General features: G+C 46.0%; 49 protein-coding genes (2 of these 49 cut by a window edge). 31 read left to right on the top strand and 18 right to left on the bottom strand.

Annotated elements, in window-relative coordinates; all coding sequences use genetic code 11:
- Positions 1-782, bottom strand: partial view of a heat-inducible transcriptional repressor HrcA gene (gene hrcA, locus ICE93_RS03630; protein WP_216185692.1) — the 5' portion only. The gene continues 229 nt to the left of window position 1, outside the view; only the first 782 of its 1,011 coding nucleotides appear in the window; its start codon is at positions 780-782; the stop codon falls past the left edge of the window.
- Between the two features lie 37 nt (positions 783-819).
- Here hrcA and ICE93_RS03625 point away from each other — a divergent pair, with 37 nt between their 5' ends.
- A complete protein-coding gene (locus tag ICE93_RS03625) occupies positions 820-1,725 on the top strand; it encodes an NAD kinase (RefSeq protein ID WP_216185690.1) in 906 nt (301 codons plus the stop codon).
- Positions 1,726-1,751: 26 nt separating this feature from the next.
- Positions 1,752-3,422: a DNA repair protein RecN gene (recN, locus tag ICE93_RS03620; protein ID WP_216185688.1), complete on the top strand. Its 1,671-nt coding sequence runs from the start codon at positions 1,752-1,754 to the stop codon at positions 3,420-3,422.
- A gap of 27 nt (positions 3,423-3,449) precedes the next feature.
- Here the strand turns inward: recN and glnE are convergent, their stop codons facing one another.
- Positions 3,450-6,263, bottom strand: coding sequence for a bifunctional [glutamate--ammonia ligase]-adenylyl-L-tyrosine phosphorylase/[glutamate--ammonia-ligase] adenylyltransferase (glnE, locus tag ICE93_RS03615; protein ID WP_216185686.1), 2,814 nt, complete (start codon positions 6,261-6,263; stop codon positions 3,450-3,452).
- A 78-nt stretch (positions 6,264-6,341) separates the two neighbouring features.
- Between glnE and ICE93_RS03610 the strand changes: the two genes are divergently transcribed.
- From ICE93_RS03610 to ICE93_RS03595, 4 genes are read left to right on the top strand one after another with little or no spacing between them, the layout of a single operon-like run.
- Positions 6,342-10,499: a YhdP family protein gene (locus ICE93_RS03610; RefSeq protein ID WP_216861300.1), complete on the top strand. Its 4,158-nt coding sequence runs from the start codon at positions 6,342-6,344 to the stop codon at positions 10,497-10,499.
- 6 nt (positions 10,500-10,505) lie between these two features.
- Positions 10,506-11,339, top strand: a complete 834-nt coding sequence (locus ICE93_RS03605) for a carbon-nitrogen hydrolase family protein (protein WP_216185684.1) — start codon at positions 10,506-10,508, stop codon at positions 11,337-11,339.
- Positions 11,340-11,359: 20 nt separating this feature from the next.
- Entirely contained in the window at positions 11,360-12,850 is a 1,491-nt protein-coding gene (tldD, locus tag ICE93_RS03600) for a metalloprotease TldD (RefSeq protein WP_255554473.1), read from the top strand.
- Positions 12,851-12,880: 30 nt separating this feature from the next.
- Complete coding sequence (locus tag ICE93_RS03595) at positions 12,881-14,005, top strand: 3-deoxy-7-phosphoheptulonate synthase (protein ID WP_216861299.1); 1,125 nt, start codon at positions 12,881-12,883, stop codon at positions 14,003-14,005.
- A gap of 42 nt (positions 14,006-14,047) precedes the next feature.
- Here ICE93_RS03595 and ICE93_RS03590 read toward each other — a convergent pair whose 3' ends face one another.
- On the bottom strand, positions 14,048-14,617 hold the full coding sequence (locus tag ICE93_RS03590; RefSeq protein WP_216185683.1) for a cob(I)yrinic acid a,c-diamide adenosyltransferase: 570 nt from the start codon (positions 14,615-14,617) through the stop codon (positions 14,048-14,050).
- Between the two features lie 42 nt (positions 14,618-14,659).
- Here ICE93_RS03590 and ICE93_RS03585 point away from each other — a divergent pair, with 42 nt between their 5' ends.
- Genes ICE93_RS03585 through proC form a run of 5 tightly spaced genes read left to right on the top strand, consistent with a single transcriptional unit; the run spans position 14,660 to position 20,181 of the window.
- Positions 14,660-16,150: an FAD-linked oxidase C-terminal domain-containing protein gene (locus ICE93_RS03585; RefSeq protein ID WP_216188246.1), complete on the top strand. Its 1,491-nt coding sequence runs from the start codon at positions 14,660-14,662 to the stop codon at positions 16,148-16,150.
- Positions 16,150-17,295 carry a glycolate oxidase subunit GlcE gene (gene glcE, locus ICE93_RS03580; protein ID WP_216185680.1) on the top strand — a complete coding sequence of 382 codons (1,146 nt, stop codon included), beginning with the start codon at positions 16,150-16,152 and terminating at the stop codon, positions 17,293-17,295. The genes ICE93_RS03585 and glcE overlap by 1 nt, the downstream gene beginning before the upstream one ends.
- Positions 17,296-17,303: 8 nt before the next feature.
- Positions 17,304-18,581: a glycolate oxidase subunit GlcF gene (gene glcF, locus ICE93_RS03575; protein ID WP_216185678.1), complete on the top strand. Its 1,278-nt coding sequence runs from the start codon at positions 17,304-17,306 to the stop codon at positions 18,579-18,581.
- Positions 18,578-19,303, top strand: a complete 726-nt coding sequence (locus tag ICE93_RS03570; RefSeq protein ID WP_216185676.1) for a YggS family pyridoxal phosphate-dependent enzyme — start codon at positions 18,578-18,580, stop codon at positions 19,301-19,303. The genes glcF and ICE93_RS03570 overlap by 4 nt, the downstream gene beginning before the upstream one ends.
- On the top strand, positions 19,300-20,181 hold the full coding sequence (proC, locus tag ICE93_RS03565) for a pyrroline-5-carboxylate reductase (RefSeq protein WP_216185674.1): 882 nt from the start codon (positions 19,300-19,302) through the stop codon (positions 20,179-20,181). Before ICE93_RS03570 ends, proC begins: the two co-directional genes overlap by 4 nt.
- A 6-nt stretch (positions 20,182-20,187) precedes the next feature.
- Here the strand turns inward: proC and ubiA are convergent, their stop codons facing one another.
- Complete coding sequence (gene ubiA / locus ICE93_RS03560) at positions 20,188-21,051, bottom strand: 4-hydroxybenzoate octaprenyltransferase (protein ID WP_216185672.1); 864 nt, start codon at positions 21,049-21,051, stop codon at positions 20,188-20,190.
- A gap of 10 nt (positions 21,052-21,061) precedes the next feature.
- Positions 21,062-23,149, bottom strand: coding sequence for an ATP-dependent DNA helicase RecG (gene recG / locus ICE93_RS03555; protein ID WP_216185670.1), 2,088 nt, complete (start codon positions 23,147-23,149; stop codon positions 21,062-21,064).
- A 30-nt stretch (positions 23,150-23,179) separates the two neighbouring features.
- Between recG and queA the strand changes: the two genes are divergently transcribed.
- The 5 genes from queA to secF all read left to right on the top strand — a co-directional run bounded on the left by queA (position 23,180) and on the right by secF (position 28,717).
- Positions 23,180-24,226 (top strand): tRNA preQ1(34) S-adenosylmethionine ribosyltransferase-isomerase QueA, encoded by a 1,047-nt coding sequence (queA, locus tag ICE93_RS03550; RefSeq protein WP_216185668.1) that lies wholly within the window; start codon positions 23,180-23,182, stop codon positions 24,224-24,226.
- Positions 24,223-25,380 (top strand): tRNA guanosine(34) transglycosylase Tgt, encoded by a 1,158-nt coding sequence (tgt, locus tag ICE93_RS03545; protein ID WP_216185666.1) that lies wholly within the window; start codon positions 24,223-24,225, stop codon positions 25,378-25,380. Before queA ends, tgt begins: the two co-directional genes overlap by 4 nt.
- 134 nt (positions 25,381-25,514) lie before the next feature.
- Positions 25,515-25,841, top strand: a complete 327-nt coding sequence (gene yajC, locus ICE93_RS03540) for a preprotein translocase subunit YajC (RefSeq protein WP_068320905.1) — start codon at positions 25,515-25,517, stop codon at positions 25,839-25,841.
- Positions 25,842-25,879: 38 nt separating this feature from the next.
- Positions 25,880-27,739: a protein translocase subunit SecD gene (gene secD, locus ICE93_RS03535; protein ID WP_216185664.1), complete on the top strand. Its 1,860-nt coding sequence runs from the start codon at positions 25,880-25,882 to the stop codon at positions 27,737-27,739.
- A 3-nt stretch (positions 27,740-27,742) separates the two neighbouring features.
- On the top strand, positions 27,743-28,717 hold the full coding sequence (gene secF, locus ICE93_RS03530) for a protein translocase subunit SecF (RefSeq protein ID WP_216185661.1): 975 nt from the start codon (positions 27,743-27,745) through the stop codon (positions 28,715-28,717).
- A 9-nt stretch (positions 28,718-28,726) separates the two neighbouring features.
- Here secF and ICE93_RS03525 read toward each other — a convergent pair whose 3' ends face one another.
- Together ICE93_RS03525 and purB are read right to left on the bottom strand one after the other, a co-directional pair.
- A complete protein-coding gene (locus ICE93_RS03525; protein WP_370624587.1) occupies positions 28,727-30,076 on the bottom strand; it encodes a 3-deoxy-D-manno-octulosonic acid transferase in 1,350 nt (449 codons plus the stop codon).
- Positions 30,073-31,452: an adenylosuccinate lyase gene (gene purB, locus ICE93_RS03520; RefSeq protein ID WP_216185658.1), complete on the bottom strand. Its 1,380-nt coding sequence runs from the start codon at positions 31,450-31,452 to the stop codon at positions 30,073-30,075. The genes ICE93_RS03525 and purB overlap by 4 nt, the downstream gene beginning before the upstream one ends.
- 95 nt (positions 31,453-31,547) lie before the next feature.
- Between purB and ICE93_RS03515 the strand changes: the two genes are divergently transcribed.
- Positions 31,548-32,162: a glutathione S-transferase N-terminal domain-containing protein gene (locus ICE93_RS03515; protein WP_216185657.1), complete on the top strand. Its 615-nt coding sequence runs from the start codon at positions 31,548-31,550 to the stop codon at positions 32,160-32,162.
- A 71-nt stretch (positions 32,163-32,233) separates the two neighbouring features.
- Here the strand turns inward: ICE93_RS03515 and mnmA are convergent, their stop codons facing one another.
- Positions 32,234-33,346 carry a tRNA 2-thiouridine(34) synthase MnmA gene (gene mnmA, locus ICE93_RS03510; RefSeq protein WP_216185655.1) on the bottom strand — a complete coding sequence of 371 codons (1,113 nt, stop codon included), beginning with the start codon at positions 33,344-33,346 and terminating at the stop codon, positions 32,234-32,236.
- A 180-nt stretch (positions 33,347-33,526) separates the two neighbouring features.
- On the opposite strand from mnmA, the gene ICE93_RS03505 reads away from it, so the two are divergent.
- Genes ICE93_RS03505 through ICE93_RS03495 form a run of 3 tightly spaced genes read left to right on the top strand, consistent with a single transcriptional unit; the run spans position 33,527 to position 36,422 of the window.
- Positions 33,527-34,657, top strand: coding sequence for a Re/Si-specific NAD(P)(+) transhydrogenase subunit alpha (locus ICE93_RS03505; RefSeq protein ID WP_216185653.1), 1,131 nt, complete (start codon positions 33,527-33,529; stop codon positions 34,655-34,657).
- Between the two features lie 25 nt (positions 34,658-34,682).
- Entirely contained in the window at positions 34,683-35,021 is a 339-nt protein-coding gene (locus ICE93_RS03500) for a proton-translocating transhydrogenase family protein (RefSeq protein ID WP_216185651.1), read from the top strand.
- A 33-nt stretch (positions 35,022-35,054) separates the two neighbouring features.
- The gene (locus ICE93_RS03495; RefSeq protein ID WP_216185649.1) at positions 35,055-36,422 is read left to right on the top strand and encodes an NAD(P)(+) transhydrogenase (Re/Si-specific) subunit beta; all 1,368 of its coding nucleotides are present in this window, start codon (positions 35,055-35,057) and stop codon (positions 36,420-36,422) included.
- Between the two features lie 146 nt (positions 36,423-36,568).
- Here the strand turns inward: ICE93_RS03495 and groL are convergent, their stop codons facing one another.
- Both groL and ICE93_RS03485 read right to left on the bottom strand, forming a co-directional pair.
- Complete coding sequence (gene groL / locus ICE93_RS03490) at positions 36,569-38,221, bottom strand: chaperonin GroEL (RefSeq protein WP_216185647.1); 1,653 nt, start codon at positions 38,219-38,221, stop codon at positions 36,569-36,571.
- A 28-nt stretch (positions 38,222-38,249) separates the two neighbouring features.
- Complete coding sequence (locus tag ICE93_RS03485; protein WP_068320934.1) at positions 38,250-38,540, bottom strand: co-chaperone GroES; 291 nt, start codon at positions 38,538-38,540, stop codon at positions 38,250-38,252.
- 316 nt (positions 38,541-38,856) lie between these two features.
- Here ICE93_RS03485 and ICE93_RS03480 point away from each other — a divergent pair, with 316 nt between their 5' ends.
- Genes ICE93_RS03480 through dacB form a run of 4 tightly spaced genes read left to right on the top strand, consistent with a single transcriptional unit; the run spans position 38,857 to position 44,342 of the window.
- A complete protein-coding gene (locus ICE93_RS03480; protein WP_216185645.1) occupies positions 38,857-39,699 on the top strand; it encodes a diguanylate phosphodiesterase in 843 nt (280 codons plus the stop codon).
- A complete protein-coding gene (locus ICE93_RS03475) occupies positions 39,699-40,322 on the top strand; it encodes a response regulator transcription factor (RefSeq protein WP_215347694.1) in 624 nt (207 codons plus the stop codon). The genes ICE93_RS03480 and ICE93_RS03475 overlap by 1 nt, the downstream gene beginning before the upstream one ends.
- Before the next feature lie 6 nt (positions 40,323-40,328).
- A complete protein-coding gene (locus ICE93_RS03470) occupies positions 40,329-42,761 on the top strand; it encodes an ATP-binding protein (protein WP_216185643.1) in 2,433 nt (810 codons plus the stop codon).
- Positions 42,762-42,809: 48 nt separating this feature from the next.
- Entirely contained in the window at positions 42,810-44,342 is a 1,533-nt protein-coding gene (gene dacB, locus ICE93_RS03465) for a D-alanyl-D-alanine carboxypeptidase/D-alanyl-D-alanine-endopeptidase (RefSeq protein ID WP_216185641.1), read from the top strand.
- Here the strand turns inward: dacB and ICE93_RS03460 are convergent.
- The 7 genes from ICE93_RS03460 to ICE93_RS03430 all read right to left on the bottom strand — a co-directional run bounded on the left by ICE93_RS03460 (position 44,288) and on the right by ICE93_RS03430 (position 51,800).
- On the bottom strand, positions 44,288-45,379 hold the full coding sequence (locus tag ICE93_RS03460; RefSeq protein ID WP_216185639.1) for an L-threonylcarbamoyladenylate synthase: 1,092 nt from the start codon (positions 45,377-45,379) through the stop codon (positions 44,288-44,290). The genes dacB and ICE93_RS03460 overlap by 55 nt on opposite strands.
- Before the next feature lie 2 nt (positions 45,380-45,381).
- Positions 45,382-46,566 (bottom strand): 5-(carboxyamino)imidazole ribonucleotide synthase, encoded by a 1,185-nt coding sequence (locus ICE93_RS03455; RefSeq protein ID WP_216185637.1) that lies wholly within the window; start codon positions 46,564-46,566, stop codon positions 45,382-45,384.
- 4 nt (positions 46,567-46,570) lie between these two features.
- Entirely contained in the window at positions 46,571-47,065 is a 495-nt protein-coding gene (gene purE, locus ICE93_RS03450; RefSeq protein ID WP_216185635.1) for a 5-(carboxyamino)imidazole ribonucleotide mutase, read from the bottom strand.
- Positions 47,066-47,116: 51 nt separating this feature from the next.
- Positions 47,117-48,016 (bottom strand): phosphoribosylaminoimidazolesuccinocarboxamide synthase, encoded by a 900-nt coding sequence (locus ICE93_RS03445; protein WP_216185633.1) that lies wholly within the window; start codon positions 48,014-48,016, stop codon positions 47,117-47,119.
- Positions 48,017-48,023: 7 nt separating this feature from the next.
- Complete coding sequence (gene fba / locus ICE93_RS03440; protein ID WP_215347708.1) at positions 48,024-49,088, bottom strand: class II fructose-bisphosphate aldolase; 1,065 nt, start codon at positions 49,086-49,088, stop codon at positions 48,024-48,026.
- Positions 49,089-49,149: 61 nt separating this feature from the next.
- Positions 49,150-50,586: a pyruvate kinase gene (pyk, locus tag ICE93_RS03435; protein ID WP_216185631.1), complete on the bottom strand. Its 1,437-nt coding sequence runs from the start codon at positions 50,584-50,586 to the stop codon at positions 49,150-49,152.
- Between the two features lie 2 nt (positions 50,587-50,588).
- Positions 50,589-51,800: a phosphoglycerate kinase gene (locus tag ICE93_RS03430; RefSeq protein ID WP_216185629.1), complete on the bottom strand. Its 1,212-nt coding sequence runs from the start codon at positions 51,798-51,800 to the stop codon at positions 50,589-50,591.
- A 210-nt stretch (positions 51,801-52,010) separates the two neighbouring features.
- Here ICE93_RS03430 and ICE93_RS03425 point away from each other — a divergent pair, with 210 nt between their 5' ends.
- Genes ICE93_RS03425 through ICE93_RS03405 form a run of 5 tightly spaced genes read left to right on the top strand, consistent with a single transcriptional unit; the run spans position 52,011 to position 55,307 of the window.
- Positions 52,011-52,934 carry a branched-chain amino acid transaminase gene (locus ICE93_RS03425; RefSeq protein WP_216185627.1) on the top strand — a complete coding sequence of 308 codons (924 nt, stop codon included), beginning with the start codon at positions 52,011-52,013 and terminating at the stop codon, positions 52,932-52,934.
- 22 nt (positions 52,935-52,956) lie between these two features.
- Positions 52,957-53,145, top strand: a complete 189-nt coding sequence (locus ICE93_RS03420; protein ID WP_215360214.1) for a zinc-finger domain-containing protein — start codon at positions 52,957-52,959, stop codon at positions 53,143-53,145.
- A 46-nt stretch (positions 53,146-53,191) separates the two neighbouring features.
- Complete coding sequence (waaF, locus tag ICE93_RS03415) at positions 53,192-54,232, top strand: lipopolysaccharide heptosyltransferase II (protein ID WP_216185625.1); 1,041 nt, start codon at positions 53,192-53,194, stop codon at positions 54,230-54,232.
- A gap of 17 nt (positions 54,233-54,249) precedes the next feature.
- A complete protein-coding gene (locus tag ICE93_RS03410) occupies positions 54,250-54,684 on the top strand; it encodes a nuclear transport factor 2 family protein (RefSeq protein ID WP_216185623.1) in 435 nt (144 codons plus the stop codon).
- A 5-nt stretch (positions 54,685-54,689) separates the two neighbouring features.
- Positions 54,690-55,307 carry a DUF2946 family protein gene (locus tag ICE93_RS03405; RefSeq protein WP_216185621.1) on the top strand — a complete coding sequence of 206 codons (618 nt, stop codon included), beginning with the start codon at positions 54,690-54,692 and terminating at the stop codon, positions 55,305-55,307.
- On the opposite strand, the gene ICE93_RS03400 is transcribed toward ICE93_RS03405, so the two are convergent.
- Positions 55,304-57,004 (bottom strand): M48 family metalloprotease, encoded by a 1,701-nt coding sequence (locus ICE93_RS03400; RefSeq protein ID WP_216185619.1) that lies wholly within the window; start codon positions 57,002-57,004, stop codon positions 55,304-55,306. The genes ICE93_RS03405 and ICE93_RS03400 overlap by 4 nt on opposite strands.
- A gap of 23 nt (positions 57,005-57,027) precedes the next feature.
- Between ICE93_RS03400 and moaC the strand changes: the two genes are divergently transcribed.
- Together moaC and ICE93_RS03390 are read left to right on the top strand one after the other, a co-directional pair.
- Entirely contained in the window at positions 57,028-57,507 is a 480-nt protein-coding gene (gene moaC, locus ICE93_RS03395) for a cyclic pyranopterin monophosphate synthase MoaC (protein WP_216185617.1), read from the top strand.
- A 74-nt stretch (positions 57,508-57,581) separates the two neighbouring features.
- A protein-coding gene (locus ICE93_RS03390) for a site-specific integrase (RefSeq protein ID WP_216185615.1) crosses the window boundary here: on the top strand, positions 57,582-57,671 show its beginning. Its footprint extends 894 nt past the window's final position; the window shows 90 of its 984 coding nt (coding positions 1-90); its start codon is at positions 57,582-57,584; the stop codon falls past the right edge of the window.

Here is a 57,671-nt window from a genome sequence, read left to right as displayed (position 1 = left end):
ATCAGGGCTGATTTTTGCTCCAACATATCAAACATTTTGCGCAACTTATCTAAGTTAGAGCTTAAATCACCGACATTTAGCAAGCGACGTTCGCCAGATAAAACCATGTCGCCACGACCCATGTCGTAATCAGCAACACCGCTTTGCAAAGCTAAAGCCATCAACCCAGAAATATCGGCGCATAAATTGTCCAAGTCAGATTTAAGATGTAGGCGCACTTGATCAAAACTTTTACCCGCAAAATGCGTATTAATAAAGTTGCCCGCTTCAACGAGTTGATTTGGGGTGTAATCTTGAGTCGTCGGCAAGATGCGGTTTTGCACATCTCCTTCAGGCGTCACCATAATTAACAAGATCTTGCCTTCGCCTAAGCGCAAAAATTCAATGTGCTTAAAAACCTGGGCGCGCTTTGGGGTCATCACCACCCCAGCGAAATGAGTCAAGTTTGACAAAATCTGTGCGGCAGAGGTCAAAACGCGTTGCGGGGAGTCTGGTAAAAGGCCTTTTTCCACCTCCCGGGCTGCCATCTCCTCCAAGGGGCGAACAGTCACCATAGTGTCCACGAACAAACGATAACCACGTGGCGTAGGAATCCGGCCAGCAGAGGTATGAGGGCTGGTCACTAAGCCCATATCCTCCAAATCCGCCATGACATTGCGAATGGTGGCTGCCGACAGGTCTAAACCCGAGTATCTAGACAGAGTGCGGGAGCCAATGGGCTGACCCTCCTCGATATAGCGCTCGATGAGGGTTTTAAGTAGGGCGCGGGAACGTTCATCCATGGTGGAAGGGATTTTATGCCTATGGTTTAATCGTTATATGTTAAGCCCATCCCCAAATTCCACCAAGAAGGCATTTAGCCGGGTTGCGCTTGTTGGCAAATTCCACGCTGACGGCATTGATGAGCACCTTAAGGACCTTGCTAAGTTGGTCAAAAGCCTAGGTTGTAAGGTGTTCTTAGAGGCGGCTACGGCCCAACATTTGGATTTAAAAGAATTCCCCACCAAGACTGCGGAAGATTTTTCTGGAGCAATTGATTTGGTCGTAGTCCTTGGGGGCGATGGCACGATGCTGGGAATTGGTCGTCAACTGGCAGGAAGCAATGTGCCGCTGGTTGGCATCAATATGGGACGCTTGGGCTATATGACTGATATTCCCATTCAGTCGGTGCAAGATACCCTGCCAAAAATTATCGCTGGCGAATATGAAGCAGATGCTCGGACATTGCTTGATGCCGTTGTTTTGCGTAATGGCAAAGAAATTAATCGCGCATTAGCGCTAAACGATGTGGTCGTAAATCGCTCTGGAATTTCTGGGATGGTGGAGTTGGCGGTTCACGTTAATGGTTCATTCATGTACAACCAACGATCCGATGGTTTGATTGTGTCGACCCCAACTGGCTCAACAGCTTACGCCCTCTCAGCAGGTGGACCGATCTTGCATCCTCGTGTTGCCGGCATCCTGCTAGCGCCAATTGCGCCTCACTCACTTTCAAATCGTCCAATCGTGCTGCCTCAGGATTGCGTCACTAGCATTGAAGTGGTCGATGGACGCGAAGTCATTGTCAACTTTGATATGCAGTCACAAACGGATTTACAAACGGGTGACAAGATTGAAGTTCGCCAGTCTGACAAAACAATTACCCTATTGCACCCGCGCAGTCACAGCGACTACAAAACTTTGCGTGAGAAGCTGCACTGGAATGAGTACCCATCGACATTCTGATGTCGAGTTTTTTACTACGCTAATACATGCTTCAAACCATCTCACTTCGTGACTTTGTCATCGTTGATCAGCTAGAGTTAGATCTCACTAGCGGGTTTACTGTACTCACAGGAGAAACTGGCGCTGGTAAATCCATTCTCTTAGACGCCCTTAGCTTAGCCTTGGGAGAGCGCGCCGATAGCAGTCAAATTCGTGAAGGCTGTAACCGAGCAGAAATCTCCGCCCTCTTTCGCATTGAACCAGATCAGTCTAAAGAGTTGGGCAAATGGCTTGATGAGCAAGGCTTTCCGCAAGAAGATGATGGCCAAAACTTGGTACTCAAAAGAACGGTGGAGGCCAATGGTCGCAGCCGTGCTTTTATTAATGGCAGCGTTGCCACTCTAACGCAATTGCGTGAAGCAGGCGATCAATTGGTAGATATTCATGGTCAACATGCGCACCAACTTTTGCTAAAGGGAGGCGCTCAACGAGAGCTCCTTGATAGTCATGCTGGATTGCTCCCGCTAGCCAGTGAAGTAGCAACAGCATTCAAAGCACTTGCAGATTCTCGTCGTCGCCTTGAACAAGCAGAAAACGCTGGTCAAGATGTAGAGCGTGAGCGTGAGCGCCTTCAGTGGCAGTTAGATGAACTCACCGAGCTTTCACCGCAAGAAGGAGAATGGGCAACCATTCAGAGTGAGCATGCTCGCTTGGCCAACGGTGCAAAGCTCATTAGCGGCTGCCAAGAAGCGGTAGACATTCTGAGTGATGCTGATAACTCACTGGAATCTACTCTATCTAAAGTATGCGGAAATATTGGTGCACTTGCCGAGCATGACCCGAGCCTCAGTGACATCAGCCAATCATTGGAGTCGGCCAGCATTCAGCTAGACGAAGCGATTCATGGACTCAATCGTTACTTACAAAAAATTGATCTGGACCCAGCTCGTCTTACGCAAGTCGAAGAGCGCATGCAAGCTTTGCATAGTGCCGCTCGTAAATATCGCACTGAAACTGATGCACTGCCAAAGCTTCTACTCGAGACAGCAGAACGACTAGATGCTTTAACAGCCTCTCAAAATATTGAAGCGCTTCGCGAGCAGGTCAAACAAGAAGAGGTGACCTATTTAAAACTAGCAAAACAACTTACACAAAAACGCAGCAAAGCCGCAAAAGAGTTGGGTGATTTAGTGACTAGCGCAATGCAAGATTTATCCATGGCAGGCGGTCGCATGGAGATTGCCCTTGTGCCGCTTAACGAGGCTGGATCGCACGGCTTGGAGCAAATTGAATTTTTAGTAGCTGGTCATGCCGGTAGCACCCCTCGCTCACTTGCAAAAGTTGCCTCCGGCGGTGAACTAGCGCGTATCAGCTTAGCTATCAGCGTCATTACCAGTAAAGCCTCATTCACGCCAACTCTCATATTTGACGAAGTCGATGCCGGCATTGGTGGAGCAGTTGCCGAAACCGTGGGTAAGCTATTACATCAATTGGGTCAGTCCCATCAGATCTTATGCGTAACCCATTTACCTCAGGTAGCTGCTCAAGGGAATCATCACTTCAAGATTAGTAAATCGCAAAGTGGCGAGAAGACCGTTTCGCAAGTACAGGTTCTCGGTAGAGCTGAGAGAGTCGAAGAGGTAGCCAGAATGCTTGGCGGCGCCACTATTACTGATACCACTCGTCGCCATGCTCGTGAATTGCTAGAGCAAAACTAAAATAACCATCCTCAGCAATAAGGTGCTCTAGTTCAAGTTAGAAGGCGCTTTGAATATTTCTAGCCAAAGTGCTTGAACTGCATCCCTGGCAGCAATGAACTCAAGCTCTTGATCTAAATCGACACGAGTTTTTTCAGCTCCGTCTAAACGCAACCGATGTTGGCGCGCCCTTAACAAGCGATATGCATCCCCAACGGATTGCGCGGCCTCAGGGGTAATCAAGCCAATCTCGCCAGCAATCTGCAATAAGGCAATATTGCCAAGATTACAGATCAATTTAGGATGCTGATGAGCATAGGCAAGCACCAAGAATTGAACTATGAACTCAATATCCACCATGCCACCAGCGTCGTGCTTTAAGTCGAACTCTGGATTGGCGTTAGGGTGGCCTGCATGGACTTTGCGACGCATTTCTAAAATTTCAGAACGGAGATGCTCAATATTTCTTTGCTGACTTAACACTTCAGAGCGAACCGAATTAAAGAATGAGCCCACCAGCGAATTACCTGCTGAGAAGCGCGCGCGCGTGAGAGCCTGATGCTCCCAAACCCAAGCAGCATTGTCACCCTCACGTAGCTGATATTTCCTAAAGGCATTCGCATTGGTCACCAGGAATCCAGCTGAACCATTGGGGCGTAGACGGGTGTCAATTTCAAAGAGACTGCCGGTAGAAGTAAACGCTGTAAGCCAATTAATCATTCGCTTTGCTAACAAAGCATAGATTTCTTGGGCTGCATAATCAGCCTCATCCGCCTGATATAAAAAGATAATGTCTAAATCAGACGCGTATCCCAACTCTTTACCGCCCAACTTGCCATACGAAATAACAGCAAAAGGTGGATTTGTATCGGCAGGCAACTCAAACTTCTTAAGCACGCTTGGCCAAACTCGCTCAAAGGTAGTTTGCAGAATCAAGTCTGCCAGCGCTGATAAATGATCACTTACTTGCTCTACCGGTAATGCCTGTTGCACCCCGATGCCGAGATCCGTCAATAGCGTAATAAATGTTTCATTGTGATGTGTAACTCGCAAAATATCCATTGCCTGCTCAGAGCCATCACCATCCGACATCACATCATCAAGCTGCATATTGAGAGTAGATCGCACCTCATCCCAATACTTTGCGGGGTCCTCAATCAACGCTCTTTCAGCTTGAGAATTCAACAGGTAATCGAGCAAATGGGGGTGACGCGTTAAATATTGAGCGCCCCATTGAGACGCCTTGAGCAAATCCAATACGTTCGATAGTGCCCTGGGGTACTCAGACAAAATTGAAAGATAGGCGCTACGCCTAGCAATCGCCTCAAGCAAGTCAAAGAAACGTAATAGCGTTTGATCTGCATGCGCTGAAGTAGAGCCATCATTTTGCAAACTTTCTGCGGCTTTACACATTAAGTTATCAAAAATTAAACGGCTTTTTTCAGGTAATAACTTTTGCTTTGGGCTATCTACCCAAGCCTGCCAGCGCACACAAGAACCAGGAAAGAATGCTTGATTGGGAACCCAGCCAATAGCTAAGGGCGCTATTTCAAGGCGCGCACGGTCATCCAGCAAGAAGGCTTTTTCGAATAAGTGCGCAACATGATTTTGGTGTTGCTCTAATTCCGCCATAAGATCAGCTGCCTGCGCATCTAGACCTTGCATCGAAATCGCTAAGCGCGCACGGGCGGTTTCATCATCTGGTAGGTAATGTGTTTGCTGATCATCCCAAACTTGTATGCGATGCTCTAAACGTCTCAGGAAAATATAAGCAGCTTGCAATGACTCCACTTCATGGGCAGGCAGGATGCTGCAATGCTTAATGAGTTCTAACACTTCTAAACTCGGGCGCACTCTAAAGCGAGGGTCCGTGCCACCCCTCATCAACTGAAACATTTGCGCTAAAAACTCAATCTCTCGTATGCCGCCGCGACCCAACTTAATGTCACGCGAACGCCCTTGATAGCCTGATGATCTCTTTTCAGCCTCGGCCTGTATTTGGGCATGCAGATCACGAATAGATGCAATAACACCGTAATCCAAATGCCTGCGATATACAAATGGGCGAATCAGCTGATCAAGCTCTTTTTGACAATGGGCAAAGTCTGGAGACTCTGGTAGCGGAGCAATCAGCCTACCTTTAATCCAGGCATAACGCTCCCACTCTCTACCTTGCACTAAAAGATATTCTTCCAACATATCCAAACTACATACCAACGGCCCTGAATCGCCATTAGGACGCAGACGCATATCTACACGGAATACAAAACCGTTGGCATCGTGCTCAGCAAGTAACTTGATTAAGCGCTTACCCATTCGAGTAAACCACTCGTGATTAGACAAACTCTTAGAGCCACCAGTAGTCTCACCCTCGTGCTCATACAAAAATATGAGGTCGATGTCTGAAGAGAGATTTAACTCAAGGCCTCCTAATTTACCCATACCAACAACCATAAGAGGCATTTCAGATTGGGTTGTATTGCTCCATGGCAATCCAAAACGATTATTGAGATCTTCTCGAATAAATGCAATCGAAGCAGAAACTGCTAATTCGGCAAAATGACTAAGTGCATGGGTGACCTCATCCAGGTCAGCTAAACCATTTATATCCCGAAATGCCAGCCATAACATCAAGCGCTGTCTTGCCAAGCGCAAATTGGCCATCCATTCAGCCTCATCCTGCTCGTTCGATGCAGAAGTTAATTGGTACCCGCCCAGTAAATTCTGAATACCTTGCAAATCAATCTTTTTTTGCCCCTGAATGCCGAGCCACTCAACCCATTCAGGGTGCGCGATTAGCCAACGCCGCGCATAAGTCGAATGTTGCTCTAAAAAATCAATTTGTCGGGAAAAGTCATCCATCCCCTCATCTTAATCCGACCTTGAAAACCGGTGCCATAAGCTTGGCGATCAAGCTAAGGCTGACGGATAATAGAGGTCATGCTGCAAAAAAACATTATTCCGCCTCACCTGAAGAGCACGCTTGATAAGCGTCCTGAAGGTTCGGGTCGAACTTGGCGTAAGCGTGCCTTGATTGTGGCGGGCGTAATCTTGGCCCTTTCTGTGCTGGTTCATGTGGGGGTGCGTTTTATTCTTTGGCCGCAAATCGAGAAATCCAAGGCCTCAGTTGAAAAACTCATCAGCGCACGAATTGGCGCTGAAGTATCAATGGACTCACTCCATGTTTCATGGTCTGGAATTAGGCCTGATTTTGAAGTTGAGGGCTTGCGTTTTAACAACCCAGAAAAAACAAAGCCTCTTTTATTCATACAAAAGATAAACGGTCAATTAAGCTGGGCCTCCTTTTATCATCTTGCACCATTTTTTCAAGAACTCAATTTTGAAGGTGCTGAAATTTATGCGCAACGCAATAGCAAAGGCGCCATTAGTGTTGCCGGAATCTCAATTGATGGCAAACCTAATGATTACTCTGCAGAGAATTGGCTTTTTGCTCAAAACGAAATTCGAGTAAATGACGTCAAATTATTTTGGGAAGATCAACTCAAAAAGAAATCACCTACTACGATAGAGATACAAAGCCTTACTCTCAGTAACGGTATTCGTAGCCACAAAGGCTCAATCAGCGCAACAACCCCTTGGACAAAAGGTCCACTCCTACTGGATATTGATTTAGTCCACCACATTGGCGGTCAAGCGGGTAATTGGCGCGATTGGATTGGAACCATTTCTTGGAATTTAAATACCCTGCAACTTGGCCAGATTGCGAATGAATTTTCCCTCCAGCTAGATACTTTAGAGGGCGCACTCAGCTCTAAGGGAAAATTAAAAATTGATAATGGTAAGCCTGATGGCGGAGAAATTTATCTTGCAGCTGATGATTTAATAATTCAGCTTTCTAAGAATGAAGATGCTATTGCCCTTGGGCGATTAGAAACAAACCTGACTCAGGAAACTGATAACGGCATGATCTCTATCGCTACCAAGACATTTGCATGGCGTGATACCGAAAGCCCCAAATCAACTCCTTTAGAGAATTTAAGCCCCATGACTTTCCGCTGGAGACCACCGGCAGGCGATGAAGAAATTAAAGAATTTGGCTTTTCATCTCCAAAGATTTCGTTAGAGGATATTGCTTTATTTGCTCTTAATCTTCCGCTCTCTAAAAAAGTCCAGCAATGGATTAAAGCTTCTAAAGCCGATGGAGAACTGCAAGATCTGGATATCTCCTGGGCCGAGAGCAAATCTCCTTTATCAGCACTAAATATTCCCGGCGGCTGGTTTAAGTCAAGCAAACTGGGCTTTAACGTGAGCGCAAAACTGATTGATGTTAGTTTTATTGGCATCAACAAATCCATGCCCTCTGTATCGAACCTGTCAGGATTCCTCGCTGCAGACCAAACCAAAGGAAGCCTAACCATCCAATCCAATAATTTAGGGGTGGAGATAAATGACCTATTGGTGGATCCAAAAATAAAACTAGACAAAGCTAATGGTCAAATTTCCTGGTCAAAACAAAAAAGCAATTGGGTTATTAACGCAAAGCAGTTAGCACTGAGTAATCCTGAGATTTCGACAACACTCAATCTGAACTACATCATTGGTGAAGCTAAAAACCCTGACTTCATGACACTGGATATGGACTTTGCACAAGCAAATCTAAAAACTGCTTATCGATACTTACCTGTTGGCATGGGAGGTGAAGCTAAAACCTATTTAAGCAAAGCCTTTGATGCGGGAATAATTAAAAAGGGAAACCTCCATATTAAGGGTGACCCAAATGAGGTGCCGTTCCCAAAAGCAAATGCGGGAGAATTCACACTCAATCTACCAATCATTGGCGCCACTTTTAGTCCGGCACCCACTTCATTACCAGGGCAAGGTATATGGCCAGCCTTTAATAACGTGAATGGCGTTATTAATATGCAGAATGCCAACTTAACGGTAGATATTGATCAAGCAAGTTACAAACAGGTTGCCTTAAGCAAATTCCATGCTGAAATACCAAGTGTTAGTGCAAAGCAATTAACTCTGACAGTAAATGGTGAAGCGCAGGGCGATGCGCCGCAACTGCTGGACTATTTATTTGCCTCGCCTGTCGGCAAGAAACAAGCTGAGCTTGAGAAAAATCTAAAAATAACAGGGGCTACTAATTTAAGTCTGGGCTTAAAAGTCCCACTAACCGGTACTGGTAATACTAATACGGATATTCAAATCAACTTCCCTGGCAATAGAGTCCAGTGGGCTGGCATACCTCCTCTTGAAAATCTTAAAGGCAAAATCCGCATCACCGAAGTCAATCCAGAGTTTGAAGATATTACGGCTGATTTTCTTGGTGGCTCCATCAAAATTTCGAGCGCAACGCCTAACCAAAGTAGCCAAAGCTACAGCATCACAGGCAATATTTCTGCAAACTTTATCAAGGATTACTTTGGTAACGATGTTGCAGCACAAGCATCTCCCATTTTGCAGTCCCTTAGTGGTGTGGCAAGGTATGACGGCGTTATTAATTTCAATAAGGGTAATAGCGAAACTAACCTAAAAATCGACGTGCGTGACTGGGGTAGCACTGCGCCTGCACCCCTGAAAAAACAAGCAGGCACCTTGATGTCTGGTCAGCTAAACCTTAAAACCTTTGCTAAAACAAAAAGTAGTTCCAGTCGTCTCATTTGGGATGGAAAGATTGGGGACGCTTACTTTATTCAAGGTGAAATCACCAGAGATGACCTTCTTCGTCAGGCTGTAGGTATTGGCGCACCCGCCACCCTTCCTCAACAAGGCTTTGCTCTGAACATTGTCAGCAATGAATTGAACATAGATACCTGGCAATTATTTTTGAGCAATCAAAGCAGAAAAAAATCCGGAGTGAGCTCTAACCCAAACACTACGGGCAATATCCAAGTTTCAGCACAAGTTAAACAATTAACTTTGTTTGACCGCGTCTGGCAGGATATGAATTTAGCTGCAAGCAATAAAGACACTGCCTGGCAACTACGCCTGAGAGGATCTCCTCAAGTTGCTGGCAATATCCAATACCAACCAGCTACAACACCTGATGGTAGCGACTTAATTAGCGGACGACTTGTGCGCTTAAAGATTCCCGAAGAAATTGTTAGCGCAGTAATCCCTGCAAAGCAAATCTCAAAAACTCCGCCGACTAAAAATAAATTTAGTCCAGGATCTATACCTAGTATTGAGTTAACCATTGATGATTTTGATTGGAACAAAGCACAGCTTGGTCAAGTAAAAATTAAAACTAAGACCATAGGAAATACTGTCAATTTCGAATCTGTTCAATTCAATAATCCACAAGGAAGCTCAAACACAACCGGTCGTTGGGTTGGTGCCACGCAAAATACCCCCGCACACACCAACTTAAATATTGATTTGGATATTAAGGATGCGGGCCAGATCATTGGTCACTGGACCAATCAAAAGTCAGTGGAGGGTGGCCAAGGTAAGCTAACGATCAATGCAGATTGGGACGGATCTCCCTTTAACCCTCAATATGAAACCCTGGCAGGTAAGGCAAATTTAAACCTGGAAAAAGGCCGCCTCTTAGAAGTAAATACCAGTGGCGCAAAGCTACTAGATGTTCTCAGTTTGCAAAGCTTATTTAGGTTTGCCACATTAGATCTTCAAGGTAGCCTTGGGAATATAGTCACCAAAGGAACGCCATTCAATACTATTGATGCCTCGTTTGATTTGAATGCAGGTATAGCTCAAACCAAGCAATTCACAATGGGTTTAGATCAGGCGCGTGTTGCAATGACCGGTCAAATTAATATCCCCAAGAAAACACAAGATTTACGTGTCACCATCTTCCCAACAATTGATGCCACCGCAGGCTCTTTAGCAGCATTTGCAATCAACCCAATAGTTGGACTTGGGGCCTTTGTTGGCCAATATCTTATTACTAGCCAAATTAATCGCAGTCTTCAATCTGATTATCTAGTACAAGGGTCATGGGATAACCCAGAAGTAATTCCCCTTGATCAAAAAGGTCAGCCGATTGATAAAAAAACTTTGGATACGATTCGAAGCAAAGAACTACTTAAAGAGCAAAGTAAACCGGGCAATATAGCAGGGCCACAAATCAACCCAAACAATTCCAGCACTCCAAATAAAACTGCAAACTAGATTGCTATGAGTAAATCTGTAAATCCCTCAAATCTTAAGGTCGCCTCTATTCAGATGGTCTCCACCATCAATCTGCAAGAGAACCTTTCTACAGCAAGTAGACTAATCGCAGCGGCGGCAGCGGATGGCGCACAATTAGCAGTTCTACCAGAATACTTTTGCCTAATGGGTCTTAAAGACACCGATAAAGTTTCTGCTCGAGAAAGTATTGGTAGCGGCCCCATCCAAGAGCAACTCTCCCAGATTGCCAAGCAAAACAAACTACACTTAGTTGCTGGCACTATTCCGCTTGAGGCAAAAGATCCAAATAAGGTACTCAATACAACTCTTGTATTTGATCCCGCGGGACAACAAATCACTCGCTACGACAAAATTCATTTATTTGGCTTTCAAACGGCAACCGAGCGCTATCAAGAATCCGAAACGATTGAAGCTGGAAATGAGCCCGGGGTCTTAAAAATTTCTGTTGATGGCAATAATTGGACTTTTGGTTTAAGCATTTGTTACGACTTGCGCTTTCCAGAGCTCTATCGCGCGCTAGGTCAGGTAGATTGCCATATCATTCCTGCTGCATTTACTTACACCACCGGAAAAGACCATTGGGAAATTCTGTTACGCGCCCGAGCTATTGAAAACCAAAGTTATGTCTTGGCATCAGCACAGGGCGGCAAACATCAAAACCAGCGTCGCACTTGGGGTAATAGCATGTTGATTGACCCTTGGGGTGAGATCTTAGTCAACCTCCCCGAAGGAGAAGGCTTTATTTCTGGGGTCTTGTGCAAAGATAAATTAAACGAGGTACGCTCTAAGTTACCTGCACTTGCACATCGCAAGCTTTAAAGAAAGATCCGCCCAATCAAATGAATGCACCAGAAGCACTATTTCCGGCAAATTGGACTAACGCCAAAAAGCAAGCAGACCTCATTAAATTAGCTAAATCAATTTTGCTTGAGCCAACAGGATTATCAGAACAAGATTTACATCACACCTTTGGCCATCTATTCACCCATCGCCTTGATGATGCGGATCTTTACTTTCAACATACTCGCAGCGAGAGCTGGAGTCTTGAAGAGGGCATCGTTAAATCTGGTAGCTTCAATATTGATCAAGGCGTTGGAGTACGCGCTATCTATGGTGATAAGACTGCCTTTGCCTACTCAGATGAAATAAATTTAGAAGCTTTAAGCAAGGCAGCAAAAGCAACCCGAGTAATCGGTCCTGCAGGCGGCAAGCGAGCAGTTGCAAGCAAATTATTTAATCCCGTATCCAATAAGCTGTACTCAGACATCAACCCTCTTGACTCACTACAGCCCAAGGAAAAAATCGCCCTACTAGAAGGCATCGAACGCAGAGCGAAGGCGCGTGATCCACGCATCATTCAGGTGATGGCAAGTCTTGCTGGAGAGTTTGATGTAGTTTTGGTGGTGAGAGCTGATGGCTTGTTGGCTGCCGATGTCCGCCCCTTGGTGCGCGTTTCCGTTCACGTCATTGCAGAACAAAATGGTCGACGTGAATCTGGATCTTCCGGTGGTGGCGCGCGCCACGATTACCTGTACTTCGATCAAGAACTCATCAATCGCTATGTTGATGAAGCGGTTGATGGTGCATTATTGAACTTAGAATCACGTTCTGCCCCAGCAGGCCTAATGACCGTGGTGATGGGACCAGGATGGCCTGGTGTCCTTTTGCATGAAGCAGTTGGCCATGGTCTTGAGGGCGACTTTAATCGCAAGGGATCCTCTGCATTTTCCGGTCGAATTGGACAACGCGTTGCCGCTAAAGGTGTCACAGTAGTGGATGATGGCACCCTATCTGGTCGTAGAGGTTCTTTAAACATTGATGATGAAGGTACGCCTACGCAATGCACCACATTAATTGAGGATGGCATTTTGAAGGGTTATATTCAGGACAGCCTCAATGCACGCTTAATGAATATGCCCCTGACCGGCAATGGTCGACGCGAAAGCTTTGCTTCGCTTCCGATGCCACGCATGACTAATACCTACATGCTGGCTGGCAAAGACGATCCACAAGAAATCGTGGCCAGTATTAAACGCGGTTTGTATGCGGTCAATTTTGGCGGTGGTCAAGTAGATATCACCAGCGGCAAATTTGTTTTTTCTGCTTCAGAAGCCTACTGGGTTGAAAACGGCAAAATCCAATATCCCGTCAAAGGCGCCACCATTATTGGCAACGGTCCAGAATCCCTAAAACAGGTCTCCATGATCGGAAATGACCTCAAACTCGATGGCGGCGTAGGGGTTTGCGGCAAGGAAGGGCAAAGCGTTCCTGTTGGAGTTGGGCAACCTACACTCCGGATTGATAGCCTTACCGTGGGCGGGACTGCCTGATATTGGCAAATTACGGCTTAAAATAGCCAGATGAGCCAACAAAATACAAATCCCGCTAATTGGTACTCCGTGGTCGACAAGACCTCCGATACCGACGATCAACGCATCGACAAAATTTCTGTTCTGCCTCCGCCAGAGCATTTAATCCGCTTTTTTCCAATTTCTGGAACTCCAACAGAAGCGCTGATCAGCAAAACTCGCAAAAAGATTCGCGACATTATTCACGGTAAAGATGATCGCTTATTGGTCATTATTGGCCCATGCTCTATTCATGATCCACGGGCAGCACTGGAATACTGCCAACGTCTTTTAAATGAGCGCGAACGTTTTTCTAGCGAACTGGAAATTGTGATGCGTGTATATTTTGAAAAACCACGTACCACTGTTGGCTGGAAGGGTTTAATCAACGACCCTTACCTTGATGAAAGCTATCGCATCGAAGAAGGATTACGTCTTGCCCGCCAAGTGCTGATGGAAATTAATCGCCTCGGCATGCCAGCTGGTAGCGAATTTCTAGATGTCATCTCTCCGCAATATATTGCTGATCTGATTTCATGGGGAGCAATTGGTGCACGTACGACTGAAAGCCAAGTACATCGCGAACTCGCCTCAGGACTCTCTGCACCGATCGGCTTTAAGAATGGTACTGATGGCAATATAAAGATTGCTACCGATGCTATTCAGGCAGCAGGTCGTCCACATCATTTCCTGTCTGTTCATAAAAATGGTCAAGTTTCTGTTGTTGAAACCAAAGGCAATAAAGATTGTCACGTCATTTTACGTGGTGGTAAGGAGCCGAACTACGAAGCGAAGTTCGTACAGGCTGCCTGCTCTGAGCTTGAAGCGGCCAAGCTTCCAGCCAGTTTGATGGTTGACTTGTCTCATGCTAATTCAAGCAAGAAACATGAGCGTCAAATCCTGGTTGCTGATGATGTTGCACAGCAAATTGAATCCGGCTCAAATCAGATTTTTGGTGTGATGGTAGAAAGCCATTTAAATGATGGTGCTCAGAAATTTACACCAGGCAAAGATGATCCAAGCAAATTGGAATACGGCCGCAGTATTACCGATGCTTGTATTAACTGGGATGATTCGGTGAAAGTATTGGAGCGTCTTGCTATTGCCGTTAAAAAACGTAGAAGCAAGAAAAAATAATGCGGAATTAATTTTGCAAGAAGCAAAACTAAAGAGACTAAATTATTTAGTCTCTTTTTTTTCGTGCTTCCAAAGCACATCAGATCCACCAGCTGCACGATTTAAGATGCGAGCCAGCACAAAGAGCAAGTCTGATAGACGATTCACATATTGCCTAGGGGAATCATATAAAGGCTCTTCCCAACCTAAGCGGACAATCGAACGCTCCGCTCTTCGGCAAACTGTACGACACACATGTGCCTGCGCGGCAGCGCGGGTACCGCCTGGCAAAATGAATTCAGTCAAAGGCGGTAGTTGTTTGTTGTATTTTTCAAGCCAAACATCTAACTGAGCTACATGCTCAGGGTTGAGTAACTTGTAGTTGGGGATGCAAAGCTCACCCCCTAAATCAAATAAATCATGTTGCACCTGCAGGAAAAGCTCATGCAATTCATCAGAAATACCCTCGGGAATCTGCTCAGTCATCAAAACCCCGATTTCTGAGTTCAATTCATCTATATCACCCATAGCGCAGATACGCAGATGATCCTTCTCCACGCGACTGCCGTCACCCAAGCCAGTCATCCCGGCATCACCTGTTCTGGTGGCGATTTTTGATAGTCGATTTCCCATAAGCTTAATTATAGGTAAATGGCTAAAATGATTCTTATGAATATGGTGACCCCACCCCCCGATTTAGCCGCTATTAGCGCCCTTCAGTCCAAATTGGTTTCGGCTTTGCGCCCAATCCTTCCGGAACACGCCCTTCTATGGGAACCAGAAGACACCATTCCCTATGAATGTGATGGTCTGGCTGCCTACAGAAGAATGCCTTTGGCAGTAGCTTTGCCAGAAACCGAGGAGCAAGCAGCCCAGATTTTGAAGATTTGCTATGCAATGCAAATTCCTGTTGTACCTCGCGGATCTGGAACTGGCCTCTCGGGAGGTGCAATGCCCCTTTCACAAGGATTGGTGCTTTCGTTAGCCAAGCTTAAGAAAATTATCAGCATTGATCCATTTACTCGCACTGCAGTTGTGCAGCCTGGTGTTCGCAATCTTGCCATTTCTGAAGCAGTTGCACATCTTGGTTTGTATTACGCGCCAGACCCTTCTTCACAAATTGCCTGCTCTATTGGCGGCAACGTGAATGAAAACTCCGGTGGTGTGCATTGTCTAAAATATGGACTCACCTTACATAACGTTCTGCGCGTCCGTGGAATACTGATGAATGGTGAGATCGTAGAGTTTGGCGGCTTAGCACCAGATGCACCCGGCCTTGACTTGCTAGCAATCATGATGGGTAGCGAAGGAATGCTCGCGGTTGTTACTGAAGTGACAGTCAAATTGGTTGCCAAACCAAAATTGGCTCGCGTGATCATGGCAAGTTTTGATGACATCGAAAAAGGTGGCAATGCAGTTGCCGCCATCATTGCTGCTGGCATTATTCCTGCTGGCTTGGAAATGATGGATAAAGCCACCACTCGTGCCGTAGAGGAATTTGTCCACGCAGGCTATGATTTAGATGCTGCGGCAATTTTGTTATGTGAATCTGATGGCACTCCAGAAGAAGTTGCTGAAGAAATTGAGCGCATGACTAGAGTGCTTGAACAAGCAGGTGCGAGCGGCATTCAGATTTCAAAAGATGAAAGTGAGCGCTTGAAATTCTGGAGCGGTCGCAAGAATGCATTCCCGGCTGCAGGCCGCTTAGCCCCTGATTACTACTGCATGGACGGCACCATCCCCCGTCGTCATATAGCTACTCTACTCAAGCGCATCCAAGGTATGGAAGAGAAATATGGACTTGGTTGTTTAAACGTTTTTCATGCTGGTGACGGCAATATGCACCCCCTAATTTTGTTTAACGGCGCTGATCAGGAAGAGTGGCATCGCGCAGAAGAATTCGGCACTGAAATTTTGGAAGCTTGCGTTGAGCTTGGCGGCACGATCACTGGTGAGCACGGTGTTGGTATTGAAAAAATTAATTCTATGTGCGTACAGTTTGGCGATGGTGAGCGTGAATCTTTCTGGGGCGTGAAGAGCGCCTTCGATCCAGAGAAGCTCCTCAACCCAGATAAAGCAATTCCGACGCTCAACCGTTGCGCTGAGTATGGCCGCATGCGTATTAGCGGTGGTCAATTACCTCATCCAGAATTGGAGCGCTTCTAATGAGTCACTCCAATTTACAAGTTGATGTATTTCGCGAACAAATTCTGAATGCAGCCAAGAACAAAACCCCTCTCTCCATTGAAGGCGGGGGTACAAAATCTTGGTATGGCAATCCCAATAACTATGCCAAGCTAGATACTCGCCCTTACTCTGGCATTTTGGAATACCAACCAGAAGAGCTGGTTATCACCGCTTGCGCAGGCACGCCACTAAAAGAAATTGAAGCAGCCCTCAAAGAAAAAAATCAGGTGCTTGCGTTTGAGCCTCCACACTTTGGTGAAAATGCAACCTTTGGTGGCGCTATTGCTGCAGGTCTAGCTGGTCCTGGCCGCATCACCGTTGGCAATTTCCGCGACTTCGTATTGGGCGCTCGCATCCTAGATGGCAAAGGACAAGATCTATCCTTTGGGGGTAAGGTCATGAAGAACGTTGCAGGCTATGATGTTTCTCGCTTACTACCTGGCTCATTAGGCACTCTATCTCTCCTATTAGAGGCCTCAGTAAAAGTATTGCCAAAGCCTGCTGCGACTGCAACCTTACGCTGCCAAATCTCTCAAGAGAAAGCACTAAAAGCATTAAATGAATGGGCGGGCCAGCCACTGCCACTTTCTGCTAGCTGTTGGATTGGCTCAGCTAGAGATGGAGATGGAGAGCTAACCTTCCGTCTTGCCGGCGCTGCAGCTGCAGTTAAGGCTGCGATCCCACTCATGAGTTCTTTAGTTAATGCCAGCGAACTCAATGAAGAAGCTGCCAAAGATTTTTGGAGTCATTTGCGCGAGCAAAAGCTTTCCGCTTTCGTCAAACTTGGCGCAGATCAAACCTTGTATCGGCTAGCCCTGCCTGCAGCTTGCGGACCAATAGTAATTCCTGGTGCAAACGATGACATTGTTCTCGAGTGGCATGGACAGCAACGCTGGATAAAAGCGCCTGGTGATGAAGCTACCTTTACAGCCATCAAAGCGATTGCCAATTCTCATGGTGGCCATGCAACGCGCTTTAGACAGGGTGCAAATATAGACCCTTCTTACCAGCGCTTTACCTTACTCACAGAACAAGCCCATTCCAAAGCTCTTGAAGCCGTACAAGAACGCTTGAGATCCGCCTTTGATCCTGCTGGTGTATTTGCCACTAAACGTCTTCCATAAGTATTTCTATGCAAACTCAACTCGCCCCTCAATTTGCCAACACACCGGAAGGTATCGAGGCAGCCCGCATTCTGGGCAAATGCGTTCACTGCGGTTTTTGTACTGCCACCTGTCCAACCTATCAAATCCTAGGCGATGAATTAGATGGTCCACGTGGACGCATTTACCTCATCAAGCAAATCGCTGAAGGCCAAGTCCCAACAGAAAAGACACGTCTGCATTTAGATCGCTGCTTAACCTGTCGCAATTGCGAAAGCACTTGCCCAAGCGGCGTGCAATACGGTAACTTGGTTGATATTGGTCGTAAATGGGCAGAAGAAAATACGCCTGAGCGTCCAATCGCTCAACGCCTAACTCGTTGGGCTTTAAAAGAGGGCTTAACCAATCCAGCTTTATTCAACACCGCAATGACTTTGGGTCGCTTTGTACGGCCATTAATGCCTAGCGGCATTAAACGCAAGATCCCATTGACCCTCAATAATGCATTGACAAACTCGACTGACCCATACGCACGGCCTACCACTACACATCAGCGCAAAATGGTTTTACTGGAAGGCTGTGTTCAGCCAGGTATGTTGCCAAATATCAATTCAGCGACAGCGCGTGTACTGAATGCACTGAAGATTCAATTGATTAGCGCGCCCAGCGCCACTTGTTGTGGAGCTTTGCGTTATCACCTCAATGATCAAGCTGGCGGTCTCGATAATGCTAAGCAAAATATTGATGCCTGGTGGCCTTTGGTTGAAAGTGGTATTGAAGCGATTGTGATGACAGCATCTGGTTGCGGGGTGATGGTGAAGGACTATGGACATTTGTTTGCAAATGATCCTGCCTATGCTGCCAAAGCCAAAAAGATCTCTGATTTAACTAAAGATATTTCTGAGATTCTTCCCGCATTACAAGATGAGCTTGTGCAACTAGTAGGTGCCGATCCCAAACCTGGTGTGGTCTATCACCCACCCTGCACCTTACAACACGGTCAACAAATCCGTGGCAAGGTAGAGGGACTACTTTCAAGTATTGGTATCGGCGTACGTTTATGCTCGGATAGTCACCTATGTTGTGGCTCTGCAGGCACATACTCCGTGACACAGCCAGAACTATCTGAACAGCTTCGTAAAAACAAGCTCACCCACTTAAATGCCGCCTGCGAAGAATCAGGTGCTGAGGTGATTGTTTCCGGAAATATTGGCTGCATCACCCATCTCCAGCAAGATGACACTCCAGTATTGCATTGGATCGAGATTGTCGATCAACTGATTGCTAAATCCTCCAAGTCCTCATGAATTCCATTGTTGTTAATTTGATGCAAGTCAGGGAGCGGATTGAACTCGCCGCTCTAGCAGCAAAACGTGAGCCTGAAGAAATTGAACTTTTAGCTGTCAGTAAAACCTTTACGGCTTCGGCAGTGGAAGAAGCAATGCATGCTGGTCAATCCGCCTTTGGAGAAAACTATGTCCAAGAGGCCGTTGAAAAAATCCAGAAGCTTGCCAAACTACGCCCTTGGTTGGTGTGGCATTTTATTGGACCACTACAAAGCAATAAAACCAGAGAAGTAGCTGAGCATTTTGACTGGGTTCATAGCGTCGATCGTCTCAAAATCGCAGAACGCCTTTCTACTCAACGCGGCGAGTTTCCTGATTTAGCCCCACTGCAGGTTTGCGCACAAATCAATGTGAGTGAAGAAGATAGTAAAAGTGGTGTCTCACTGGCGGAAGTTGAGGCACTATGCAATGCCCTCACCTCGTTACCGAATTTAGTTCTCAGGGGATTGATGGCCATTCCTGCACCTAGTCCAAACATAGAGCAGCAACGTCAAGCGTTTGCCGCCGTACGTGAATGCTTTCTACAAATTCAAGCTGCCCACGTTGGTGAATTGGGATACCAGTTTTTTGACACCCTCTCTATGGGCATGTCCGATGATTTAGAAGCAGCAATCCTAGAGGGAAGCACGATGGTGCGTGTTGGTACAGCCATTTTTGGGAAGCGCGATAAGATTAACAAATGAGCACAAATAAAACTGCACAAAACTGCACACAAAAAAATGGCAACGCCCACATCACATTTATTGGTGGTGGCAACATGGGGCGCGCCCTAATTAGCGGCCTTCTTGCAAACGGATTTGAGCCAAATCAAATTTCTGTTGTAGAGACAAACCCTTCAACAGCTTTAAAACTTTATGAAGACTATGGCGTTCAGGGTATTGGCGCTTTAGAGCAAATTGCTTTTGACTTTTCTAAAAATAATGTCGTTGTTATGGCAATCAAGCCACAGGACTTTAATGTTGTTGCAAAAGGATTGGCTGCAAAACTCAAGCATGCAAGCGCACCTGGTCCACTAATCCTTAGCATCGCTGCTGGCATTCGCCTTAAAGACATGAGTCGCTGGCTTGATCACACACGCTGTGTTCGTGCCATGCCTAATACTCCTGCATTAATTGGCAAAGGGATCACTGGACTCTTTGCCGATGCTGCAGTTGATCAAGCTGATCGCGCTTTAGCCGAAACCATTTGCAATGCGGTAGGCCAAGCGGTATGGGTGCCTGAAGAAAAACTGATGGATGCAGTCACCGCCGTTTCTGGAAGTGGTCCTGCCTACGTTTTTGCCTTTTTAGAGGCAATGCAATCTGCTGGTGAAAAGCTGGGTCTCGATACTGCAACCGCACGCAAACTAGCCTATGCAACCCTTGAGGGGGCTACACAGTTAGCCCATAACTCTGATGAGCATGCCGGCGTTTTGCGCGAGAGGGTTACTTCTAAGGGCGGTACCACCGCAGCAGCCTTAGATGTGATGAAGCAACAAGGCTGGCACGAGATTTTGGGGAAAGCAATTGATGCAGCGAGTCAACGCGGTAAAGCTATGGGTGATGAGTTGGGTCAGAGCTAGTTAACTCTAGTTAACAGCCAAACCCAGAACAATTCCGAGAAATAAAAATCCACCAAGCCAATTATTATGGCGAAAAGCCCTAAAGCAATCTTCCCTATTGCGAGAAGAAACCAGTTTTAGGTGATAGATTGCGCAAGCCAAAGCTGGGAACCAACCCAGTAAAAAATAGTTACTTAATCCAGCCAATTGCGCTACCCATACTTGACTGATAAATAGCACTCCATAGCTCACAGCGATGGCGATGACATCATAACGACCAAAAGTGATAGCTGAAGTTCTTAAACCCAGACGTAAATCATCATCGCGATCAACCATGGCATAGGCTGTGTCATAAGCAATGGTCCAAAAAATATTCCCCACAAATAAAACCCAAGCCTCCAGTGGAATGAAATCCAGAATCGCTGCATACGCCATTGGAATCCCAAAGCCAAAAGCTATTCCCAAGACTGCTTGAGGCATTACAAAGAAACGCTTAGTGAAGGGGTAAATAAAGGCAACCAGTAGCGCAAGTACTGATAGTTGCTTTGTAAATGCATTCAGAGGCTGAATCAGTAAAAAAGCAATGAATGCTAGCGTACCTGCTACAGCCACCGCCTCTCTCCCAGAAATTTTTCCACTTGTGACAGGGCGTCCTTGGGTTCTTTTGACATGACGGTCAAAGCCTCTATCTGCGTAGTCGTTAATGGCACAACCTGCGCTACGCATAAGAAAGGTACCCAGAGTAAAGATAAACAAGATAGATAAATCGGGAGTACCGCTACTAGCCAACCAGAGAGCCCAGAGCGTAGGCCATAACAGCAATAGCGTGCCAATAGGTTTATCCAACCTAATTAAATACCCATAAGAAATGAAACGCCCTTTTAAGCTCATAAGGTAATTATCAAGCTTTTAGAAACTCTGCACGAGATCCAAGCCAGCGCTCTAGGTGGCGCTCCACCAGATCCACGTGCTCGGCAAGCAAACGATCAGCTGCCTGCTGCGCAAGCTCAATCAACCAGGCATCGCGTTGGAGATCTACAAAGCGCAACATGGCATCGCCTGACTGCTTCGCACCGAGCAACTCCCCCGGACCACGAAGTGATAAATCACGCTCTGCAATTACAAATCCGTCCGAGGTCTCGCGCAAGGTTTGTAAGCGTTCTTTAGCGGCCATTGAAAGTGGCTCGGCATACATCAAGATACATACTGAATCTGCAGACCCTCTTCCTACACGCCCGCGTAATTGATGAATCTGAGCATAACCAAAACGCTCCGCATGCTCAATCACCATTAGTGCAGCGTTAGGCACATCGACCCCTACCTCAATCACCGTAGTGGCAACCAGAAGTTGAATGTCATTTGCCTTAAAGGCAGCCATTACTGCCGCTTTTTCTTCTGCCTTTAATCTGCCATGAACCAAGCTCACCTTAAAGCCAGGCAAAGCTTGAGTCAGCTGTTCAAAGCTTTCTGTAGCTGTTTGTAATTGCAGCGCTTCAGACTCTTCGATGAGCGGGCAGACCCAATAGGCCTGAAGTCCTTTTGATAACCAACTTTGTAAACCACCGATCACTTCATCACGGCGGCTAGCTTTAACTACTTTAGTAGCAATCGGTTTACGGCCAGGAGGTAACTCATCAATGACAGAAACATCCAAATCAGCGTAGTACGTCATTGCTAATGTTCTAGGTATGGGAGTTGCAGACATCATTAACTGATGACAGTAAAACAATTCTGATCCGACGCGTTGCTGAATCTCTAAACGTTGTCTCACACCAAAGCGATGCTGTTCATCAATCACTGCCAAGCCTAGTTTGGCAAAGCTCACGCTTTCTTGAATAAGCGCATGCGTGCCAACAATAAGTTGGGCCTGCCCATTTTCAATCACCTCTTGAGCCAGTCTCTTCTCTTTCGCTTTTAGGCTACCTGATAACCAAGCAATTTTTACCCCTAAAGGTTCAAACCATTCCTTCATCTTTAGGTAATGTTGCTCAGCCAAAATCTCTGTAGGCGCCATGATGGCAGCTTGATAACCATGATCCATGACCCGCGCTGCAGCCAAGGCAGCAACTACAGTCTTACCACTACCGACATCCCCTTGGAGTAGGCGATTCATAGGAAAAGACTTAGAGAGATCCCCGCTAATTTCTGACCAAACGCGATCTTGCGCATTTGTTAATTTAAAAGGTAAAACTTTCAACAAGCCTTCTTCAAGAGAATGCACTCTAGCCTTATCTTTACCCTCATCCTGAAACTTATGAAAGCTTGGTGCATGACGTTCGCGACGAATAGCATGCGCTCGCTTTAAAGAGATTTGTTGAGCCAATAACTCTTCAAATTGCACCCTACGCCAGGCGGGATGCGTACGCTCTAGCAATGATTGGGTATTGGCGTCAGCAGGAGGTTGATGCAAATAGGTGATTGCAGATTGCAAACTGGGCCAATCATTGCTGGGTAATAGCTCTGCCATCAATTTTTTAGGCAAGAACTCTGCCAAGCTATCTTGCAAGCTGGGGTGACGCAAAGCTTGTGTAACTGCTTTACGAATAACAACCTGTGAAACACCAGCGCTTGCTGGGTAGACTGGAGTAAGGCTATTTGGTAACGGCGCATCTGGAGTTACAGCGCGTACAGTCGGATGAACCATCTCCGAGCCCTGGAAACCATTTCGTACCTCACCACGCACTCGAACATGGACGCCGACCGCCATCTGTTTTTGCTGGCTGGGATAGAAATTGAGAAAGCGTAGATTTAGAGTCTCGGTCTCATCCTCAATAGTGACAATCATCTGTCTTCTGGGTCGAAATAAGACCTGGTTGCGAATCACAACGCCTTGCGTCTGTGCTGAGGCGAGCCTACCCTGGGCAATGGCTTCTTCAATAGTGAGCAACTCTGTCTCATCCTCATAACGGGATGGCAAGTGCAAAGCAAGGGCCATAGGGCTGTCTAAACCCATTTTTTGGAGTGTGCTTGGCGGTTGTTTATTAGTCATCGTTAAAATCTAATACCTGATGGTAACGCTATGCAACTTTCCGACTTCAATTACGAACTTCCCGCTGAACTAATCGCCCAACATCCCTTGGCGAATAGAACCGATAGTCGCCTCTTAGAGGTCAGGACTGATGGGCTAAATGACGCCCAATTGGTAGATCGACAGTTTAAGGACATTCTTAGCCTCGTTCAGCCTAGGGACTTATTAGTCTTCAATGACACCAAGGTTATTCCGGCTCGACTACACGGCAAAAAGGAGACCGGTGGCAATGTTGAACTCCTGATCGAACGCATTAGTGGCGAAATGCAGGCTTGGGTACAAATTAGAGCTTCTAAGGTACCAAAGACTGGCAGTATTGTTCATATTCACAATAAAGCAGGCGAAACATTTCCAGTAGAGATGATTGGATATGACGGGCGCTTCTATGAAGTCCGCTTTCCTGAAAATGTATTTTCTTTGCTTGAGCGCTTTGGCGAACTCCCTCTGCCTCCTTACATCGAACATCAACCAGATGGTGAAGATGCGCAGCGCTATCAAACGGTGGTAGCTAAAAACCCAGGTGCAGTTGCCGCCCCAACAGCAGGCCTACATTTTGATGAAGCAATTTTGCAAAGGATCAAAGATTTGGGTGTAAATCAAGCAACTGTCACATTGCATGTTGGCGCAGGAACATTTACTCCGGTGCGCGAAGAAGATCTCTCAAAACACAAGATGCACTATGAGTGGTACTCCATTCCAAATGAAACTTTAGAGGTAATCCAGACGACCAAGAACAATGGTGGCCGAGTAATTGCTGTAGGCACTACCAGCCTTCGAGCCCTAGAGAGTCAAGCAGCAAGCGGACAAAACAGCGGTGAAACTAATCTCTTTATCACCCCGGGCTATCAATTTAAAGCGGTGGATTGCTTGCTAACCAACTTTCATCTGCCAAAATCTACTTTATTAATGTTAGTTAGTGCATTAGCAGGAGTGGATAACATTCGTGCCGCCTATCAACACGCCATTTCACAGAAGTATCGTTTCTTTAGTTATGGAGATGCGATGTTTCTTTGCCGACTCGAGAATACAAAATTATGACCAAACCAGTTCACTTCAATATTTTGGCGCGCGACTCTCAGAGCCCAGCGCGACTTGGTCAGCTTGACCTCCCACACGGCAGCGTACAAACGCCAATCTTTATGCCTGTTGGTACGTACGGCACGGTGAAGGCCATGACACCTCGTGATTTGCATGAAGCTAAGGCGCAAATTATTTTGGGAAACACTTTTCACCTTTGGCTAAGACCAGGGTTAGATGTCATCAAAAAACATGGCGGCCTTCATCGCTTCATGGGGTGGGACAAACCAATTCTGACTGACTCCGGGGGCTTTCAAGTATTTAGCTTGGGCGCATTACGCAAGATCTCTGAAGAGGGCGTCACATTTGCCTCGCCTATTAATGGCGACAAATTATTTATGTCCCCAGAAGTGTCGATGGAAATTCAAGCGGTACTCAATAGCGATATCGCTATGCAGTTTGATGAATGCACTCCTTATGAGATTAAGGGTCAACCCACTTCTGAAAAAACTGCACGCGCCTCGCTAGAAATGTCACTTCGTTGGGGTGACCGTTCACTCAAACGCTTTCGCGAACTAGAGACTGGCAACGGTCTATTTGGGATTGTCCAAGGCGGCATGTTTGAGAATATGCGCGAATTTTCTCTAGATGCTGTCAGCCAGCAAGGATTTGATGGAATTGCAATTGGCGGACTCTCCGTTGGCGAACCCAAGCCCGAGTTTGAGCGCATTCTCAATTTCACCGCCCCTAAACTGCCAGAACATATGCCTCACTATTTGATGGGCGTGGGCACTCCAGAAGACCTGATATTGGGGGTCAGCTTGGGCATTGATATGTTCGATTGCGTGATGCCCACCCGTAATGCTCGTAATGGCTGGCTTTTCACCCGTTTTGGAGACCTAAAACTGCGTAATTCTGGATATAAGGACGATGATCGCCCTGTAGACCCAACCTGTGCCTGCTATACCTGCCAAAACTTCACAAGATCCTATTTAAATCACCTCCAAAAGGCGAATGAGATCCTGGGGTCCCAACTCAATACCATCCACAACCTGTCCTACTACCTGCAGCTTATGACTGAGGTCCGCGAGGCACTTAGTAAGGACCGCTTTAGCGCCTATCGTGAGGAATTTCACAGCAATCGCCAGCGCGGCGTAGAGCCTGGGCAGGACTAATAGCCCTACAGGGGGCTCAACCCCCTTCAAATCACCTCCAAAGCCCCACACAGTTTAGAATTGCGGGTTACGGCCTCAGGTTTAAAGGTCGAAAAAATCAGCAGTTTTTAATCGGTAATTAATGGAGGTTTTGTATGTGGATTAGTAACGCTTTTGCCCAAGCTCCTGCAGCGGGCGCAGATTCCGGTGGCTTGATGAGCTTCCTCCCTTTGATTTTGATGTTTGCAGTTTTGTACTTCATCATGATTCGCCCACAAATGAAGCGTCAAAAAGAAACTAAAGCAATGCTCGAATCATTAGGCGTTGGCGATGAGGTAGTTACTGTTGGCGGCATCATGGGCAAAGTAACAGCACTCAAGGACCAAGTAGTGACTGTTGAAATTTCTGCCGGTACTGAAGTACAAATGCAAAAAGGCGCTATCACTACAGTATTGCCAAAAGGCACACTGAAGTCTGCTTAATGCATCCGCTTAATTTGTTTGTTTAAAAGTATCTCAATATGAATCGCTACCCTCTCTGGAAATATCTAGTCATCGCCATTGCATTACTGATTGGCGGACTATATTCACTACCCAATTTCTATGGTGAGGCTCCAGCGGTTCAAGTCTCGTCTGCCAAACCAACCATCAAGGTTGATTTGGCAACACAGGCTCGGGTTGAGAAAATTCTGACTGAAGCGAGCATTGGCAACACCGGCATCTTCTTTGAAGTCGCTGGCAATGTAGGCTCAATCAAAGTACGCTTCAATAACACCGATATTCAATTGCGTGCACGTGATCTCTTGCAGCAAAAATTGAATAATGATCAAAATGATCCTAACTACACTGTTGCATTAAATTTACTATCCAATACACCAGGATGGCTTAATGCAATTAATGCATTACCTATGCCTTTAGGACTGGACTTGCGTGGTGGCGTGTACTTCCTCCTGCAGGTAGACATGAAAGGTGCGGTTCAGAAGAAGGTTACTTCTTTAGCAACGGATATTCGCAGTCAATTGCGCGATAAAAATATTCGTCATCAAGGCATCGAGCGTGGCGCTGACTTCATTTCCATTAGCTTTGGTAGCACTGCTGATGCTGAGGCGGCTCGCTCTGTATTAATGACAGCACAACCGGAATTGATTTGGCAGGTCAAGCCTACCGGGCTATCACCAAAAGTGATCGGTGAATTTAAGCCTACCGCCTTAAAAGAAATTCAAGATAACGCTGTTAAGCAAAACATCATCACATTAAATAAACGCGTGAATGAACTCGCCGTTAAAGAGCCTGTCATTCAGCAGCAAGGTGCCGAGCGTATTGTGGTGCAACTACCAGGCGTACAAGATACAGCGCGTGCCAAAGATATTATTGGTCGTACAGCCACACTCGAATCACGCTTAGCAGATCCACTCGTATCCACCATCGCCTTAGGCGAAACTCCTCCTCCAGGCATGGATACCTTCCGCTTTGGCGAAAACCGTTTGGGCGTATTTAAAAAATCAGTGATCTTTAGTGGCGACCGCATAACTGATGCAAGCGCTGGCTTTGATCAAAACCAACGCCCTGCCGTCAATATCTCCTTAGATGCTGCTGGCGGTCGCGTCATGCAGGAAGTGACCCGTGAAAACATTGGCAAACCAATGGGCATGATTTTGTTTGAAAAAGGCAAAGGCGAAGTACTCACGATAGCCACCATTCAAAGTGAATTTGGTTCTAAGTTTCAAATCACCGGCCAGCCTACCACCGAGAGCGCCAATGACTTAGCTCTCTTGCTACGTGCAGGCTCATTAGCAGCGCCAATGGAAATCATTGAAGAGCGCACTATCGGACCAAGCTTGGGAGCAGAAAATATTGAGAAGGGCTTTAAGTCTCTCTTAATTGGTTTTGGTGCTATTGCCATCTTTATGATGGCTTACTACTTATTATTTGGCACATTCTCAGTTATGGCCTTAGCAGTCAATTTGCTCTTGCTCATTTCAGTGCTTTCCATGTTGCAAGCCACACTCACCCTGCCAGGCATTGCAGCGATGGCATTGGCACTCGGTATGGCGATTGACTCTAACGTATTGATCAACGAACGTATTCGCGAAGAGTTGCGCAACGGAGCGTCCCCACAAACCGCTATTGCAGTGGGTTTCGATAAAGCTTGGGCAACCATCCTAGACTCTAACGTCACCACTTTAATTGCTGGTCTAGCCTTATTAGCCTTTGGTTCAGGCCCCATTAAAGGATTTGCAGTAGTTCACTGCCTAGGTATTCTGACTTCAATGTTCTCGGCTGTCTTCTTCTCACGTGGCCTTGTCAACCTCTGGTACGGCAGACATAAGAAGATTCAAAAACTCGCTATCGGCCAAGTTTGGCGCCCACAGGAGAAATAAGCCATGGAATTTTTCCGCATCAAAAAAGATATCCCCTTTATGCGCCATGCATTGGTGCTCAATGCGATTTCTTTAATTACCTTTTTAGCAGCTGTCTTTTTCCTCTGGCATAACGGCCTGCACCTCTCCATCGAATTTACTGGTGGCACGGTTATGGAAGTTAGCTATCCACAAACTGCGCCACTGGACTCTATTCGCGCTAAGGTTGAGAAGCTTGGTTATGCAGATACCCAAATCCAAAACTTTGGTAGCTCACGCGATGTGATGATTCGCCTGCCATTACAAAAAGATGCTGAAGGCAAGCTCATCTCCTCAGCCGATCAAAGTACAGCAGTAATGCAAGTGCTGGATCCAGCAGCAACAGGTGTAAAGCTCCAGCGCGTTGAATTTGTTGGTCCGCAAGTTGGGCGTGAGCTAGCAATTGATGGATTAATGGCATTGCTATTTGTGATTATTGGCATTGTGGTTTATCTCTCATTCCGCTTTGAGTGGAAATTTGCGGTTGCCGGCATCATCGCGAACTTACATGACATCGTCATCATCTTGGGTTTCTTTGCCTTCTTCCAATGGGAGTTCTCACTTTCAGTTTTGGCAGCGGTCTTAGCGGTTCTGGGCTACTCAGTAAACGAATCTGTGGTGATCTTTGACCGTATTCGCGAAAACTTCCGCAAATACCGCAAGATGAATACCCGCGAAATCATCGATAACGCAATCACTAGCACTATCAGCCGTACGGTTATTACCCACGGTAGTACAGAGATGATGGTTTTGGCTATGTTGATCTTCGGCGGCCCAACGCTCTTCTACTTTGCATTGGCGCTGACCATTGGTATTTTGTTTGGTATTTACTCTTCAGTCTTCGTTGCTGCAGCACTAGCTATGTGGCTTGGCGTTACGCGTGAAGATTTAGTAAAGGGTGACAAAAAGCCAGATGACGAGGCGCGCAAAGATGATCCCAACTACGGGGCGCGGGTTTAAGTAAGTAATTTAGTTTGTTTGATCAAGGGCAGCTAAGATTCTATTGGTTGCACCTTGATGTTTCACTAAGTAGGTCTTCGCTGCCTCGCTCATTTTCTTGAGCTCAGCAGTATTTAAGAGCAATTCTTTTAAAGATTCCATTAAAGCAATTGGCTCGGTTAAGAGAAGTTCTCCCTTAATTCTTTTCGCTGCGCCACTATCAATTGCATCTAAAGCGGCCTGCTGAAAGTTATAAGTGTGCTCACCCAATAGAACTGGGCAGCCAGCTGCACAGGCCTCAATAAGGTTTTGACCCCCAAAAGGAAGCAGGCTTCCGCCCATCAACACCAAGTCCGAAGCACTGTAATACATTGGCATCTCACCCATGGAGTCGCCCAAAACAACATCCAAGTCATCGCACTCACTCGGAATGCCTGACCACTCGCTACGCTTACGAAACCTTAAGCCAATGTTATTGATCTGATCAGCTACTTCAGTGAAGCGTTCCGGATGGCGTGGTACCAAACATAACAAGGGAGGTACAGAGAGGGCATGACTTAAAAGCAAATCATTCCAAGCTTTGAGAATGATAGCCTCCTCGCCATCGCGCGTACTTGCAGCGCATACCATTAAACGATTGTCTGAGTGCATGTCGTGTTGCCAAACCTTACCTTGCTCCACGAGACCGGGATATAAGGGAACATCAAACTTGAGGTTACCTACTATCTGCACATCCTTTACACCCAAGCTTTGATAACGTTGCGCATCAAATTCAGTTTGAGCCAAGATACCTGCGAACGCTTGAAACAAAGCGTGCCCCGCTTTGCCAAAACGATTAACTCGACGTGCACTACGCTCTGATAAACGGGCATTAACCAGAAACAGAGGTAAGCCAATTTCTTTGCAGCGAAAGACAACAGTTGGCCAAGCTTCGGTTTCCATAAATAGGCCGAGCTTCGGCTTAAAGACCTTCAAGAAATGTTCTACAGCCCAACAAATGTCATACGGCAAATAGACTTGTCGAATTTGTCCGGAGGCGATCTCTTTAGCAAATAATTGTTTACCAGTGCGGCGCCCATTCAATGTCATGTGAGTGAGGAGAATCGACTCACCTCTAGCCAAATAAGCATCAATCAATGGCTGCGCAGCGCGGGTTTCACCTACAGATACCGCATGAATCCAAATGAATCCTTGATTAATGGGCTTGGTGTAGCCAAAACCCAGACGCTCCGGAATGTGATGTAGATAAGAAAATGCATGGCGTGCGCGCCAAGCCAATCGAACAAATGCCAATGGCAACAAGAGATGCCACAGCAATTGATAAATAGCAAACCAGATCTGAGGACGCGCCCCGTATTCTGAATTGGTAGTCAAACTCACTTTTTCAGACGTTCGGTCAACTCGACCGCCTTACCCAGATAAGAAGATGGGGTCATCTCTAATAGGCGTGCTTTTGCATCCTCAGGAATCTTCAAGCCACGAATAAAGGTTTGCAAATCGGCTTGATTAATACCTTTGCCACGAGTCAATTCTTTTAACTGCTCGTAGGGATTCTCAATACCATAGCGACGCATCACCGTTTGCACTGGCTCAGCTAATACTTCCCAGCACGCATCTAAATCAGCAGCAATTGCTGGAAGGTTTACTTCCAGCTTGCCAAGTCCACGCAGGGCACTGTCATAAGCCAATACGCTATGGCCAAAGGCTGGACCCAAATTGCGTAACACAGTGGAATCGGTAAGGTCACGCTGCCAACGAGAGATTGGTAATTTTTCAGCAAGGTGACGTAGCAACGCATTGGCAACACCTAAGTTACCTTCTGAGTTTTCAAAGTCAATGGGGTTTACTTTGTGCGGCATTGTGGATGAACCAATCTCACCTGCTTTAGTGCGCTGCTTAAAATATCCAACAGAAATATAGGCCCAGAAGTCACGATCCATATCCAAGAGGATTGTATTGGCACGAGAAATCGCATCAAAAAGTTGAGCCATACCATCGTGTGGCTCAATCTGAATAGTGTATGGATTAAAGGTCAAACCTAAACGCCTCTCCACTACGTTCTTAGAGAAGCTTTCCCAATCAAAATCAGGGTAAGCGGACAAGTGGGCGTTGTAGTTACCAACAGCACCATTCATCTTGCCTAGCAAAGGTACTGCTGCAATTGCATCGATCGCACGTTCTAAACGCTTAGCAATATTTGCAATTTCTTTTCCAAGAGTACTTGGTGAAGCAGGTTGTCCGTGGGTACGCGAAAGCAGCGGCACATTAGCATGCTCAAGGGCTAAGTCAGTCAGAACGGAGAGTACTTTGCGAAGTTGCGGCAAAAGCACTTCATCACGTGCGCCACGCAGCATCAAACCATGTGAGGTGTTGTTGATATCCTCAGAGGTGCAAGCAAAATGAATGAATTCACTCGCTTTTAGCAAATCAGGACGACCAGCAACTTTTTCTTTTAAGAAATACTCAACCGCTTTTACGTCATGGTTAGTAACCGCTTCAATATCCTTAATACGCTGAGCATCCTCATCTGAAAAATTCTCAGGAAGAGATAGCAAGAACGCCTCATCAGCAGCATTAATTTTCGGCACATCAGGCAAACCAGCTGCAGCCAGAGCTAAAAGCCAATGAATTTCCACAAACACACGCTGACGCATAAATGCCGCCTCAGAAAGCCAAGGACGCAAAGCATCTAGTTTTCCGGCATAACGACCGTCTAGAGGGGAAAGAGCATTAAGGGTAGAAAGCGGCTGACTCACAAATATTGCCTTTGCATTGAAGATGTCAATAAAAGCCGATTTTAATGCGTTTGGAAGTCCAGCAAACCCCAATTAGGATGGCTATACTTGATCCCATGAAACTCATCGGATCCCTCACCAGCCCCTATGTGCGTAAAGTACGTATTGTTTTTAACGAGAAAAAGCTCGATGTTGACCTCGAATTAGAGAATGTTTGGGCCGCAGATACCAAAATAAGCGCCATAAACCCTCTAGGGAAGGTTCCTTGCCTTATTTCTGACGACGGGGAAGCTATCTACGACTCCCGCGTCATCGCCGAGTATGCGGATGGCCTGAGCCCTGTCAGCAGGCTTATTCCTACCGAAAACCGGGAGCGTGCCGCCGTTAAAACCTGGGAAGCCCTGGCAGATGGAATTATGGATGCCGGCATTTTGGCTCGTTTGGAGCGCACCTTGCGCCCAGCAGAGCAACAAAGCCAAACTTGGTATGACCGCCAAATGGGCAAGATCGATGCCGCCCTTCGTGAGATGTCTGAGCAGCTTGGTGAAAATGCATGGTGTCATGGCAATCAAATGACCTTGGCAGATATCGCCGTTGGTTGCGCAATTGGATATTTACTGTTTCGGTTTCCCGAAGTGAAATGGCAAGCCCAATATCCAAACCTAGATCGTCTATATCAAAAATTATTGCAGCGACCTTCGTTTATGGAAACTATACCGCCCGCTGCTTAATCAACAGATTGCTTAAATAAAAATGCCAATCAAAACTGATTGGCATTTTTGTATCTGATGACTGATGAAAATTATGCGGAAATGATTCCGCCACCCAAACAAATTTCACCGTCATAAAGAACGGCTGATTGTCCGGGCGTTACTGCCCACTGTGCATCTAAAAAGCTTAATTCAAAACTTTGCGCATCATTACCTGCAATTAAGCTGCAAGCTGAGTCAGCTTGACGATAACGCGTCTTGGCCGAATAACTGCCAGGCATTGGCGCCGCGCCAGATACCCAGCTAGCGTCCATTGCAGCAAGCTTGTGAGCCAATAGCCACGGGTGCTCGTGACCTTGGGCTACATAAAGAGTGTTATTCGGAATATCTTTACGCGCCACATACCAAGCATCACCATTGCCATCCTGACTACCGCCTAAACCAATACCTTTGCGCTGACCTAAGGTAAAGAATGCTAAGCCCATATGCTCACCAACAGTCTTATCCTCTGGCGTTTTAATGGGACCAGGTATGCGAGGTAAATAGCGGTTTAAGAATTCTCTAAAAGGACGCTCACCAATAAAACAAATTCCAGTGGAGTCTTTTTTCTTTGCATTATGCAAACCAATTTGCTCAGCGATTTTTCTAACTTCCGTTTTATGAATTTCTCCTAATGGAAACATAACATTGGCTAATTGCTGCTGAGTTAAGCGATGCAAGAAATAACTTTGGTCTTTGCTCGCATCAACTGCTTTTAATAATTGAACTTTTCTGCCCTCATGACGCACACGTGCATAGTGCCCAGTAGCGATCGCATCCGCACCCAAACTCATGGCGTGATCCAAGAATGCTTTGAACTTAATTTCGGCATTACATAAAACATCTGGATTAGGTGTTCGCCCTGCAGCGTATTCGCGCAAAAAGTCGGCAAAAACGCGTTCACGGTATTCAGCAGCAAAATTGACTGCCTCCACGTCAATTCCAATCATATCTGCCACAGAAACCACATCTAGCCAGTCCTGGCGTGCAGAACAGTACTCGTCGCTGTCATCATCCTCCCAATTCTTCATAAAAAGGCCAATAACTTCAAAACCTTGCTGCTTGAGCATCCAGGCAGCAACCGACGAATCCACCCCTCCAGACATGCCAATAACGACTTTCTTGGTCTGGGACGATGGGATTGCGGAAGAATTGAGCGGGATCATCAAAAAATGCGAGAATTCAATATAAGCTGATAAACCTTATTGTAGAAGCCTTAAAGAAAGTTGGCGCAATTCTAGATAGGCCTAAAGAGCTTTAGGTATAGGGGTATGTATATATACGCAATTGCGTATATATACACATAAAATAGATTTTTTGAAAAATTTTGCTTTTGGAGACATGCCATGCGCATAGGAGTGCCACTGGAAACAAGGCCTGGGGAATCTCGAGTAGCCGCCACACCAGAAACCGTTAAAAAACTCATTGGTCAAGGTCATACCGTAGTCATTCAAAAAGACGCTGGCGTAAAAGCCAGTCAACCTGACTCTGCATACGAGGCTGTCGGTGCAACTGTTGGCAGCGCTGCGGATGCGTTTGGTGCTGAGATTGTTCTTAAAGTGCGAGCTCCTGAAGCCGCCGAGTTAAAACAAATTAAATCTGGTGCCGTACTCCTTGGAATGCTCGATCCATTTGATAACGACATGATTGCCGCAATGGCCGCTCAAGGTGTTACTGCATTTGCATTGGAAGCTGCGCCGCGTACAACACGTGCCCAAAGTATGGACGTCTTATCTTCTCAAGCAAACATTGCTGGATATAAAGCCGTCATGGTTGCTGCGAATGAATATCAACGCTTCATGCCAATGCTCATGACTGCTGCGGGCACTGTTAAAGCGGCTCGCGTACTCATCTTAGGTGCTGGTGTTGCTGGCTTGCAAGCGATTGCTACGGCAAAGCGTCTCGGTGCAGTGATTGAAGCATCAGATGTTCGTCCTGCTGCTAAAGAACAAATTGAATCTCTAGGCGCTAAGTTTGTTGACGTTCCTTATGAGACTGATGAAGAGCGTGAAATTGCTCAAGGTGTTGGCGGCTATGCACGTCCTATGCCTGAAGCTTGGATGAAGCGTCAGGCAGCCTTAGTTGCCGAACGTGCTCAACAAGCAGACATCGTTATTACTACTGCGTTGATTCCTGGACGCAAACCTCCAGTCCTCCTTCATAGCGACACCGTTGCCAATATGAAACCTGGCTCTGTCGTAATTGACTTAGCTGCAGGCAAAGGAGATAACGGTTCTGGTAACTGCCCTTTGACTCAGGCAGACAAAGTAATTGATGTAAATGGCGTAAAGATTGTGGGCTATACAAATTTAGCCAGCATGGTTGCAGCGGATGCATCTGCGCTCTACTCACGCAACTTGCTCGATTTCATGAAGCTCATTGTGGACAAAGAGGCGAAGTTGGTGATCCCAACTGATGACGATATTGTCACCGCTTGCTTAATGTGTCGTGATGGCCAAGCCATTCGCAAAAACTAACAGTAAAAAACACTAAGGAAACATTATGGATCTCGCTGCCTTTCAAAGTATCCTCACCGTTCAAAACATTACTGTGTTTGTGTTGGCCATTTTTGTTGGCTATCACGTAGTTTGGAACGTTACCCCAGCATTGCATACGCCTCTAATGGCTGTAACTAATGCAATCTCCGGCATCATCATTGTTGGCGCATTACTTCAAACTGAGGTAATCGATGGCGATGAAATCACACTCACCAGCATTATTGGTGCGATCGCAGTATTCCTCGCTTCAATTAATATTTTTGGTGGCTTTATGGTCACCCGTCGCATGCTTGAAATGTTCAAGAAAAAAGCCCCTAAGGCTGATGCGGCTGGAACTAAATAAACCTAGAATAAGACCTATATAGAGACCAAAACTATGTCAAACATAACCGCTATTTCTTATCTCATTTCATCGGTGTTATTCATCCTCGCTTTGCGTGGCCTGTCTTCACCAACCACCTCACGCCAGGGTAATACCTTCGGCATGATTGGTATGTTGCTTGCTGTCATCACGACTTTTATGATTCCAGACTTCAAGCCTGTATTTTCATTAATCATTGCTGCAATCGTTGGTGGCGCCGTTATTGGAACCATTGCCGCCAAGCGCGTGCAAATGACTAAGATGCCTGAGTTGGTAGCTCTAATGCACTCCTTTGTAGGTTTGTCAGCTGTATTGATCGCGATTGCCGCGGTATTCAATCCAGCACATGACCATACTGGCGCTCAAAAGATTGAGCTCTTTATTGGCGCGTTTATCGGTGCCATTACCTTTACTGCGTCGGTTATTGCATTCGGTAAGTTATCCGGTAAGGTCAGCGGCAAGCCAGTAAGTTTTTCCGGTCAACATTTACTCAATCTGCTTTTGGCGATCTCAATGGTTGGCGCTGGTATCTCCTACTACATGGGTGATAGCCACGCAGCTTTCTTGGCAATGTGCGCCATCGCCTTGGTACTGGGTGTAACTTTGATCATCCCTATTGGCGGTGCCGATATGCCAGTTGTTGTATCGATGCTCAATAGTTACTCTGGTTGGGCAGCTGCAGGTATTGGCTTTACTTTGAATAACCCCGTGTTGATTATTGCAGGCGCTTGCGTAGGCTCATCTGGCGCTATTTTGTCTTACATTATGTGTAAGGCGATGAACCGCTCTATATTGGCTGTATTGCTCGGCGGCTTTGGTGCAGAAGCTGCTGCAGGTGGTGGTGATGACGGCGGCCCTAAGAATTACAAAACAGGATCACCTGAAGATGCTGCTTTCCTTATGGAGAACGCTGACACTGTGATCATCGTTCCAGGCTATGGCTTGGCAGTGGCTCGTGCTCAACACGCTCTGAAAGAATTAACTGAGAAGCTAACCCACCATGGCGTGACTGTGAAATACGCTATTCACCCAGTTGCCGGTCGTATGCCTGGTCATATGAACGTTCTCTTAGCTGAAGCTGAAGTTCCATACGATCAAGTGTTCGAGATGGAAGATATAAACAGTGATTTTGGTCAAGCTGACGTGGTCTTGGTGCTTGGTGCTAACGACGTTGTTAACCCAGCAGCGCGCACTCCAGGTAGCCCAATTTTTGGTATGCCGATCTTGGAAGCGTTTAAAGCTAAAACCATCATCGTAAACAAGCGCTCAATGGCAGCTGGTTATGCTGGCCTAGATAACGAACTCTTCTACATGGATAAAACCATGATGGTCTTCGGTGATGCGAAGAAGGTCGTTGAAGACATGGTGAAGGCGGTTGAATAAGCTCAACCTCTAAAACTATTTATAAAAAAACCGCCTTCGGGCGGTTTTTTATTTGACCAAACAATCTACATTGGCGAAAAAAACGCCTGGTCTTCTGAACCAGGCGTTTTTGTTTCTACAGCAAGATAGCTGGAGAGGTGGGGCAATTACATCATACCGCCCATACCACCCATACCACCCATACCACCCATATCAGGCATACCGCCGCCAGCAGACTCATCCTTTGGCGCCTCAGAAATAGCGCAATCAGTCGTCAACAAGAGGCCGGCAACAGAAGCTGCATTTACCAGTGCAGTTTTAGTTACCTTAGTTGGGTCAATAACACCTTGTGCAACGAGGTCACCGTATTCACCGGTAGCTGCGTTGTAGCCGTTGTTGCCTTTGCTTTCTTGAACAGCATTAACAACCACACCTGCGTCTTCACCAGCATTGCTAACAATGGTGCGTAATGGCTCTTGCATAGCGCGCAATACGATGCTGATACCAGCATCTTGATCAGCGTTATCGCCTTTCAATCCCTTGATACCTTGCATTGCACGAATCAATGCTACGCCGCCGCCAGGAACAATACCTTCTTCAACGGCTGCACGAGTTGCATGTAATGCGTCATCTACACGAGCTTTCTTCTCTTTCATTTCTACTTCAGTAGCAGCGCCAACACGAATCACTGCAACACCACCAGCTAACTTAGCTACACGCTCTTGCAATTTTTCTTTGTCGTAGTCGCTAGTCGCCTCCTCAATCTGAACACGAATGTTCTTCACGCGAGCTTCAATAGCTTTAGCATCGCCAGCACCGTCAATAATGATGGTATTTTCTTTACCTACTTCTATACGCTTAGCTTGACCTAAGTGCTCAAGAGTTGTTTTTTCGAGTGTGAGGCCGATTTCTTCAGCGATTACAGTGCCGCCAGTCAAAATTGCGATGTCTTCCAACATGGCTTTACGACGATCACCAAAACCAGGAGCCTTAACAGCACAGGTTTTGATAATGCCGCGGATGTTGTTCACAACCAAAGTTGCCAAGGCTTCACCTTCAACATCTTCCGCAATGATCAACAGTGGACGACCAGATTTTGCTACTTGCTCAAGTACTGGGAGCAAATCACGGATGTTGGCAATCTTCTTGTCAAACAAGAGAATGTATGGGCTTTCCAATACGGCAACTTGTTTTTCTGGTTGATTGATGAAATATGGAGAGAGGTAGCCGCGGTCAAACTGCATACCTTCAACTACTTCAAGCTCATCTTCCAAAGACTTACCATCTTCAACAGTAATAACGCCTTCTTTACCTACTTTCTCCATCGCTTCTGCAATACGCTGTCCAATGCTGTGGTCGCTGTTTGCAGAGATAGAACCTACTTGAGCGATTTCTTTAGTGGTTGTGCATGGCTTGCTGATTTTTGCAAGCTCTTCGATTGCAGCTGTAACAGCCTTATCGATGCCACGCTTCAAGTCCATTGGGTTATGGCCTGAAACTACATATTTCATACCTTCGCGAACGATTGACTGAGCCAAAACAGTAGCGGTAGTTGTACCGTCACCAGCGATGTCAGCAGTTTTGGAAGCTACTTCCTTAACCATCTGCGCACCCATGTTCTGGAGCTTGTCTTTGAGTTCGATTTCTTTTGCAACAGATACACCGTCTTTAGTGATTGTTGGTCCACCGAATGAACGCTCGATCACCACGTTGCGACCTTTAGGTCCCAAAGTTGTTTTCACTGCATTAGCAAGAATATTTACGCCTTCGACCATCTTGGTGCGGGCGCTATCTCCAAATACAACGTCTTTTGCTGCCATGATTAAATTCCTCTCTTAAATACCGAAATTACTTCTGTACAACAGCCATGATGTCGTCTTCACGCATCACGATGAGTTCTTCGCTGTCAACTTTTACTGTTTGACCTGCATATTTACCAAACAAAACGCGATCACCAACTTTGACGTCAAGTGCGTTTAATTTGCCGCTGTCATCACGTTTGCCTGGGCCTACCGCCAAAACTTCACCTTGATCAGGTTTTTCTGCGGCAGCGTCAGGAATGATGATTCCGGAAGCAGTTTTTGATTCTTGATCTAAACGCTTGATGATTACGCGATCATGTAAGGGACGCAAATTCATCTCTTCTCCTATGTTAGTAAGTGTTAACTAATTAAATAAACTATATAAATCAATAATTTACAATCTCATTACATGGAGTTTTAGGGCGATCTACTGATAAATCACCTTTTTAGCACTCGCATGCAGGGAGTGCTGATTATATAGGTCCCATTCCCAGTATTTCAAGGGCGACTAAACATAAATTCTTTAAGGGTTTGACAGCTTTTTATAATGGGGACAGGCTGGTAGGGCGATTCCTACAGATAAATCAGCCTAAAGCCCTTACCGCTCCAATCCGTCCTGCCTAGACTGGATAGTCACCGATTGGAGAATGCTGATGAGCCCGAAATCCCGGCTGTACACGCTTGTAAAGGCATGGAAGAACAAGCCCTTCCACGAAGTACGAGACGCCTGTGGCGACCCCTGGCTTGGCCTTAGTAGCCAAGCTCTTGAAGAACACCAATCCTGGTCTAAGCGACAAGCGATTAGCCATGAGCCCATTTTTAACTGCAAGGGAACAAAACTGACAGGATCTTTATTTAGACCATTGCTAGATGCATCAGATCTACAGCTACTGCGCCTTTTTATGGAAGGTCTGGATACCATTTCATACTGGTATCGCAGCGGTCGCTTTATTCCTGGAATCCTGCCAATGCCAATCAATGCCTTATCCTCAAGCAGCTATGTTGATGCAATGAGTGAATTGATTTTGAATTCCCGCCTACCAGTTGGCCTAATAGTCATTGGAATGCAATCTGTCCCAGACTCTACCAATGTTGATTGTTGTAAAGAAGGTTTGCTTCGCTTACGAAGGCTGGGCGTCTTGCTGCATTTCTTAAATTTCTGCGGTAGTGCTGAAGAATTACATTGGATTACAGATATGCAGTTGGAAGGGGTGCATATTGATACGAGAGCGCTTCGTAAGCATGATTTAGCAAGTGATGTGCTATCCCAGTTAAGACAATCACCTTTCTCACCCACACAAATTTATGCGGCCAACATTGGCTTAGTACAAGATTTAAAAATTGCATCTGCCCTTATTGCAGATCATGCATATGGAGGACTGATGATGGCGCCAGTCAGTCGCCATCAAATGCTTCAAATAAACGATAGCCGTATCGCTAAAGCCATTTTTTCGCTGCACCCTCATCAACACCCAAACCAAAACGGAGACAAGTAATGAGAAAACGCGTGATGTTGGTAGATGACCATCCAGCAATGCTGATGGCTCTTAAAAGTATGTTGCAAGACCAGCTGTTATTTGAGATTGCAGGGCAAGCCCAAAATGGAGAGGAATGCCTCAGGTCTATGAAAGAGGTTAACCCCAATATGGTGATTTTGGATCTGGACATGCCCAAGACCGATGGATTTGATGTCATTCGTCGGATTGGACTAATGTACCCCGATGTGCGCATGCTGGTTCTCTCCAGCATGGATGAGGCAGTCTATGGTGGGAGAGTTCGCTCATTGGGTGGCCATGGCTTTGTCAATAAAACAGCAGGAGCGGATGTCATTTTGGCCGCCTGCGTAGCTATATCTCAAGGTTATAACTTTTTCACTCATGGCAAAAATGGCAATAGCTCATTAAGTGATAACGATAAATTGGCGTTGATTTCTGATCGCGAGCTTCAGGTGATGAAATACCTTGGCAAAGGCAACACCAATCAACAGATATCTGACATGTTGCACATCAGCAATAAAACGGTCGCCACTTATAAGACAAGAGTATTTGACAAACTAGGTATCAACAATATTGCCGACCTTATTTTGTTCTGCCGTATGAACAATATCATCGAAAGCTAAAGCAATATGCGTCGATCCATTACTCGCATTGCTTTTTTTATATTATTCAATGGGTTCATAAGTAATTCTTATGCTACTTTGCTGAGCCCAGGTGAGCAAGAATGGATCGATGCCAATCCTGTAGTTCGTTTTAGCATTCATGAAAAATATGCCCCTTACCTAGATTCAAATGAGAATGGTGAAGCCGGCGTTTTTCATAGAATCTTGAACAAACTCAGTGAATTTACTAAGCAGGAATTTCTGCCCAGATGGCGCAAGAGTGATCAAGAAGGATTGCAACAACTCGCTAGCGGGGAAGTAGACTTCATTATTGATCCACCAACTCTAGATGATGAATACCTAAGGTTTGGCTCCTTATCAGAGGCAATTTTTTGGGGTCATGACGCAATACTGACAAAGCGCTCAGAAAGTAATGCGCCCATTGAACCAATCAATATTGCTTACTTCGATCGTGGCTATGAAAACCCGCCATCGCCATCCCATGCGCAATCCAGACTTTCTAGTAACGCCGAAAAATTAATCTTTGATCTACTCAAAAATGATATCGAAGCTCTCGTCTTACCGGCTCGCCTTGCACAACAAATCATTCAGAAAGTTAACGGCCAGAAATTGCAATTAAATGGCTTATATAGAAGAGAGCCATTTGAATACCGCTGGCTTATCGCTCATCAGAGCCATGCTTTACATGCTGTGCTTGGGGGCTTTCTGGATAACTTAGACCCAATGGAATCACGTAATTTATTTGCCCTTCATTCAAATGATGTATGGGGAGACAGAAGCAAGTCTAATTACCCGCAAATGAACTGGATTTCAGTATTGGCAGCCTTACTGGGTGGAGCTTTTTTGCTTTGGTACATAAAAAGAAAAAATCAAATACATTCTCACCAAACTGAAAGACTCATGAATTCTAAAGAGCTTGCCGAAAAAGCGAATGCTGCAAAGTCTTCATTTCTGGCTACGATGAGCCATGAAATTCGTACGCCCATGAATGCCATCTTGGGAGTGCAGGAGCTCTTGCTAAATAGCCCACTCCCAAATAATGAAAAAGCATTGCTCAAAAGTGCCCACTCATCAGCAGAGTCACTGCTAGGCATTCTTAATCAAGTTTTAGATCTTTCCAAAATTGAAGCGGGTAAGCTAACCCTTAATTTAGAGCCTTGCTGTCTCAATACTCTCATCGACGATATCGATTCCGCATTTTCAACAGTTGCTCAGATCCAAAATCTCACCCTTCACACCACTAAAGACCCTCGGGTTGCCCAAGTATTAATGATTGATGCACTCAGGCTAAGGCAAATCCTGCAAAACCTCATTAGTAATGCGATCAAATTTACTGAGCGTGGAGAGATTTATTTCTCCATTAGTGTGTTGGCAGATGACCATGCGGGGCAGTTGATTGAGTTTCGAGTGATTGATACCGGCGTTGGCATGGGAGCCGAGGATATTGAGATCGCATTACAAGCATTCGAGCAAATTCCGGGCACGAGCGAGCAGCATAAAGGAACCGGTCTTGGACTTACCATTACCAATCATCTGGTCACCTCAATGGGCAGTCAGCTTTATTTTGATAGCGCCCCAGGATATGGCAGCAATATTCATTTTTGCGTAGCATTTCCTCGCACTAGCATTGCTGCGCCTGGACAAGTGCCGACTAATGGTAAAGCTCATCAGTCAAGAAGACTGGTTTCTAAAAGCTCCAACAATTCAAACCGCACTTTACGAGCCTTAGTAGTTGAGGATCATCCAGCTAGCAGGCAAGTTATTTCCTTGCAATTAGGGGCGCTTGGAATTGAGGTGAAAGTATGCGATAACGCGCATACCGCTCTAGATTTAATTACCCAGACCAATTTCGATCTCCTATTAACCGATCAATCCATTCCGGGAATGCAAGGATCAGAACTAGCTAAGCAAATTCGCGATCTAGGGCATCGTGATCTCATCATCATTGGTGTTACCGCAGATATTTATGCGCTGGATTCACGCCACCAGTTTTTTTCAGCTGGTATGAATAGCGTTCTAATCAAACCGCTCAGTCTCATGGCCCTAGAAAACGAATTGACTCGCTATTTTTCAACTCAGGAAGTGACTGAAAAAATCAACCCGGAAGTTTGCAGCGATGGATATTCATTTGATGCATTTGTAGGTCTGCTAAGAGATAACCAAAGCCATATTTTGGTGATATTGGATGAGATCAAGAAAGTACATGATGAAGCTCTTGAGATATTGGAAGGTAAACAATGTGATGAGGTGACTTTCAGCAGTCTTGTCCATAAGGTAAAAGGTGGCGCCCAACTGCTCAGCGCTAGATCATTTACTCAGGCCTGTGTCGACCTTGAGCAAGCGGGCGATTTAAACCTCAAGATCTCTACGTTTATTGAATTACTCCTACATCAAAATCAAGTTATTGCGGGCTACAAGTCAAAGTATTCAAAACCCTAAACCTTCAAGAGGTACCCCTTCCTACAAGGTGGGTTTATCCTATGAGGAATGCACTCATATCTACTTCGTTACCCGACTTTTTTAATAGCAGCCCTCTTTTGGGTTACCAACCTCAGCGCAGCCGCTCACAATGCTGCGCTAATAGATATTCCCAAATCGGTAACCAGCAGTCTTGAGCGCAATCAAATCCCCAAAGATGCCATCAGCATCTCGGTAATAGAGATCGAGGCTGGACGCCCAGGTAAGCATATTGCCAAAAATATACTGGGTTGGCGTCCCGAGGTAGTCATGAACCCAGCCTCAACAATGAAGCTGCTAACAACGCTGAGTGGTTTGGATATATTGGGACCCCAATATCGTTGGCGCACTAATATTTATACGGATGGGATTATTCGTCAGGGAGTCTTGAAGGGTAATTTATATTTACAAGGTACGGGTGATCCAAAACTCATCCCCGAAGAGCTCGCCAAGATGATGAAAGAGCTACAAAATCTTGGTATTCAGAAGATTGATGGTAATTTGTTTTTTGACCGCAGTGCTTATGCACCGAGCGTGATGGAGCACAACACGATTGATGGCGAATCTTTACGTGCTTATAACGTTCCACCGGATCCATTGCTGTATGCCTTTCGTACCCTCTCCTTTCAATTGGGTAAGTCACGCACTGCGGACTTTATTGATATCAGTTACACACCAGCGCTATCGCAACTGCGGGTTGCAAATCAAATGCGGTTAGTAGATCGTCCTTGCGATAACTGGAAAAGCAATATTGGTTTTAAATTAGATCCGGAAGAAATCGGTAATACCGATCAAGCCTTAACTGCACAGTTTTCAGGAGCTTTCCCAAGTTCTTGCAAAGGCGTGAACTTCAACATCGTTGCTTTGGATGCTAATACCTTCTTAACCCAAGGCTTTGCAGCTGCCTGGGAATTGGCTGGTGGCACTTGGGCTAAACCGCCTATTGGAAAGGATGGCAACGTTCCGCTTGCGGCTCGTCTCTTACTGCAATTTGAGGGCATCAAGCTAGCCGATGATGTCTTAGACATTAATAAATATTCGAATAATGTCATGGCGCGTCAAGTTCTGTTAACGCTTGCCTTAGAAAAAATGGGTAAACCAGCAACAACTGCCAATGGTGATTTAGTAATTCAGAGTTGGCTCAAGCAAAACGGTTTGAACTTTACGGACTTAGTTATCGAAAATGGTTCTGGACTATCTCGCAATGAGGCCATCTCTGCAGGGCAAATGAATCAACTTCTCTTGACCGCCCGCAATCTTCCAGTGGCAGAGTTTTTTTACAACAGCCTCCCGATAGCGGGAACTGACGGTACTATGCGCAATCGTTTGCTAGGCGAACTTCGTAAGTTTTTACATCTCAAGAAAAAGCCTGAGGCCAGAATCAAGACTGGCTCATTGGAAGATGTCCGCGCAATTTCAGGTTACGTTTTGAGTAAATCTGGAAAGCTGTACGCTGTGACTTCCTTTATTAACCACCCCAATGCCTGGAGAGGTCTTGAAGCACATGATCAGCTACTGACATGGCTACTAGAGGATGGTCCAGAACCAAAGCACGCTCGTTGAAGTCGATCTCTTACTCCATCCCACTCCTCACCAGCTGGTGGCTCTGGAAACAAAATGAGATCCCAACCTTGCTGATCTAGATCCCGTAAGGAACGATATAGACGACTTGCAAAAGCACTGCTATCACTAGGCACTTCAACTTCTTCAAAGTGAGCAGATGGATGACCATCTTCACTTAAAGAAGATTCTGAATCCCATACAGCTACTGCAACGCGGGATTTAATATCCGGAAACTCACTCAAAGCATCCAAGATTCGGCCTGGAGCATACAAACGCAAAGGTGTAGTTGGGGCGTAATGCGCCTTGAGACTTCCAGACACCTTAGGAAGATCTTCTGTCGGTTCATTTGCTTTTAGATCGCCGGGTAGATAGACCTTGATGCCCGTCTTGGCGAAGATCTCACTTGGTGTAATAGCACCCGGCCTGAGTAGTATTGCTTTATCGCCAGAAGACAAATCAATAATGGTTGACTCTATCCCAACCTCGCAATCACCGCCGTCCAAAATCATCAAATCGAGCATACCTTCAAATTCATGGCGAACATCTGAAGCACTGGTTGGCGAAACCTTACCAAAACGATTGGCTGATGGCGCTACAACGCCACCTTTAAATTTGCGCAACAACTCTTGAGCAATTGGATGGGCGGGCGCACGAATCGCTACCGTATCTTGGCCGCCAGTCAAATCTGTCAAAACGCTTTTATCCTTCTTAAAGACCAGCGTTAATGGTCCCGGCCAAAATGTATTGATTAGTTTTAAGGCTTCTTCCGATACATCTCTTGCCCAACTAGACAGTATCGGCACCCAATCCACATGAGTCTGATCAAACCTATCCGGTGCGGCCAAGTGAACAATTAAAGGATGGTTTGAGGGGCGACCCTTGGCGACAAATATCTTTTTAATGGCTTCAGAATTTTTAGCATCTGCACCCAACCCGTAAACGGTCTCAGTCGGAAAGGCGACTAAACCACCATCACGCAATGTTTGTACTGCTTCGTTAATTACTGCAGCAGACTGCAGGCTACTGTCGCTGGACATTTCTAGGGCTCTATCCCTAATTCAGTGGCAACGGCTGCACAATTTTGGCGCGCTTCATTCAGGGCTTCGCCCAGGCAATTGATATGACCCATTTTTCTACCCATGCGAGGCTCAGACTTTCCATACAAATGCAATTTAGCATCAGGATGAGCTAGCACTTTATTCCAAGCGGGTTCTTTTGGCTGATCTTCGCTACCTTCAAACCAAAGATCACCTAATAAGTTCAGCATTGATACGGGCGCTAACTGTCGCGCATCACCCAAGGGCAGACGAGCCATTGCTCTTACTTGTTGCTCAAATTGACTGCTAACACAAGCATCCATCGTGTAGTGACCGGAATTATGTGGGCGAGGGGCGATTTCATTAGCGACGATATCGCCATTCTTAAGAACAAAGAACTCAACGCAAAGCACGCCGACGTAGTCAATCTTTCGAATAAGTGCTTTTGCCGCTTCCACAATTTTTTTCTCTTGCGCGGGCTTTAGTGATGGCGCTGGCACAGTAGAGGTATGCAAAATTCCATCACGGTGTATATTTTGCGAAACTGGATAAGCAACCACCGCATCATCATATCCGCGCACAACTAAAGCAGACACTTCAAAATCTAACTCCATGCGCTTTTCTAATACACAAGGAACTTTGCTTAATTCCGCCCAGGCTGCCGGCAATTCCGCTGCTGTGTAAAGAGTAATTTGACCTTTACCGTCATAACCCATACGAGCTGTTTTTAATATTCCAGGGAATAATTCAGCAGGAATGTGAGCAATATCAGCATCATGCTCAACAACAGCATACGGAGCTGGGCCAATATTCGTTTCGGATTTCCAGGTAGCTAGAAACTTTTTCTCAGCTACTCGATTTTGTGCCAAAGAAACGCAACTGCTACGTGGCGCAACAAATACTCCAAGGGCCTCCAACTCATCTAATGCCTGCGCTGGAACATTCTCAAACTCAGTGCTTACTGATGGGCAAAGAGCAGCCATCTCTTTTAAAGCGACGGAGTTAGTGTAGTCAGCTTGAATAAACTTTTCGGCTATAGAGCCTGCGGGACTATCAGAGCCAGGGTCTAAAACACAAACCTTGTAGCCCATAGCTTGGGCAGCCTGGGTAAACATGCGCCCCAATTGTCCGCCGCCTAAAATTCCTAAATACGAACCCGGCAAAATGGGTTCCATGCGATCTGCCATGTAATTAATATCCCGGCAAATTCATTGAACGTGCGGTATCAGACTGTTTCGCACGGAAATCTTCCAAACGCTTAGCTAAATCCGCATCGTGCAAAGCCAAACCAGCAATAACATGCAAGGCGGCATTAGCCGCACCAGCCTCACCAATTGCAAAAGTGGCAACCGGAATACCTTTAGGCATCTGCACGATTGAATATAAAGAATCTTCGCCACGTAAATATTTGCTGGCTACTGGCACGCCATAAACAGGAACAATTGTTTTGGATGCAAGCATACCTGGTAAATGCGCCGCACCACCTGCACCAGCAATAATGGCTTGCAAGCCATTGGCTTGTGCTTTTTCAGCATACTGGAACATATCGTCTGGCATACGGTGTGCGGAGAGCACTTTAGCTTCATGAGCGACATCAAATTGCTCAAGCATTTGAGCGGCGTGCTGCATGGTGTCCCAATCTGAGTTGGAACCCATTACTATTCCGACAATTGGCTTCTTGCTCATTTACCTCTCCAAATACCTTCAATTTTTCCCGAGTATCTCATTATCCTCGAGTTAACCCTGCTCAGTTAGCCTGGTTAAGGCCTCGCGATACTTTTGTGCAGTCTTTTCAATGACGTCAGCCGGCAATTGCGGTGCAGGGGCTGTTTTCGGCCATAACTTGCCATCCACCATCGCAGTTTCTAGCCAATCACGAACAAACTGCTTATCATATGAAGGTGGGTTGGAGCCTACATAGTAGGTCTCAGCAGGCCAGAATCTGGAAGAATCGGCAGTTAGAATCTCATCCATCAACACTAGTTGATCGTTAGTATCTAAGCCAAACTCAAACTTAGTATCAGCAATGATGATGCCGCGAGTAGCTGCGTACTCAGATGCTTCTTTATACAAACGAATACTCACTTCGCGAATTTGATTGGCTAATTTTTCACCAATAAGCTCAACTACTTTCTCAAATGAAATATTCTCATCATGCTCACCCACTTCAGCTTTAGCTGCTGGGGTAAAAATAGGTTCAGGTAATTTTTGAGCATTTTCTAAGCCAGCTGGCAATGCAATTCCGCAAACCTTGCCGGTTTCTTTGTAGTCTTTCCAACCGCTACCAGCTAAATAGCCGCGCACCACTGCTTCAACCAAAATAGGCTTCAAGCGTTTAGCTACTACTGCACGGCCTTTAACTTGGTTTACCTCATCTGCAGCCACTACAGTAGCTGGATCAATGCCTGTTAAGTGATTTGGTATTACAGAAGCTAACTTATCAAACCAAAAATTAGCCATTTGATTCAGAACTACGCCCTTCTCGGGAATAGGCTCGCCCATCACCACATCAAACGCAGAGAGGCGATCGGTCGTAATCATTAATAGCTTGTCATCATCTAGCGCGTAGACATCGCGTACCTTGCCTTTAGAAAGCAAAGGCAATGACTTAATAGAGGTTGCATACAAAGCGGCCATATTTAAATCACTTAACAATTTGAGTTAATTTACCGCTCTTATATAGCTCAGCCATCTTCTCTAAAGAGATCGGCTTAATTTTGGATGCTTGACCAGCAGAACCAAAAGCTTGGAAACGGGCAATGCATACTTTCTTAGCGGCTTCACGAGCTGGTTTCAAATAATCACGTGGATCAAACTTAGATGGGTTCTCAATAAAGTAACGACGGATTGCACCAGTCATTGCCAGACGAATATCTGTATCAATATTGATCTTACGAACACCATTCTTGATGCCCTCTTGAATCTCTTCAACAGGAACACCGTAAGTTTCTTTCATGTCGCCACCAAACTCACGAATCTCAGCAAGCAATTCTTGCGGGACGCTAGAAGAACCGTGCATCACCAGGTGAGTATTTGGAATACGTGCATGAATTTCTTTAATGCGATCGATTGCCAAAATATCGCCTGTAGGCTTTTTGCTGAACTTATATGCACCATGGCTGGTACCAATTGCAATTGCCAAAGCATCACACTGAGTTGCCTTCACAAAATCAGCTGCTTGCTCAACATCAGTCAACAACTGTTCACGAGTCATTTTACCGTCAGCACCATGACCATCTTCTTTGTCGCCCTGCATTGTCTCGAGCGAGCCTAATACGCCCAACTCTGCCTCGACAGTAACTCCAATAGAGTGAGAGAACTTCACCACTTCTTTGGAGACGTCTACGTTGTATTCATAGCTAGCCACTGTTTTGCCGTCAGCTTCTAATGAACCATCCATCATTACACTCGTAAAGCCACTCTTAATTGCTGCCATACAAACTGCAGGGCTTTGACCATGATCTTGATGCATTACCACTGGAATATGTGGATAAGCTTCAACTGCGGCAGAGATTAAGTGACGCAAAAACGCTTCGCCTGCGTATTTACGCGCACCTGCAGATGCTTGCATGATGACTGGAGAATCAGCCTCATTTGCCGCCTCCATAATTGCCGTCACTTGCTCCAAGTTATTAACGTTAAATGCTGGTAGGCCATAACCATTCTCAGCTGCGTGATCCAAGAGTTGTCTTAAAGATACTAAAGCCATGATGTTCTCTTAATAAATAGTAATGAGGTTTAAAAATAAATCGTTTAGTTAAAGATGTGAATTACTTCACATGAATAATTTTGAGAGTATTGGTTCCACCAGGCTCGCCCATTGGCTCACCAGAGGTCAGCACCACGGCATCACCCTTCTTGACTGCGCCCACTTTTTTCAGGCATGCCTCCACCTCTTGTAATGCAGTGTCGCGATCTTTGGTGTAGTCCAAGCCGATTGGGGTCACATTGCGATAAGTACTTAATGCACGTTGTGTAGCAATCTTAGAGGTCAAAGCAAAAATAGGTACATGAATATTGTGACGACTCATCCAGATCGCAGTTGAACCTGAGTCAGTCAAAGCTGCAATGGCGTTCGCATTTAAATGATGGGCCGTAAACAGAGCTCCAAGAGCAATCGTTTGATCAATGCGGGTGAAAGTTTGATCCAAAAAGTCGGTATCGAGCTTCACACGATCCGACTTCTCAGCTTCTATACAAATTTCTGCCATTGCCTTAATGGTCTGAACTGGGTACATACCTGCAGCTGATTCAGCAGATAACATCACAGCATCAGTACCATCCAACACTGCATTCGCAACGTCGCTTACCTCAGCGCGCGTTGGAACTGGAGCGTTAATCATGGACTCCATCATCTGCGTAGCAGTAATCGTAAATTTATCCGCCTCTCGCGCCCAAGCAATCATGCGTTTTTGCAGAGCAGGTACAGCAGCATTGCCGACTTCAATTGCTAAATCACCGCGCGCAACCATGATGCCGTCGCTCTCAGCAATAATGCTTTTGAGGGCTTCAGGTTCAATCGCTTCTGCCCGCTCTACCTTCGCAATCGTTCTCACCTTACCAACGCCATACTTGGCGCTAGCAGCATCTGCGAGCTTACGGGCATAGGCCATATCAGCGCCGTCTTTAGGAAAACTAATTGCCAAGAAATCTACGCCCATGGCAATAGCAGCATCTAAGTCAGCGATATCTTTTTCAGTCAGGGCGGGAGCAGTTAAACCGCCACCTGCACGATTAATACCCTTGTTATTAGAGAGTGGCCCACCTTGTTCAACAACGGTAAAAATCTCTCCGCCTTTAACACTCTCAACGGTAAGAACAACAAGGCCGTCGTTCAACAAAAGGCGATCACCTGGTTTTACATCACCCGGCAATTCTTTGTAATCAAGACCAACCTTAGTTTGATCGCCTAGCTCACAAGCTACATCGAGAGTAAATTTGTCACCCTCTTTAAGCAAAATTTTGTTTTCTGCAAACTTTCCAACACGGATTTTTGGGCCCTGTAAGTCAGCCATGATACCGACTTCTTTGCCAGCTTCCGCAGAGATGGTTCGCACTAAATCATGTCGCGCCTTATGGTCGGCCACAGTGCCGTGAGAGAAATTCATCCGCACCACATCAACGCCGGCACGAATCATGTCACGCAACACTTCAGGCTTTTCTGAGGCAGGTCCTAGGGTTGCAATGATCTTTGTTGCTCTCAACATATTTAGTCTTTCGCTCTTTCGGCAAGTACTGCAAAGGCTGGCAAGGTTTTACCTTCAAGGAACTCCAAGAAAGCGCCACCGCCAGTAGAGATGTAATCCACTTGATTCTCAATACCGTACTTCGCGATAGCTGCCAATGTATCGCCACCACCAGCAATAGAAAAGGCAGGCGAATGTGCAATAGCTGCTGCCAACATTTTGGTGCCGCCACCAAACTGATCTATTTCAAAAACTCCCAATGGGCCATTCCAAACAATCGTGCCTGCATGAGCAAGCATGATTGATAATCGCGCTGCAGTCTTTGGACCAATATCCAAAATCATGTCGTCTTCTGCGACCTGATCTGCAGGCACGCGATTTGCACGAGCCAATGGAGACAGTTCATTTGCGACAACAACATCCTCCGGAATGGGAACGTGAGCACCACGCTTTTCCATGATCTCCATGATCTCTCTGGCTTCTTTCACTAAATCGGGTTCAGCAAGGGATTTACCAATAGGCAAACCTTTAGCCAACATAAAGGTATTAGCAATACCACCGCCGACAATCAGCTCATCAACTTTTTCTGACAGAGCCTTAAGGATAGTGAGCTTAGAGGAAACTTTAGAACCTGCTACGATCGCTACCAAAGGGCGCTTCGGACTTGCCAATGCGCGACTCAACGCATCTAGCTCTGCAGCCATCAAAGGACCAGCGCAAGCTATAGGAGCAAACTTTGCCACACCATGAGTGGTTGCTTCTGCGCGATGAGCAGTACCAAATGCATCGTTAACATAAACATCACACAATGCAGCAATCTTTTTTGCTAATTCGTCGTTGTTCTTTTTTTCGCCTAGATTCAGACGACAGTTCTCTAGCAATACCAGCTCTCCTGGATTTACCTCAAAGCCGCCATTCACCCACTCGCTAATTAAAGGAACTTTGCGATTCAGCAGACTCGCAATTCGGTCAGCAACAGGAGCCAAACTATCTTCCGGCTTAAATTCACCCTCGGTTGGGCGACCTAAATGAGAAGTCACCATAACCGCTGCCCCGGCATCCAAACACATCTGCACAGCAGGCATTGACGCCCGAATTCGAGTGTCTTCAGTAATATTTCCAGCCTCGTCCTGGGGGACATTCAGATCGGCACGGATAAGAACCCGCTTGCCCTTTAATTGGCCTGATTGGGCTAATTCGCTTAAACGCTTAACTTTAAATAAGGATTCCGGCATGTGTTTTGGCAAAAATGATGGTTTATGGGGAATACTCCATTCTAAAGGCTTCGACCCAATTACCCCAGTGATCAGAGCCGACAGACTGCGTTGCCTGCTCTACAATAAGAACTTAAACGCATTCTGGGCTGAAAGACCGATATCTACCAGTCTGATGCCTTGCCGAAACCACTTTTATAGATACTTAATAGACACAAAAAGGTAAAGAAAATGTCGATGTCCGACCGCGATGGCTTTATTTGGACTGATGGGAAGCTGATTCCTTGGCGTGATGCCAATATTCACGTGTTAACACACAGCCTACACTACGGCATGGGCGTATTTGAGGGCATTCGGGCCTATAAAACCCCTCAAGGAACCGCTATTTTCCGCCTTCCAGAGCATGTAAAACGCCTGTTTAATGGAACCAAGATCTTCCAAATGAACATGCCGTATAGCCCTGAAGAGGTTACCAAGGGCATTATCGACACCGTAAACAGCAATAAGCTAGAAGCGTGCTATATCCGCCCAATTATCTTTATTGGCTCCCAAAAGCTGGGAATCTCCCCAAAAGGGAACAGCATTCATGCCTCAATCGCCGCCTGGGAATGGGGTGCTTACTTGGGTGAAGATGGCCTAAACAAGGGAATTCGCGTAAAAACCTCTTCTTTTACCCGCCACTTTGTTAACTCATCCCTAGTCCGCGCTAAAGCCTCTGGTTACTACATCAACTCCATTTTGGCTAATCAAGAGGTAACAGCAAATGGATATGACGAAGCTTTATTGCTTGACACCGAAGGTTATGTTTCTGAAGGTTCTGGTGAAAACATTTTTATGGTGAGCGATGGCATTGTTTACACACCAGATCTGGCTTCTTGCTTAGATGGCATCACGCGTGACTCCATCATTGAGATTGTGAAAGACCTAGGTCTAGAGTTGCGTGAGAAACGCATCACTCGTGACGAAATCTACTCTGCCGATGAAGCATTCTTCACCGGCACTGCTGCTGAAGTAACTCCAATTCGCGAATTAGACGATCGCACTATTGGCGATGGTAAACGTGGTCCGATCACTGAAAAAATTCAGAAGACCTATTTCGATGCGGTTTACGGCAGAAACGACAAATACAAATCTTGGCTCACCTACGTAAAGTAACTTCAGTAATTAGGAATAGCATATGACTCAAGCTCAAGTTGTGATGGTGGATGGCAAAGACTTGCCGTTACATTGCCCCACCAATAAAACACCAGCATGGAACTCACATCCACGCGTTTTCTTGGACATTACCAAAACCGGCGAAGCGAAGTGCCCTTATTGCGGCGCAGAATATAAGCTCATTCCCGGCACTGAGCCACACGGTCACTAAGCCTTATCAGCGCCTACTAGTGAGGCGCTGAGTCGGGATACATTACATGCAAGGTATTCTGATCATCGCCCCAAATTGGATTGGGGATGCAGTAATGACACAGCCTTTACTTGCGTCTCTCAAAGCACAATATCCAGAATCAAAAATTGATGTACTTGCCAGCACTTGGGTTGCTCCAATCTATCGCGCCTGTTCTGAAGTGCATGACGTCATCGAAGCAAAGTTTGAACACAAACAACTGCAATGGGGCTTACGGAAAGAGTTAGCCAATAAGCTTGCAGCAAAAAAGTATCAGGCTTGTTTTGTACTTCCCAATAGCTATAAATCAGCTCTCATCCCTTGGCTTGCCAATATCCCTTTCCGAATTGGTTATCGCGGTGAGTTACGCTTTGGCTTAATTAACTTAGCACTGGATAATCCAAGCAAAGTAAATAGACCGCCCATGGTTGAGCACTACCTTGCGCTGAGTCAGCTTTTAAATAACGAGCAAGCTTCACCAACCACCGGTAATCTCACGCCCAAGTTAAATGTATCTGCCGTAGCTGCCGACTCAGTACAAGCAAAATTAAAAAATATTCATATTGATCAAGCAAATATTTATGTAATGTGCCCTGGCGCAGAGTATGGCCCAACTAAACGTTGGCCAACTAGCAACTTTGCGGAGTTGGCACAAAGCATTGTTACAAATAACCCAACTAATCAAATCATCCTTTTGGGCAGCAAAGGTGATTACGCTCTCTCCCAAGAAATCGAAGCTAAAGCCAGGCGGGATAGTCATATCCATAACTGGTGTGGCGACACCTCTCTTGATGAAGCAATTGCCCTAATTGGCATGAGTAAAACGGTCATTAGTAATGATTCTGGCTTAATGCATATTGCGGCGGCCCTCAAAACCCCTCAAGTCGCTATTTTTGGATCAAGCGATCCCGCTCATACACCACCACTGTCCGACAAAGCCAAAGTCATTTGGCTAAACCTACCTTGCAGCCCATGCCATAAGAGAGAGTGCCCCCTAGGTCACCTCAAGTGCTTAAATGACATAGTGCCAGCACAGGTATTGGCTACACTGAATACATTACCGTCTTAACCCAGGAAAAGTAAGCTATGCCTAAACTTGCCAGACTATTTCAAAATGCAGATGATGTCGTTGAGGCATGGCGGGATGCGCTAAGCCATCGTGACGTGCAAAGTGCTTTGGATATTTGGCTGGATGACGATTCCATTACTTGTGTTCTTCCTGAGGGACATCGCTTAACTGGACATGCAGAAATTCGTGATGGCTTGGAGCGACTGCTTGCAAAGCAACCACTATTCCTTGAACCTATAGCATGTATTAGCCACTCCGTTCTTGGCGCTGCCGTATATGACACTACTGAAGCTGTTCATTTACGAGCAGATCAAGTTGAAGCAGAATTTTTTCTCAACATCACATTGGTGCTTCTACAAGACAACCAGGGATGGCGTATTGCGCATTTACACGCAAGCCACTCCACTGAAGACACTTTCGACGCACCCTCTACACCACACGGCTTGCACTAAACGCTATGGATGATCAAGTACTTCGGTCACTAATGAAGTGGCCAAATGTGCCTGATTGCTTTGGTTGGCTCGCACTAGATCGTCGCGGCCAATGGCGGATGCGCGATGAGTTTGCCCAACAAAATCGTCTTCCAGGGCAAGTTATTCAACATGTTGCTCTCAATGACTTTATTGCCCGAAATTATGCATGCGATGAACTCGGCAGGTATTTTTTTCAAAATGGTCCGCAGCGTGTCTTTGTTACTCTAGATGCCACCCCTTTGATTGCACGCATCATTCCTAATGATCAGGGCAATCAATTTCTTACTCAATGTCATAAGGTCATTGAGCCAGATTCAGCCCTAAGCGATGAAAACGGCAATATTTATATTGTTGGAAAAGTCGATCAAATATTCTATGACAGTAGCAATTTAAATAAACAGTTTCTCAAAAGAGAAACTCAAGCAATTGCCCTTTTGCATGATCACGATCTAGATCATTTTTCTGAGCTAGCTAAACTCCGCGAAGAAGCCTGTAGTTTTGGGGGATCCTGGACTTGGCAAGGAAAGCAGCTTCCACTAGACCCCATACATTCCCAAGAGTTAGCTACACGCTTTCATTACCAAACTACGCCACAACCTTAGCCGGGAGCTTGCTTACCCTGCTCCTTGAGCTCATCTTGATATTGCCTTTGCATTTCACGCAAACGAGCATCAATACTGGAGCCCTGGTAAAAATCAGCCCCACCAGCAGAACGAGCAATACGAAGTTGTTCAATTGCTGAAGGCCAAGCCCCCTCAAGGGCATATTTTTCGCCAAGTGCGTAATGACGCATGGGTACATTACCTGCCTGATCGTAAGACTTGGACAATAAATTCCACCATACAATTTCATTGGGCTGAGATCTGGCTCGAGCTTTTAGCCAAGTGATCGCATCATTAGTGCGGCCTAGTTTTAGTTCAGCATTAATCATTGCCGCGCCTGCTGCATAAGATTGTGGATATGCACGCAAAGTAGCCTGAGCAATTTGAAGCGCCTCTTCACTTTTACCTTTAGCCAAAGCTAATTCAGAAGCGGTAATATCCAAAGACAGGCTCTGTCTTTGGATAGGCGAGCCTGGGGCGCTTGCCTTCTGAGCTAAGTTACGAGCTTGCTGAAGATTAGATTCGGCTTGATCAATTTTTCCTTGACGCTGAGCGATCAGAGCTAAGCCATAGAATCCCTCTATCTGTTTTCCAATTTGAGGCTGCTTACTCAAGCCATCAAAAGTATTCTTTAAGTCGTATAAGCCACTCGAACTTCCAGCTTGTTCCATGCGCGCCCGCGCCTTGATGAAATAAAACTCAACGGAACTGGGCACGTTGCGTGTTACCACAGTCCGCGCCCGATCTTGCATATCGGCAATACGATCTGTTGTTAAGGGGTGGGTGCGTACGTAGGCAGGAACACCTTTATCCATAATGCCGGTGGCCTTTTGTAAGCGCTGGAAAAAGCCCGGCGCTCCATTTACATCATAACCACTAGCCTCCAAAATCTGAAAGCCAATACGATCAGCCTCACGCTCTGCATCTCTCGAATAAGAGAGTTGATTATTGATGGCAGCCGCTTGACCGCCCTGCATAAGGCCCGCTGCAGCTTGTGGATTGCGTGACATTGCCAATGCACCAAGCACCATGCCAGCGATCGCAATCATCGTATTGGTAGTCTGCTTATCCATCTGACGAGCTAGGTGGCGCTGTAATACGTGGCCCGTTTCGTGCCCCATGACTGAAGCCACCTCAGAATCAGACTCTGCACTCACAATCAAGCCAGTATGAAAACCAATAAATCCTCCGGGTAATGCAAAGGCATTAATACTGCTATCTTTAACAGCAAACACTTCGAAGTTATACGCTCCGCTACCCTGCTCGTTTGCGCCACCAAGCTGCAATTTTTTTGCAGCCTGTAGCAAGCGACGTTCCATCTGATTTAGAAAATCATAAAGAGGCAAGTCATTTGAATAATCAGGGTCAGGACGAATCTGGCGCATAATCATTTCGCCATATTTGCGCTCGTCCACTCGACTTAACGCATCACCACCTGGATCACCCATGTCCGGCAAAACAATCGTTGGCTGACTTCGCAAAGCGCTTCGTGTTGGAGCATTAGCTGGACGCGCGTCGGGCGACTGCATGGCCCTGCCAATATTCTGAATAGCAGCAGAATTACCCTCTACGGAAACATCCCCAGCAGAAGTTGCCGCACATACAGGAAGCCCAGAGAAAGTCAGCCCCAACATTAGCCAAACGGCCAAAGTACGGCGCAAAAATATGGTTTTTGGATCTGACTTTATGTCTTGCATCTCTATATGGTAAAACTTATCCCATGAACAAACTAACTCATTTTGATGCCAGCGGGCAAGCCCACATGGTAAACGTTGGCGACAAGCCTAACACCCATCGCATCGCCGTAGCTACCGGCAAGATCAACATGCTTCCCGAAACCTTCAAAATGGTTGAGGCTGGTACCCATAAAAAGGGTGATGTCCTAGGCATCGCCAGAATTGCAGGTATTCAGGCATCCAAGAAAACGTCAGACCTGATTCCTCTTTGCCACCCATTGGCCCTTACCCACGTTAGCCTAGAGTTTCAAAGCGATCCCCAAGACAGCAGCATCACCTGCCAAGTGAGGGCTGAAACTACAGGACAAACTGGCGTAGAAATGGAAGCCCTCACCGCAGTCCAAGTTGCCCTACTCACAATCTACGATATGTGTAAAGCAGTTGACCGAGGAATGGTAATGGGTGACGTGAAGTTGCTTGAGAAGAGTGGCGGCAAATCTGGGGAGTGGGTTGCGGGGAAGTAAACGCTAACCCAAGAAGCATCCAACACATGTAACTTTAAGTCTTGTCCAAATCTTGTCCAAATGAAGGATAAGAAATGGCATCAATTCGATTTAGAAGTAACAAGTGGCAAGCAAGAGTCTCTCGCAAAGGAGAGCAGTCCTTAGTCAAAACATTCCAATCTAAA

Source organism: Polynucleobacter sp. MWH-HuK1 (assembly GCF_018881815.1).
Taxonomy (GTDB): domain Bacteria; phylum Pseudomonadota; class Gammaproteobacteria; order Burkholderiales; family Burkholderiaceae; genus Polynucleobacter.
Note: the sequence above shows the minus strand (reverse complement) of the source record. Positions and strands in the feature narration are given on the sequence as shown.

What these genes read in the sequence shown, in the direction of transcription:
- ICE93_RS03485 (WP_068320934.1), bottom strand. Translation starts at nt 38,540, where the DNA reads ATGAATTTGCGTCCCTTACATGATCGCGTAATCATCAAGCGTTTAGAT.
- ICE93_RS03610 (WP_216861300.1), top strand. Translation starts at nt 6,342, where the DNA reads ATGCTGCAAAAAAACATTATTCCGCCTCACCTGAAGAGCACGCTTGAT.
- purE (WP_216185635.1), bottom strand. Translation starts at nt 47,065, where the DNA reads ATGAGCAAGAAGCCAATTGTCGGAATAGTAATGGGTTCCAACTCAGAT.
- moaC (WP_216185617.1), top strand. Translation starts at nt 57,028, where the DNA reads ATGAACAAACTAACTCATTTTGATGCCAGCGGGCAAGCCCACATGGTA.
- ICE93_RS03410 (WP_216185623.1), top strand. Translation starts at nt 54,250, where the DNA reads ATGCCTAAACTTGCCAGACTATTTCAAAATGCAGATGATGTCGTTGAG.
- mnmA (WP_216185655.1), bottom strand. Translation starts at nt 33,346, where the DNA reads ATGATCCCGCTCAATTCTTCCGCAATCCCATCGTCCCAGACCAAGAAA.
- secF (WP_216185661.1), top strand. Translation starts at nt 27,743, where the DNA reads ATGGAATTTTTCCGCATCAAAAAAGATATCCCCTTTATGCGCCATGCA.
- ICE93_RS03455 (WP_216185637.1), bottom strand. Translation starts at nt 46,566, where the DNA reads ATGGCAGATCGCATGGAACCCATTTTGCCGGGTTCGTATTTAGGAATT.
- recG (WP_216185670.1), bottom strand. Translation starts at nt 23,149, where the DNA reads ATGACTAATAAACAACCGCCAAGCACACTCCAAAAAATGGGTTTAGAC.
- pyk (WP_216185631.1), bottom strand. Translation starts at nt 50,586, where the DNA reads ATGTTGAGAGCAACAAAGATCATTGCAACCCTAGGACCTGCCTCAGAA.
- ICE93_RS03595 (WP_216861299.1), top strand. Translation starts at nt 12,881, where the DNA reads ATGAGCCAACAAAATACAAATCCCGCTAATTGGTACTCCGTGGTCGAC.
- ICE93_RS03590 (WP_216185683.1), bottom strand. Translation starts at nt 14,617, where the DNA reads ATGGGAAATCGACTATCAAAAATCGCCACCAGAACAGGTGATGCCGGG.
- ICE93_RS03400 (WP_216185619.1), bottom strand. Translation starts at nt 57,004, where the DNA reads ATGCAAGACATAAAGTCAGATCCAAAAACCATATTTTTGCGCCGTACT.
- waaF (WP_216185625.1), top strand. Translation starts at nt 53,192, where the DNA reads ATGCAAGGTATTCTGATCATCGCCCCAAATTGGATTGGGGATGCAGTA.
- groL (WP_216185647.1), bottom strand. Translation starts at nt 38,221, where the DNA reads ATGGCAGCAAAAGACGTTGTATTTGGAGATAGCGCCCGCACCAAGATG.
- ICE93_RS03420 (WP_215360214.1), top strand. Translation starts at nt 52,957, where the DNA reads ATGACTCAAGCTCAAGTTGTGATGGTGGATGGCAAAGACTTGCCGTTA.
- ICE93_RS03405 (WP_216185621.1), top strand. Translation starts at nt 54,690, where the DNA reads ATGGATGATCAAGTACTTCGGTCACTAATGAAGTGGCCAAATGTGCCT.
- ICE93_RS03445 (WP_216185633.1), bottom strand. Translation starts at nt 48,016, where the DNA reads ATGGCCGCTTTGTATGCAACCTCTATTAAGTCATTGCCTTTGCTTTCT.
- fba (WP_215347708.1), bottom strand. Translation starts at nt 49,088, where the DNA reads ATGGCTTTAGTATCTTTAAGACAACTCTTGGATCACGCAGCTGAGAAT.
- ICE93_RS03515 (WP_216185657.1), top strand. Translation starts at nt 31,548, where the DNA reads ATGAAACTCATCGGATCCCTCACCAGCCCCTATGTGCGTAAAGTACGT.
- ICE93_RS03475 (WP_215347694.1), top strand. Translation starts at nt 39,699, where the DNA reads ATGAGAAAACGCGTGATGTTGGTAGATGACCATCCAGCAATGCTGATG.
- ICE93_RS03500 (WP_216185651.1), top strand. Translation starts at nt 34,683, where the DNA reads ATGGATCTCGCTGCCTTTCAAAGTATCCTCACCGTTCAAAACATTACT.
- queA (WP_216185668.1), top strand. Translation starts at nt 23,180, where the DNA reads ATGCAACTTTCCGACTTCAATTACGAACTTCCCGCTGAACTAATCGCC.
- ICE93_RS03605 (WP_216185684.1), top strand. Translation starts at nt 10,506, where the DNA reads ATGAGTAAATCTGTAAATCCCTCAAATCTTAAGGTCGCCTCTATTCAG.
- ICE93_RS03505 (WP_216185653.1), top strand. Translation starts at nt 33,527, where the DNA reads ATGCGCATAGGAGTGCCACTGGAAACAAGGCCTGGGGAATCTCGAGTA.
- proC (WP_216185674.1), top strand. Translation starts at nt 19,300, where the DNA reads ATGAGCACAAATAAAACTGCACAAAACTGCACACAAAAAAATGGCAAC.
- ubiA (WP_216185672.1), bottom strand. Translation starts at nt 21,051, where the DNA reads ATGAGCTTAAAAGGGCGTTTCATTTCTTATGGGTATTTAATTAGGTTG.
- ICE93_RS03460 (WP_216185639.1), bottom strand. Translation starts at nt 45,379, where the DNA reads ATGTCCAGCGACAGTAGCCTGCAGTCTGCTGCAGTAATTAACGAAGCA.
- ICE93_RS03570 (WP_216185676.1), top strand. Translation starts at nt 18,578, where the DNA reads ATGAATTCCATTGTTGTTAATTTGATGCAAGTCAGGGAGCGGATTGAA.
- dacB (WP_216185641.1), top strand. Translation starts at nt 42,810, where the DNA reads ATGCACTCATATCTACTTCGTTACCCGACTTTTTTAATAGCAGCCCTC.
- tldD (WP_255554473.1), top strand. Translation starts at nt 11,360, where the DNA reads ATGAATGCACCAGAAGCACTATTTCCGGCAAATTGGACTAACGCCAAA.
- glcE (WP_216185680.1), top strand. Translation starts at nt 16,150, where the DNA reads ATGAGTCACTCCAATTTACAAGTTGATGTATTTCGCGAACAAATTCTG.
- ICE93_RS03625 (WP_216185690.1), top strand. Translation starts at nt 820, where the DNA reads ATGTTAAGCCCATCCCCAAATTCCACCAAGAAGGCATTTAGCCGGGTT.
- glcF (WP_216185678.1), top strand. Translation starts at nt 17,304, where the DNA reads ATGCAAACTCAACTCGCCCCTCAATTTGCCAACACACCGGAAGGTATC.
- ICE93_RS03495 (WP_216185649.1), top strand. Translation starts at nt 35,055, where the DNA reads ATGTCAAACATAACCGCTATTTCTTATCTCATTTCATCGGTGTTATTC.
- ICE93_RS03430 (WP_216185629.1), bottom strand. Translation starts at nt 51,800, where the DNA reads ATGCCGGAATCCTTATTTAAAGTTAAGCGTTTAAGCGAATTAGCCCAA.
- ICE93_RS03470 (WP_216185643.1), top strand. Translation starts at nt 40,329, where the DNA reads ATGCGTCGATCCATTACTCGCATTGCTTTTTTTATATTATTCAATGGG.
- secD (WP_216185664.1), top strand. Translation starts at nt 25,880, where the DNA reads ATGAATCGCTACCCTCTCTGGAAATATCTAGTCATCGCCATTGCATTA.
- glnE (WP_216185686.1), bottom strand. Translation starts at nt 6,263, where the DNA reads ATGGATGACTTTTCCCGACAAATTGATTTTTTAGAGCAACATTCGACT.
- ICE93_RS03425 (WP_216185627.1), top strand. Translation starts at nt 52,011, where the DNA reads ATGTCGATGTCCGACCGCGATGGCTTTATTTGGACTGATGGGAAGCTG.
- ICE93_RS03585 (WP_216188246.1), top strand. Translation starts at nt 14,660, where the DNA reads ATGGTGACCCCACCCCCCGATTTAGCCGCTATTAGCGCCCTTCAGTCC.
- tgt (WP_216185666.1), top strand. Translation starts at nt 24,223, where the DNA reads ATGACCAAACCAGTTCACTTCAATATTTTGGCGCGCGACTCTCAGAGC.
- ICE93_RS03480 (WP_216185645.1), top strand. Translation starts at nt 38,857, where the DNA reads ATGAGCCCGAAATCCCGGCTGTACACGCTTGTAAAGGCATGGAAGAAC.
- yajC (WP_068320905.1), top strand. Translation starts at nt 25,515, where the DNA reads ATGTGGATTAGTAACGCTTTTGCCCAAGCTCCTGCAGCGGGCGCAGAT.
- recN (WP_216185688.1), top strand. Translation starts at nt 1,752, where the DNA reads ATGCTTCAAACCATCTCACTTCGTGACTTTGTCATCGTTGATCAGCTA.